This is a genomic window from Bradyrhizobium sp. I71 (assembly GCF_022354745.1).
GTDB lineage: Bacteria > Pseudomonadota > Alphaproteobacteria > Rhizobiales > Xanthobacteraceae > Bradyrhizobium > Bradyrhizobium liaoningense.
In genome coordinates this window covers 7,308,474-7,364,473 of the sequence record NZ_CP059398.1, presented here as the reverse complement: position 1 = coordinate 7,364,473, position 56,000 = coordinate 7,308,474, and the positions used below count along the sequence as shown (strand labels likewise).

Here is a 56,000-nt window from a genome sequence, read left to right as displayed (position 1 = left end):
TCGCGGCAACCTACCCGGACCTGCGCAGATTCATCCGGGAAGGCTATGTGCGCTATGCTTTCACCCGCTTCGGCGTCGCCTATGTGGTGTCGATCCAGTGCCTCGACAGCGTCGCGAAGCCGCGGCGGCTCGCCTGCAAGGAAGCCTATCCGGTCGCCGAGCGCTTCTTGAAGGCCCTGCGTATCGCCGGTGGCCAGCGCATGCGGCCGTTGATGGACATTGCCTCCAACGTCCTCGACCGTCCCGCGGGACGTTCACCGGATTTCAGTTATCGGCCGAGCGGCGACATCATCCCGAACACCGGCTACCGCAAGCAAGGCGGCCATCCCGATCTCATGGCCTATGCCCAGATCCGCTTTCCCCTTGAGAAAGCGCCCGCCTTCGTCCGCTCGCAATCCTACGGCAGGCGCGACAAGAGCGAAGGTCCGACCGCCTATCCCTGGCGCGACAATTTCTGCGAGTCGCGCAGTTTCGAGGTGTGGCAGTGCGGCGGAGGCTACGGCCACCAGGGCGAGGACATCCGCGCCGCGGACTGCCCGGCGCCCGGTGAAGGCCGCGAGCCCTGCGATCCCAAGCAGCGCGCCGTCGTCGCCGTGCGTGACGCGATCGTCATCCGCGGAGCCAAGGACCAGGCCGCGACACTTCAAGTCAACAGCCGCACCGAGCACATCCGTTTCCGCTACATGCATATGAACCCGCACGCGTTGAACGCCGATGGCGTGCTCAATGGCCGCATCGTCACCGAAGGCGAGAAGATCGGTGTGATCTCGAACTATCTCGACCATCCCGCCGGCACGTCGATGCACCTGCATTTCGATGTGCAGGTGTTCACACGCGACGGCTGGATCTGGGTTAGCCCCTACGTCACGCTGGTCTCGGCCTATGAGCGCCTGATCCGCGCCCGCGGCCGCGAAGTCGGCCCGGAGATCGCAGGCACGGCGCAGCCGGTCGCCCATGCGCTGCCGGAGGACGTGATCAAGCCGGACCTGCGCGAGGGATCGAGCGGCGAGGACAATTGACGGCTTGCTCGCTCCGATGCCGGGCGGCGCAAGAGCGTGTCGTCGCGCACACCCGCCGGCTCAACGAAGAAGGGACACGGTTCATGAGTGTCGGACTGATCGGTCTTCTCGACGATGTCGCGGCGATTGCAAAGGTGGCAGCAGCCTCGCTCGACGACGTGGCAAGCCAGGCCGCCAAAGCGGGCACGAAGGCGGCAGGCGTGGTCATCGACGACGCCGCCGTCACGCCGAACTACGTCATCGGCTTTGCCTCGAAACGCGAGCTGCCGATCGTCGGCAAGATTGCGGCCGGATCGCTGCGCAACAAATTACTGATTCTGCTTCCCATTGCCCTGCTGCTTGGCTACTTCCTTCCCGCCGCGGTCACGCCGCTGCTCATGCTGGGCGGAGCCTTTCTCTGCTACGAGGGCGCCGAAAAGGTGCTCGAAGCCGTGCTGCCGCATCATGCGCACCACCACGAAGCTCAGCTGCAGCCGATTGCGTTGAATGCTCGGTCGGTCGAGGACGAGAAGGTCTCGAGCGCCATCAAGACGGATTTCATCCTGTCGGCGGAGATCATGGCGATCACGCTGGCGGCCCTCCCGGCGGGCAGCATCTGGACGCAGGCGCTGGTGCTGGCGCTGGTCGGCCTCTGCATCACCGTCGGGGTCTACGGCGTGGTGGCCCTGATCGTGAAGGCGGACGATGTCGGCATGGCCCTTGCGCGCTATGACGGCACCTCGATCATCGGCAGCGGAATCCGCTTGCTTGGACGCGCGCTCGTCCGCGGCATGCCCATCTTCCTGGCCGTGCTGAGCACCATCGGCACCGCCGCCATGATCTGGGTCGGCGGCGGCATCATCCTGCACGGCATGGAAAAATACGGCCCACCCGTGGTCGGCCACACCGTCCATGCCGTCACCGAGGCTGCCGCACACCTCCTTCCCTCCGTTGCGGGCGTCATCGAATGGTCGGTCGAGGCCGCCATCTCGGGCGTGCTTGGACTCCTTGTCGGCGCACTTGCGATTCCGACCGTCGAATACGGTCTCGCGCCGGCATGGAAACGGTTGAAGCGATCGCGATCGGGCTGAACATGCGGTGGCGGATTGCGCCTGCAGCTACTCCAGGAACGTCGTCAGTTGCGCGCCCTCGTCTGCGACGAACACCGCGATCAACTCCGCCGGCTCAGTCATACTGGCATTGGCCGAGACCAGATGCGTCGAGCCGGGCGGCTCGAAGAAGGACTGGCCAACGCCGAACGTCTCGACCGGGCCGCCGCCGAGCTGCGAGCGAATCTCCCCCTTGGTGATGTAGGCGGTGACGGATCCCGAGTGACGGTGCGGCCGCGAAAATCCGCCGGGACCGTAGGACACGCGCACGATGGTGACGCGCTTGCCCGGGACGTTCGGAAGCGCGTAGGAGCCGATCGGCTCGACCTTGTCGAGCGGCGAGCTCTCCGCCGCCGTGGCGCAGAGCGGCGCCAGCACTCCGGATACACTGTCGATCGTCACCGGCAGCACCTTGCCGATCGCAACCGCGCAGGCGAGCCCTGCGACGACGGCAAGCGCCGTTGAACGTGACGGCGTCGGGCGCCGCACGGCAGAAAAGCTCATGGCTGTCATCGTGACCTCCCCCTTGTCTCGATCAGGACACAGCTGTGGTGGCCGCGACCGGCCGCTTTGCTGGCGTCCAGCGAAACGCCGCGCCGAAACGGTTCCAGACGTTGATCGAGGCGACCGCCGACGTCAGGTACGTCAGTTCCGTCTCGGAGAATTCGCCAGAGGCTTCGGCGTAGACCTCCTCGCTGACGCCATCGGGCAGACAGGTCAGCGCCTCGGCCCAGGCCAGGGCCGCGCGCTCGCGCGGCGAAAAGATCGGCGCCTCGCGCCAGACCGCGACCAGATGGAGCTTGTCGACAGGAACGCCGATCCGTTCCGACAGCAGGACGTGGTGTTGCACGCAGAAGGCGCAGCCGTTGATCTGCGAGGCGCGCAGCTTGACGAGCTCGAGCAGCTGCTTGTCGAGGCCGGCCTTCCCGGCCAGCTGGCCCAGCGCCAGCACCAGATCATACGCGTCCGGCGCGATCCTCTTGAAATCCTCGTATTCGCTGCGGGCATGTGACATTGCCGTTCACCTCGGAATGTTATAACTGCTCTTATATCTTATAAGAGCTCTGATATGCCACGCAAGACCGCTGCCAGCACAAGACTGAAAAACGTGCGCAACGCACCCGCGCGTGCCGTCGGCGCCACGCGTGTCCCCGCTCCCGGCGAAGGCAAGCGCGGCGAGCAGGGCTATCTCGGCTATCTCCTGCGTCAGGCCCATGCCGCGGTTCGCCTGACGATGGAACGGACTCTCGCCGATCTCGGCGTGACGTCGCCGCAATTCGCGGTATTGACGATGCTCAACGCCTATCCGGGCTTGTCGGGGGCCGATGTCGCCCGCCTCACTTTCCTGACGCCCCAGACCGTCGGTGTCATTGTCCGCAACCTCGAACGCGACGGCGCGATTGTGATGACACCTCATCCCGTCCACGGCCGCATCCTGCAATGGACGCTGACGCCGCGCGGCGCGACGCTGTTGAACGCGTGCCGGCAGCGTGTGCTCGAATTGGAGAAGCGTCTGGCTCGGGATTTGGATTCAAGGGCGGAAACCACGATCCGGCGCTGGCTTGCCGGAATCGCGAAGGATCTGCAGGAGGACCAGGCGACCGACATTCGCGGTCGTTGATTGCCGCCTCTTCCGCAGCAGCAGCGCGCCTATCCGCCCTTCAACGCGTTCTTGACCTCGCCGTCGGGCCAGGTCTCGTTCGCCGCGATCACCCGCACGCGGCTTTGATCGGCGGTATGCACCAGCACGTGCGAATTCATCCGGTCACGGCTTTGCTCGAGACGCAAGTCGGTTTCCGGCTTCCAGCTCAGCGTGGTCGCGAGATCGCCGGGGAAAATCTGCCACTGCGATCCGTCGTCGAGCTCGACGACATGGCTTTCCGCATGTGTGCGTATCTTCATTCGACCCCGATTCAATTTGCCGATCGTGCGAAGGAAGGCCCCGGCATCAAGCCGGGACCCTGCTCCGTCAATCGTTGTCGTGAATGACGGTCTTGCTGCGGTTGCCGAATTCATCTTCCTTCTTGATCACCGTGGTGCGGTCGGCGGGCTCGCGTTCCCTGATGACGGTGGTGCGGTCGTGGTCGCGGTCGCGGTCGCGCTCACGATATTCGTGCGACTGGCCGACCGTTACGCCTGCGCCCGCCGGGCCGACGTGAACGCCGACCTCGTCGGCGAACACAGGCGCTGCGACGGCGGTGACCATGGCTGCGACAAGCAGATATTTCCTCATCTTCTCCTCCTTCCTGGTGTGGAGGGAATGCGGGAGTGCGACACTTGTTCCGGTGGGAACCGCTGACGCAATCAGGCAGAATTCTCACATCGCTGCCGTTCCAGGAACCGACTCACACGCGCCATGTTTCCGGCTAGAATGCGCCCATGATGCACGCTGATTCCTCGCCTCGCCCAACTCGCCGCGCCCTGCTCCAATCGGCGTTCGGTGCAGCCGCCTTGCTCGCCGTCCCGACACGCGCTCTCGCCGCGCCTCCGGGCTTCGACGAATGGCGCGAGAGCTTTCGCGCCCGCGCGATGGCGAAAGGTATTTCAGCCGCGACGTGGCAGCGCGCGATGGGGCGGGTCGAGCCGGACATGAGCGTATTCAAGCAGATGCGCAACCAGCCGGAATTCAACGAGCAGCTCTGGCAATACATCAACCGCCGCGTCTCGGACTGGCGCATCATCAACGGCAAGATCGCGCTGAAGAACAACGAGGCGCTGCTTGCGCGCATCGAGCGCGATTTCGGCGTCGAACGCGGCACGCTGCTGGCGCTGTGGGGCGTCGAGTCCGCCTATGGCGATCCCCTGGTGCAGCAGAACCACATGAGGCCGGTGTTTCCCTCGCTCGCAGCGCTCGCCTGGAACGAGCCACGCCGCAAGGCCTATTGGGAGACCGAGTTGATCAACGCCTTGCGCATCGTCGACAAGGGCTGGAGCACTCCCGAGGAGATGCGCGGCTCGTGGGCCGGCGCGATGGGACATTCGCAATGGATGCCGGAGGTCTGGCTCAACGTCGGCATCGACTATGATGGCGACGGCAAGGTGTCGCCATTCGGCAAGCCCGACGACGCGCTGGGCTCGACGGCAAAGTATCTCGTCAACCGCGGCAAGTGGCATCGCGGCGAGCATTGGGGCTACGAGGTGCGCGCGCCCGGCAGCATGAGCGGAAGCCGCACCTACGCGGCGTGGCAGGCGGCGGGAGTGACCCGTGCCGACGGCCAGCCGTTTCCGCAGCCGAACGCATCCGCACAGATGTGGACGCCGGTTGCGGGCGGGCCGACCTTCCTGCTCGGACCGAATTTCTATTCGGTGAAGAGCTATAACCCTTCCATGAACTATGCGCTGGCGATCTGCCATCTCGGCGACCGCTGCCTGGGAGCGCCACCCTTCATCCAGCCCTTTCCCGGCTCCGAGCGTGCGCTGACGCTGGCCGAGGTGCAGGAGATGCAGACGCGCCTGACCAAGGCCGGCTTCGATACCGGCGGCACCGACGGCCGCGTCGGCAACGACACGATGAAGGCGGTGAAGGATTTTCAGCAGCGCGCCGGCATCACGCCGGCGGATGGCTATGGCGGGCTGAAGGTGCTGGCGAAGCTGCGGCAGGGCTCGTAGGTACCCGTCATTCCGGGGTTCGCGTAGCGAGAACCCGGAATCTCGCGCCACATCTCCGGATTCCGGGTTCGAGGCTCCGCCTCGCCCCGGAATGACACAAGTGGTCAATGCCGATACTGCGGCTCTTCCGCATCGAGCTGCCGACGGAGCGCGGCCAAATGCAGCCGCGCGGATTCGGCATCGCCTTCGCGCATCTGCTTGTAGGTCGCGGCCGCGATCGCGGGATCGACCGGCAACACCTTTCGTCCCGTCGACATCGCCAGCACCTGCACCTCGGCGGCGCGTTCGAGGTAGTAGAGATCGTCCCAGGCCTCTGCGATGGTCGGCGCCAGCACCATCACGCCGTGATGCTTCATGAAGACGATGTCGGCATCGCCGACGGCCGAGGCTATGCGCGCCCCTTCACCGTTGTCGAGCGCAAGGCCGTTGTAGTCGCGATCCACGGCGGTGCGGCCGTAGAATTTCAGCGCGGTCTGGCCGGCCCAGATCAGGGGATCGCCCTCGGTCATCGACAGCGCCGTGGCATAGGGCATGTGGGTGTGGAAGGCGACCTTGGCGCGCGGCAGGCGCTTGTGCATCTCGGCATGAATGTAGAAGGCGGTCGCCTCCGGCACACCCTCGCCATCGAGCACGTTGCCATGGAAGTCGCAGATCAAAAGCTTCGATGCGGTCAGCTCGCGGAAGGCGTAGCCATAGGGATTGACGAGGAACAGATCATCATGGCCGGGCACGACGGCCGAGAAGTGGTTGCAGATGCCTTCCTCGAAACCGTTGCGCGCCGCCATGCGGAAACAGGCGGCCAGATCCTCGCGCGCGGTGCGGATCGCGTCGGTCGTGAGGTCCGGCCGGTTGGAGCGGAATGGAGCGGGCGCGGGTGAGGAAGCGTGAAGGCTGTGCGCCATGGCGAAGGACACCTCTGTCGGTCGGGAGCTGCCAGCCTTGTACAGGGACTGGGGCTGCGCGTCAGCCCCTGCAACCGCCGCCCTGCCCTGCGCGGCTCAGGTTCGCCGCGGCACGCCGCCCGCGTTCATGCCGCCGTCGATGACGAGCTCGCTGCCGGTGACGTAGCGCGAGGCATCGGACGCGAGATACAGCACGCCGGAGGCGATCTCCGCGGCATGGCCGGCGCGGCCGAGCGGCGTGACGACGCGGGCGCGCTCCTCCGGATCGATCGGCGCGTTCTGGCCGGCGCCGGTCGCCCCCGTCGGGATCTTGCCCCAGATCGGGGTATCGATGATGCCAGGGTGAACCGAGTTGACGCGGATGCCGTCGCCCGCCGCCGCGCACTCCATCGCGATCGACTTGGCGAACAGCCGCACGCCGCCCTTGGTCGCCGAATAGGCCGACAACCCGGGCGAGCCGCGCAGGCCCGCCAGCGACGACATCATGACGATCGAGCCGCCGCCGGTCTTGCGCATCAAGGGCAGGCAATGCTTGACCGAGAGGAACACGCCGTCGAGATTGATCGCATTCTGCTTGCGCCAGTCAGCAAGCGTCATGTCGACGATCGAGGGCACAGCGATGCCGATGCCGGCGTTGGAGACGAGAATGTCGAGCCGGCCGTAGCGCTTCGCGATGTCGGCGACGACCTCCACCCAGCGCTCCTCGCTGGTGACGTCCTGCTCCAGGAAGATCGCCTTGCCGCCGGCGCCTGTAACACGCTTGGCGAGCTCCGGGCCGCGCAGCTCGTCGATATCGGTGATGACGACCGCGGCGCCTTCGCGCGCAAACAGCTCGACGATGGCCTCGCCGATGCCGGAAGCGCCGCCGGTCACCAGTGCGACCTTGCCCTCAACCTGCCCTGTCATGTTCACTCCCATTGTTTCTTGTTGTTGTTGGCCGTTATATTTCGCGCATGATCCTTGTCGCAAAACCGCTTCGCACTTTTCCGGATCATGCGCTATCTAATCACGGATGGCCCCTGGTCCGGTAGCGCGACGTCGACGACGCGGAATTGCACGCGCTCGGCGCCTTGGTAGCGGTCGACCGAGAGCGAGCCCGCGACATGCAACTGCTGGCCTCGATTGGCGAGCAGCGCATTGCCGAGCTTCTGGCCGACCGAACGGAATGCGATGCCGTTGACCATGGCGCCGTCGCCCGACTTGAAACGCAGGCGCAGATGCGCCTGGCCGACCTCGTCGGCGAACACGAGTTGGTGCGCCGGCAATGCCAGCACGGGCTCCGGGTTGCCGCTGCCGAAGGGACCGGCACGGTTGAGCGTCGCCGCAAGCTCCGGCGTCACAGCACGTGCGGAGACCGCGCCGTCGATATGGAGCTCGTTGACGTGGCGCGCCTCCGCGACATCGCGTGCCAGCGCGTTTTCGAGATAGGCGCGGAATTCGGCGAGCTTCTCTTTCCGCAGCGTGACGCCGGCGGCCATCGCATGCCCGCCGCCCTTGAGCAGGATGCCGTCGGCAACCGCCTGCCGCACTGCCTTGCCGAGATCGACGCCGGCGATCGAGCGGCCCGAGCCGGTGCCGATGCCGCCGGGCTCCAGCGCAATGGCAAAGGCAGGCCGCGAGAACTTCTCCTTCAGGCGGGAGGCGACGAGGCCGACCACGCCGGGATGCCAGCCTTCCGAGGCCGTGACGATCACGGCGAGCTTGTCCTCCAGCCCGATCGAGGCCAGCGCCTCGGCTTCGGCCTGGGCTTCGGCGGCCTGCTCGATGACGCGGCGCTCGCTGTTGAGGCGATCGAGCTCCGCCGCGATCCGCGCAGCCTCGACGCTGTCGCCTTCCAGCAGCAACCGCACGCCGAGATCGGCGCGGCCGATGCGGCCACCAGCATTGACGCGCGGCCCCAGCATGAAGCCGAGATGCCAGGCCTCCGGCGGGCCGTTGAGCCGCGCCACGTCCATCAGTGCGGTATGCCCGACATGGTCGCGCCGTCGCATCGCGATCAGGCCCTTGGCCACGAAGGCGCGGTTGAGACCGATCAGCGGCGCCACGTCGGCGACCGTGCCGAGCGCGACGTGATGCAGCATGCCCAGCAGATCCGGCTCCGGCATCTCGGAGGTCCAGAAGCCGCGCTGGCGCAGCTCGCGGTTTACGGCGACCAGCGTCACCAGCACGAGGCCGACGGCGGCGAGATGACCGAGGCCGGAGAGATCGTCAGGGCGGTTCGGATTGACCAGCGCATCGACTTCGGGAAGATCGAGCCCGCATTGGTGGTGGTCGATCACGACCACGGACATGCCGAGACGTTTTGCTTCAGCGAGCGGCTCGATGCTGGTGGTGCCGCAATCGACGGTAACGAGCAGCGTCGCGCCCTTGGCGGCGAGCGCCCGCACCGCCTCGGTATTGGGGCCGTAGCCTTCGAATATCCGGTCGGGAATATGGATCAGCGGATCGAGCCCGCAATGGCGCAGGTGCCAGGCGAGCAGCGCCGCCGAGGTGGCGCCGTCGACGTCGTAGTCGCCGAAGATCGCGACCTTCTCGCCCCTCGCCGCGGCATCGGCGATTCGCTTGGCGGCGGCTTCCATCTCCGTCACGGTGAAGGGATCCGGCAGCAGCTTTCGGATGGTCGGATCGAGGAAGTCGGGCACCGCGTCGATATCGACCCCGCGGCCGGCCAGCACCCGCGCCAGCAGTTCGGGCAATTGGTGCCGCTGCACGATGGCGAGCGCCTGCGCCGCGCCGCGCCCGTCCAGACGGTCGCGCCAGAGCTTGTCGGTCCGCGAACGCGCCACGCCCAGGAAAGCCTGGGGCGCTTCGACGGGCAAGGCGGTGGCGGGCGGCGTCATGGCGGATGCAACGTGTTGGGAGCTCGGGATCCAGGCGATCACGCGGACGCATGGTTACTGGCTTTCCGGAGGATTGGCCGGCAATCGGCCCGGATTTGCAACGGCCCGACCGCACAAAGCGGTGGATGGCCGCTCGGCCGGCCGGGGTGACTACCATTTAGGCATTCCGCCGAACAGCAAATTAAGCAGGCGTTAGGCGGAATCTTCGAAAAAGAATCGTATTCGATCTGTAAGTCGTTGTTCCCCGTTCATTGCAGATCAGGCCTCATTGCCAATGGAAGCTCCCCGATGTCTGCTGCGCTGGGTCTGAAAGCCAAGCCGATTGCCCCCGAAGCCACGGACGATGATTCCGACATCTCCGCGCTGATCAATCGCCTCACTGCGGAGGTCAACCAGATCGCGATCGACAAGACCAAGTCGATCCAGCAGATCACCAATCAGATGAAGATGCTGGCGCTTAACGCGCTGATCGAGAGTTCGCGCGCAGGCGCGCAAGGCGCGGGCTTTGCGGTGGTGGCGCAGGAGGTGCGCGGCGTCGGCCAGCAGGTCGAGACCATCGCCCGCGAGCTCGAAACCCAATTGACGAAGCGCACCGGCGATCTCGTCTCCTCGATCGAGCGGATGAGCCAGCGTTCGCGCGGCGAGCGCATGGTCGACCTGTCGCTCAACGCCATCGAGCTGATCGACCGCAATCTCTATGAGCGCACCTGCGACGTGCGCTGGTGGGCGACCGATTCCGCCGTGGTCGATTGCGCGGCCTCGCCTGGCGCTACGGCGGTCTCCCATGCCTCGCAGCGCCTCGGCGTGATCCTGGGGGCCTACACGGTCTATCTCGACCTCTGGCTCTGCGATCTCGACGGCAACGTCGTCGCCAACGGCCGCTCCGACCGCTTTCGCGTCGTCGGCCAGAACGTCGCCCACACCAGATGGTTTCGCGAGGCGCGGTCCTTGCGCTCCGGCGACGACTATGTCGCCGGCGACGTCGAGAACCAGCCGCTGCTCGGCAACGCGCAGGTCGCGACCTATTGCGCCAGCGTCCGCGACGGCGGCCAGGCCAATGGCGCACCGATCGGCGTGCTCGCCATCCATTTCGACTGGGAGCCGCAGGCCCGCGCCATCGTGCAAGGAGTCCGTGTGGGCGACAGCGACAAGGCCCGCGTGCTGCTGGTCGACTCGAATTTTCGCGTGATCGCCGCATCCGACGGCCAGGGCATCCTCAGCGAGCGCATCTCGCTGTCGCTGGATGGCCAGCGTTCCGGCTTCTATCAGGACCGCTCCGGCACGATGTTCGCCTTCCATGCGACGCCCGGCTACGAGACCTACCGGGGCCTCGGCTGGTATGGCGTGATCGTCTGCGGGGCCTGAGGCGGGCAGCGGCCGCTCGCGAAACCGATCGTTCTCGCCTGCCCGCTCAAAATCCTGGAAAACAACCCCATGCACAGTAGCCCGAGGGTTGTTTTCATTGGTGTTTCTCAAGGGCTTCCCTGCCGTCCTGCCTCCGTCAAAACGCTTTGACACGTCGGGCAAAACACTGGCAATCTAGGATCATCGCAGGTTGTGTTCACGGCATGAGGGACTGATCCCTTCCGATGCGATCTTGTGATATCGCAGCCCAGCTTCTGAAGCATTTTCCGGCAAGGCTCGCCCGTTACAGGCAAGAGCCGGCGCCATGGCTCGCATAGAGTCGCTTCGCATCACGTTGATCGACGTGACAGCGCGAGCTCCCCTGGTTCGTCTCGCGCTCCGATAGACCGAGGAGACATGCCATGAAGATCGTCGTGATCGGCGGAACCGGCTTGATCGGATCGAAGCTCGTCGCGAAGCTCAAACAGCAGGGCCACGAGGCGGTGGCAGCCTCGCCGAAATCAGGCGTGAACGCCGTGACCGGCGAAGGCCTTTCCGCGGCGCTGGCGGGCGCGGATGTCGTCGTCGATGTCGCCAACGCGCCGTCCTGGGAGCCGGCTGCCGTGCTCGACTTCTTCCAGCGGTCGAGCAGGAATCTCGGCGCGGCAGAGGCCGCAGCAGGCGTGAAACATCACGTGGCGCTCTCGATCGTGGGTACCGACCGCGCACCCGACAACGCCTATTTCCGTGCCAAGCTGGCGCAGGAAACCATCATCAAGTCCGCCTCGGTCCCCTACTCGATCGTGCGCGCCACCCAGTTCTTCGAATTTCTCGGGGCCATCGCCGAAACCGGGGTGATCGACGGCAAGATCATCGTTCCTACGGCCCAGTTTCAGCCAATCGCGGCCGACGACGTCGTCGACCGCCTCGCGGAGGTCGCGACGGGTCGGCCGCTCAACGGCACGATCGATATCGCAGGACCCGAGAAGGCCCCCTTCAACGAATTCATCGCACGGCGCCTGAAGGCATCCGGCGATGTCCGCCCAGTGGTGGGGGATCCGAAGGCGCCCTATTACGGCGCCCTCATTGACGACAAGTCGCTAACCCCGCTCGGCGAGGCGCGGCTGGGGACAACGCCGCTCGCAACATGGCTCGCGAGCCTCTGAAGCTCCGCCAAACTCAACCACGATGGAAATGGCAAAGAAGGGGAAATCCCATGCGTAGATTGCTGATCGCAACCGCGGTTTATGTCGCATCCTTCCTGGCGGCCCATGCAGCCGAGACCGCCGCTCCCTCGGCCACCCCCTTGGCCAAGGTCACGATCGTCTTTGACCAGGCGCTGCCAAATGTCCCCGGCAAGAGCATGAAGGGCGTGCTGGTCGAGTACGGCCCCGGAGGCTCCTCGCCGGCCCACATTCACGCGCCGTCCGCCTTCATCTATGCCACGGTCCTCGAAGGAGCGATCCGCAGTCAGGTCAATGATGGCCCGGCCAAGGTCTTTCACAAGGGAGAGAACTTCTCTGAAAGGCCCGGTGACCAGCACGCCGTCAGCGCCAATGCCAGCAATAGCGAGCCCGCGAAGCTGCTTGCCGTCTTCGTGGTGGATACGACCGACAAGGAGCTGACGACGCCGATCGCGAAGTAACGCCGGACCGGTTCCGTGCCGTCAGAGGCCGCGACGCGCCGCCATTTCGGCTGCAAGCAACAGAGCAGCGCGGCTAGCCCCAACCGATGCGATGCCTTGCCCTGCGATGTCGTAGGCGGTGCCGTGGGCGGGCGTGCAGATCGGGAACGGAAAACCGCCGAGCAAGGTCACGCCGCGATCGAAGCCCATCAGCTTCATCGCGATCTGGCCCTGGTCGTGATACATCGTCAGCACCGCGTCGAACGCGCCCGCCTTGGCGCGCAGAAACACGGTATCGGCGGGAAACGGTCCATCGGCGGCAATGCCCTCGCGCTGGCCGGCCGCAACCGCCGGCGCAATCACGTCGATCTCCTCGCGGCCGAAACTGCCGCCGTCGCCGGCATGGGGATTGATGCCAGCGACCGCGATGCGCGGTCGCACGAAGCCGGCATTGCGCATGCAGGAATCGGTCAGCCTGAGCGCGCGATGGATGCGTTCGCTGGACAGCTTTGCAGCGACGTCCTTGAGCGGAATATGAGAGGTGACCCGTGCGTTCCAGAGCCGGTCCAGCACGTTGAATTCGCTTGCCGGCGTCGTGAGGCCGACGACCTCGGCCGAGAACGCGATCTCGTCGTCGTATTCGGCACGGGCAAGACGCATCGCCTGCTTGTTGAAGGGGGTGAAGCAGACGGCATCGACCTGGCCGTTGCGGCCGAGTTCGAGCGCGTGCCGATAGTTCGCCAGCGCGAACTTGCCGCCGGCAAGCGTCGCGGTCTTCAGCTCGACGTCGCTGGGATCGAGGTGGCGAAGATCGACGAACAGCAAGTCGGCTGTCGCCGCGCGCAGGTCGGCTCCCTGCTCCGCCATGATCAGGTCCGGCTTGATCCCGGCGATGCGCGCACCTTCGTCGAAGATGCGGCGGTCACCGATGACGACGAGCCTGCAGCTCGCACGGACGTCGTCCTGCATCGCGAGCTTGGCCGTCAGCTCCGGACTGATGCCGGCGGGATCCCCCATTGCCAATGCGATGAGCGGATTTGCGGTCATATGATCACCTTGTCCGGGGCGACCGCGTCGGTCGCGGAGGGCGCGGGCTTACGCCAGAGACGCGCAAGCTGCAGCACGAGCGGAAGCAGCAACAGCGCGATGCCCCCCACGATCAGGCAGGTCACCAGCTTGTTCGCGAAGAAGATGCCCAGGGAGCCCTTGGAAATCAGCATCGACTGCCGGAACGCATCCTCGGCCTTGTCGCCGATGACGATCGCGAGCACGAGCGGCGCCAGCGGATAGAACAGCTTCTTGAAGAGATAGCCGACGACACCGAAGCCGAGCATCATCACCACGTCGAGATAGGAGTTCGACACCGAATAGGCGCCGACGACGCAGATGATCACGATCAGCGGCGCGATCACCACGAAGGGAATCCGCATCAAGGCGGCGAAGACCGGAACGGTCAGCAGCACCAGCGCGACGGCGACGATGTTACCGACATACATCGAGGCGATCAGGCCCCAGACGAAATCCTTCTGGTCGACGAACAGCATCGGGCCGGGATTGAGACCCCAGATCATCAGCCCGCCCATCATGACGGCCGCGGTTGCCGAGCCGGGAATGCCGAGCGAGAGCATCGGCAAGAGCGCGCTGGTCCCGGCGGCATGATCGGCCGTCTCCGGCGAGATGATGCCTTCAACCTCGCCGGTGCCGAAATGCCGGCCACGGCGCGAGAAGCGGCGGGCGATGCCGTAGCTCATGAAGGAGGCCGCGGTCGGTCCGCCCGGCGTAATCCCCATCCAGCACCCGATCGCGGCGCTGCGCAACAGCGCAACGCCATGCCGCGGCAAGCGGCCGACGGCGCGAAACACCTCGGCCCAATCGATCTTCGACGACACCGCGCGGGCATGAAACTCCTCCTCGACCGCGACCAGCAGCTCGCCGATGCCGAACAGGCCCATCACCGCGACGACGAAGCTCACGCCCTTGACCAGCTCATCGACACCCATGGTGAGGCGCACACTGCCGGAGACCGTGTCGATACCGATGGCGGCGATGGCAAAGCCGATGGCCAGCGCCACGACGGTCTTGATCGGCGCCGCACCGCCCATGCCGACGAAGCTGGCGAAGGCGAGGAAATAGACGGCAAAATACTCGGCCGGCCCGAACGCGAGCGCAACTTGCGCCACCCAGGATGCGAGGAAGGTGATCAGGATGACGCCGATCAGCGCGCCGAAGGCCGCCGAGCCGAAGGCGGTGGCGAGCGCCGTCGTCGGCCGGCCGTCGCGCGCCATGGGGTAGCCGTCAAAGGTGGTCGCGACCGAGGACGGCTCGCCCGGAATGTTGAACAGGATCGAGGTCACCGAGCCGCCGAACAGCGCACCCCAATACATGCTGGAGAGCAGGATGATCGCCGAGACCGGCTGCATGCCGAAAGTCAGCGGCAAGAGCAGCGACACCCCGTTCGGAGCGCCGAGCCCTGGCAGCACGCCGACGAGAATACCGAGCAGCACACCGACTGCCATCAGGGCCAGATGCGGCATGGTGACCGCGATGGAAAAGCCATGCAGGAGGTCTGCGAGATTATCCATCGGCCTCTCCGTCAGAACCCGAACGCGGCGGCGAGCGCGCCGTGCGGCAGGCTGACCTGGAACAGGCGCTCGAACACGACGTAGAGCGCGAGTGTCGTCGCCCCCGCCATGGCGAGCGCACGGGGCACGGATTGGTGCCGGGGGACCGCCAGCACTGCGAAGACGTAAAACGCCGAAGCGAGATACATCCCGGCCAGCGGAATCGCGGCCACGAAAATCGCAGCCGGCACGAACAGGCTGGCGAGCCGGCGCAGCTCGGTGGACGTGATGGCGATCGGGACATTCGCCAGTGTTGCGGCCGGCAGCACGCCCCGCGCCAGATTGTAGAGGCTTCCGAGCACGATGATGATGCCGGTCAGAAGCGGGAACGTGCCGGCCTCCACACCCGCACTCGACCAGCCGATGCCGTTGTCCAGACTGGAGACGACGACGGCGATACCGAATCCGCCGGTGAGGACGGCGGTCGCAAGCTCGAGGGCGCGGCGGGATATCATCGAGGCTCCCTGATGAACGAGGGACAACAGGACGTCATGGCGCGCAGTCGTCGCGCCTCACTTGATCAGCCAACCCTGCTCGCCCGCGACCTGCCTGATGTGCTCGAGATCCTCCTTGATGAATTTGTCGAACTCCGCACCGGTCAGGAAGGTGTCGACCTGCGAGGTCTTCTCGATGTAGTCCTTCCACTCGGGCATCGCCTGCACCTTCTTCATGAGGTCGACATAGAATGCCGCCTGCTCCGGCGTGACCTTGCCGGGCAGCCACACGGTGCGCGGCTGCTCGTATTGATTGATGTCGAGGCCCTGCTCGACGCAGGTCGGAACGTCGCTCCAGCCTTCGGTCGCGGTCACCTTGGGGCCCTGTGGCAGCCGCTTCGGGCTGAAAACACAGAGCGGTCGCTGCGTGCCGCCGCGCCATTGGCCGAGGCTTTCGCTGGGATTGTTGACGTGGGAGTCGAGATGACCGCCGGCGAGCTGCACGGCGGTCTCGGCGCCGCTCTTGAACGGGATATAGGTCAGCTTGACCTTGCCGGCCTTCTCGATCATGCGCGTCAAGACCTCATCGGTGTCCTTTGACTGCGCGCCGCCCATCCTGAACTCGCCCGATGCGGCCGCCTTCAGATAATCGCCCGCCGTCTTGTAGGGCGCGTCCTGCTTGACCCATAGCAGGAACTCGTCCTGCGCCATCGCCGCGATCGGGGTGAGATCGGTGTAGTTGAAGGCGACCTTGGAGACGAGCGGCTGCTGCCATGCGTTGGAGGTGCCGAAGATCACCTTGTGGGGATCGCCGGCAGAGGCCTTGCCATAGACATAACCTTCGGCGCCGCTGCCGCCGCCCTTGTTGACGACGACGATCGGCTGCTCCGTCAGCTTGTGCTTGGTGATGATGTTCTGCACCGCGCGGGCAAGATTGTCGGTGCCGCCGCCCGGGCCGGCCGTGGCCACGAACTCGATCGGCTTTTGCGGCTGCCAGGCCGCAGACGCAGGCATCGCGCCGGCGAGCACGGTCACGGCTGCGGAAAGCAAAAATGTTGACGTCCGACCCATGTTTCCCTCCAGTTGATTTTTATGTATTTTGTCTTTGTTCTTGTCGGCTCCACGTCCACTCAGGCGACGCGTTCCTCGCGTCTTCCCGATGCCAGCACGATCGCGCCTTCTTTTTCGAGCGCTTCGATCTGCTTCTGATCGAACCCGTGCTCGGCCAGCACCTCGCTTGTGTGCTCACCATAGACCGGCGCGCCTGATCGCACTTTGCCTGGGGTCTCCGAAAACTTGATGGGAAGCCCAATCGTCTTGACGGGACCGAGCGTCGAGTGCTCGACCTCGACGACCATCTCGCGCGCCAGCGTCTGCGGATCGCTCAGAGCCTCCAGCATGTCGTGCACGGGGCCGCACGGCACGCCCTTCTCGTCCAGCGCCGCGAGCCAATGCGCCCGGGACTTCGTGCGAAAGCGCTCGCTCAGGACAGCTTCGAGCTCCTTCAGATTCGCCATGCGGTCGGCTCCGTTGACGAAGCGCGGATCGGAGGCAAGCTCGCTCGCGCCGAGCGCTTCCAGCATCAAGAGCCAATGCTTCTTGTTGGCGCCTCCGACGACGAGCCAGCCGTCCGAGGCTTCGAACGCCTGATACGGCGCGTTGAGTGGATGCGCCGAACCCATGGCGCGCGGCGCAGTGCCGGCAGCCAGCGCGATGGTCGACTGCCAGTAGGTCTGCACCAGCGCGGCCTCGTAGAGCGAGGTCTCGACCCACTGCCCTTCACCCGTCTTGAGGCGATGGGTGTAGGCGGCGAGAATGCCCATGCTCGCGAGCAGGCCGGCGGTGATGTCGGACAGCGGGGGGCCGCATTTGACGGGCGGGCCGTCGGGACGCTCGCCGGTAAAGCTCATGATGCCGCTCATGGCCTGCGCGACCAGATCGAACCCGCGGCGATGCTTGTAAGGGCCGGTGCGGCCGAAGCCCGACAGCGAGCAGTAGATCAGCGCCGGGAATTCCGCGTGCAGAGCCTCGTAGCCGAAACCGAGACGCTCCATCGCGCCGGGCGCAAAATTCTCGACCAGCACGTCGGCGCTCGCGATCAGGCGCCGCAGCACCTGCTTGCCGCCATCGGTCTTCAGGTCCAGCACGATGCCGCGCTTGTTGCGGTTCATCATCAGGAAGGAAGCCGCCTCGTCCCCGATCTTCGGCGGCACCGAATGACGGGTGTCGTCGCCGTTCGGCCATTTCTCGATCTTGATGACGTCGGCGCCCATGTCGGCGAGCATCAGGGTGCAGGTCGGTCCCGCCATGACATGGGTGAGATCGACGACCTTGAGGCCGGCCAGCGGTCCCGAGCGGCGAGAGGTGGATTGCGATCGATCGCTCTGCATCGGCCCGTCCTATTGGCCGCGCCATTGCGGCGCGCGCTTGTTGAGGAAAGCATCGAGCCCTTCGCGAAAATCCTGGCTCGTGTAGCACATCAGAATGAGGTCTTCGCCCTCGTCCCGCGCCAGCCGCCTTTGCAGGCGCGCCACGGCCTGCTTGGTCGCATTCAGCGTCAGCGGCGCATGGCTGGCGACGAGGCGGGCCACCTCGTCGGCGCGCCGATCAAGCTCCGGAAGATCGTCGACGATTTCGCCGAGCAGCCCGACACTCGCGGCCTCCGTGGCGTCGACGAGGCGCGCGGTGAAAATGATGTCCTTGACGCGCGCGGCACCGATGAGCGCCGTGAGACGACTGACATTGGACATCGACAGGCAATTGCCGAGCGTACGGGCAATCGGAAATCCAATCTTGGTGCTCTTCGTGCCGATGCGGAGATCGCAGGCCGCGGCAATGCCCGCCCCGCCCCCGGTGCAGAACCCGTTGATCGCCGCGATCGTCGGCACCCGGCACTGCTCCAGCGTGGTCAGCACGCGATCGATGCGGTTCTCGTAGTCGATCGCGTCCTGGGGCGTCTTGAATTCGCGAAACTGATTGATGTCGGTGCCCGAAGCGAATGCCTTGTCGCCGGCCCCGCGCAGCACCAGCACCTTGATTGCATGATCGCGGTCGGCCTCCTCGCAGATCGCAGCGAGCCGCTCGTACATGGCGAAGGTGAAGGCATTGCGGGCCTGCGGGCGGTTGAAGGTGATCCGCCCGATGCCGTCGTCGCGCTCGAAGACGAGGTCTTCTGCCGCCACTTGCAGGTCCATTTCCTCAATACCCTTCTATTTTTTCCATTTTTGAATGCAAAATGCGAGATTTTCAAGCTGGAACTTGCATATATCCGCATGTAAGTTCATTTTTGCATTCAAATTGAGCTCAGGACCCATGCTTCACGAAGAAGTCGTTGGCCGCATCCGCGCCATCCTGCTCGACGGTGAAATCCCGCCGGGCGCGCGGATTCCCGAACGCGAGCTGTGCGAACGGCTGGAGATCTCGCGCACACCGCTGCGCGAGGCGCTCAAGGTGCTCGCCGCCGAGGGCCTGGTGCAGCTGCTGCCCCATCGCGGCTCGCGCGCGGCGAAGCTGACCGACAAGGACATGCGCGACCTGTTCGAGGTTTGCCAGGGCCTGGAGGCGCTCGCCGGCGAACTCGCCTGCGAGCGCATCACGGACGCCGAGATCGAGGAGATCGCCGCCGCGCATGCGGAGATGGTGCAGCATTATCGCGAGCGCGATCTGATCCAGTACTACCGTGGCAACCGTGCCATTCACGAAGCCATTGTCAGCGCAGCCGGAAACCCTGTGCTCGCGGGGCTCTACAGCTCGGTGACCGCGCGCATCCGCCGCGCGCGCTATGTCACGCCGATGACCCCGCAGCGCTGGGCGCTCGCCGTGAAGGAGCACGATGCGATCCTCAACGCGCTGCAGCGGCGCGACGGCGTCGGCCTCGCCCATATCCTGCGGGCGCATCTCCGCCACAAGCGCGAAGAGGTTCTGCAGGCGGGCTTTGCCGAGACGGAAGGCAATGAGCTCACGCTGAGAATTGCGTAACGCGCAATTCCGCGGTCGCATGCATCCGCCGACCAATTCTACTTGCTAGCTTGTCGTAACCGGCGCAGCATGGCTTCTGCCGACCTCCGGCCACATGGCTGATCAGGCCGGTCGCAACCGCGCGAACGATGGCGCAAGACAAGCAAGATAAAAGACTAAAGCGGAGGAAACGCATGACAATCGATGTCTCTCGTCGGTCCCTGCTCGCACTCGGGGCGGGACTCGGCGCCAGCGCCATGCTCGGCAGCAGCGCGCTGGCGCGGGCTCCCAAGCTCGGCACGCAGACTCCCTACTGGCACCGATTCACTCTCGGCGACGCCGAGGTGACCGTCGTATCCGACGGGCCGCTGCCGCTCGGCGATCCCTCGGGGACCTTCACCGGCGTTCCCAAGGAAGAGGTCAAGAAGATGCTCGCCGACAATTTCCTGTCGCCGGACAATGTCGTGCTCGAACAGAACTCGCCGATCGTGAACACCGGCGACAAGCTGATCCTGTTCGATACGGGCATGGGCAGCTCGAAAATGTTCGGCGCCAGCACCGGGCGACAACAGAAGAGCATGACCGAGGCCGGCATCAAGCCTGGCGACATCGACGCCGTCGTCTGCTCGCATGCCCATATCGACCATATCGGCGGCATCGTCGACGAAGGCGGCAAGCCGCTGTTCCCGAACGCGCAGGTCTACATCTCACAGACCGATTTCGACTTCTGGACCGACGAGGCCAAGCTCGGCAGCCCGGCCAAGGACTTCGTCGTCCACGCCCGCAAGAACCTGCTGCCGGTGCGCGACCGCATCGTGTTCTTCAAGGACGGCCAGGAATTCCTGCCCGGCGTGCAGGCGATCGCGGCACCGGGCCACACCGTCGGCCACACCATCTTCATGGTCTCGTCGGCGGGGAAATCGTTCGCCTTCCTCGGCGACCTCTCGCACCATTCGGTGCTGCTGCTGGAGCGGCCGCGGATGGAGTTCTCCTACGACACGGATCCGAAGCAGGCGGCGGACACGCGCGTCAAGCTGCTGACGATGCTTGCGGCCAACAAGACCCCGGTGATGTCCTATCACTTCGCCTGGCCCGGCTACGGCCACGTCGCCAAAGCGGGCGACGGATTCCACTACTATCCGGAACCGATGAAGATGACGCTGTAGGCCGGCAAACCAGCTCCGGGCGGCCGCGAGCCGCCCGGATGTGCAGCCCGCGCATCTTCATCCGAGGACGTCGGCTAACACCCCAGCCGGTCGGCGATGCCGCCAAAGTCCTTGGCGACGATGTCCCAATTGCCGGTCGCCTCGAAGTCGACCTTCTGCAGCGGACCGTATTCCGTCGGCCGTGCCACGAACGCCGTCTTCAGCCCGTTCTTCTGCGCGGCCGCGAGATCACCGTTGTGGGCGGCGACCATCATCACCTCCTCCGGCTTGAGGCAAAGCAGCTTTGCAGCGCCGAGATAGGTCTCGGGATCGGGCTTGTAATGCTCGAACAGCTCGGCCGACATGATGAGGTCCCACGGCAGGCCGGCGAACTTCGCCATGTTGGTGAGCAGCGCGACGTTGCCGTTCGAGAGAGGCGCGATCACGAATTTCGATTTGAGCCGCGTCAGGCCTGCGACGCTGTCCGGCCAGGGATGCAGGCGGTGCCAGCCCTTGGTGAGGTAGTCGAGATCGGACTCGGTAAGCCCCTTGATCGCGAACTTCTCGACCAGCTTCTCCAGCGAACGGCGATGCAGATCATCCAGCATGACGTAGCCGCGCTCGGGATGCTGGCGCACGTCGTCCATCGAGGCCATGTACATGCCGCGCCAGCCGTCGACGAGCGCGGTCCAGTCGGCGGTGATGCCGCGACCTTTCGCCCACCACATGAAGTCGGTGATCAGGCTGGTGCGCCAGTCGACGACGGTGCCGAACACGTCGAAGACGAGGGCTTTGACGGCGGAGAGATCGGACATGTACGCATCCTCAATTTTCTTATCGTTGTCATTCCGTGACGATCGGACCGCGCGAAGCGCGGCCCTGAGAACGCAAAACCTTGCGCAACAATCTCTGCATTCCGGGTTCGCGCTTCGCGCCCCCCGGAATGACGGTAGAGATCAGTCCAGATGGAACTTCGCGAGCTCGCGGTGCTCGGCCTTGATGTAGCGCACGGTGCCGGTGACGGAGCGCATCACAACCGTCTCGGTCTCGATCACGCCGTCCTTGCGGAACTTGACGCCCGACAGCAGCGAGCCCGTGGTGACGCCGGTGGCGGCGAACAGGCAGTCGCCGCGCGCCATGTCCTCGATGCCGTAGATCATCTTGGGGTCGTTGACGCCCATCTTGGCGGCGCGCTCGCGCTTCTCCTCGGAGTCGAGAATGAGGCGGCACTGCATCTGGCCGCCGATGCAGCGCAGCGCCACGGCGGCGAGCACGCCTTCCGGCGCGCCGCCGGTGCCGAGATACATGTCGACCCCGGTGTTGTCGGGGTCAGCGCAGTGGATCACGCCGGCGACGTCGCCGTCGGTGATCAGGCGCACGGCGGCGCCGGTCGAGCGCACGCCCGCGATGATGTCGGCATGGCGCGGACGATCGAGCACGAGCACCGTGATGCCTTCCGGCTTGACCCCCTTGGCCTTGGCGAGGCGGCGGACGTTGTCGGCAGGGCTCGCATCGAGATCGACGACGCCCTTGTCGTAACCGGGGCCGATCGCGAGCTTCTGCATGTAGACGTCGGGGGCGTGCAGCAGCGTGCCGCCGTCGGCCATCGCCATGGTGGCGATCGAGCCCGGCATGTTCTTGGCGCACAGCGTGGTGCCTTCGAGCGGGTCGACCGCGATGTCGACCTCGGGTCCGGTCTTGAGGCCGACCTCCTCGCCGATATAGAGCATCGGCGCCTCGTCGCGCTCGCCCTCGCCGATCACGATGGTGCCCTGGATCGGCAGCTTGTTGAGCTCGCGCCGCATGGCGTCGACGGCGGCCTGGTCGGCCGCTTTCTCGTTGCCGTGCCCGCGCAGCCGCGCCGAGGACACCGCCGCCCGCTCCGTCACCCGCACGATCTCCAGCGTCAGAATGCGCTCGAGCAAGGCGTGCGGGGGGACTTCAATATGGGTCGACATCGGCTCACTCCTTCGAAACGTTTGGGCCGGAAATCTCCGTCCGCATCAACTCGTAACACCCACAGTTCGTTCGAACCGTGTCAGTTCTTCTCAATCCGGATCACCTGCGGCCGTCCGCTGATGACCTTGTCGCGCTGAACGGCGGCAAGAGCGCGGCGCACCGCGTCCTCATGCGTGGCATAGGTGATCAGGATGACGGGCACGGGGACCGCCTTGCCGTCGCTGGACGCAGCGCCGCCATTGGGATGACGCTGCACGATCGACTCGATCGAAATCTTTTGTTCTGCAAGCCGCGTCGCGATCGCGGCCGCAGTGCCGGGGAAGTCGCGCGCGAGCAGACGGATGTAATAGCCGCCCTCGTGCCGCTCCATCGGCGCCTTCTTGGTGTCGCGAAGCTGCGAGATCGGCCGGCCGAACGGATTGGCACGGATACCGCGCGCAACGTCGGCGATGTCGGCGACGACGGCGGATGCGGTCGCAGCCCCCCCGGCGCCGGGACCGACCAGCGTGATCGGCGGAATGCCCTCGCCGTCGATCGTGACCGCATTGGTGACGCCCATCACCTGTGCGATCGAGGATGATTTCGGCACCATGGTCGGATGCACGCGCTGCTCGATGCCCTTGGTGGTGCGGACCGCAACGCCGAGCAGCTTGACGCGGTAGCCGAGATCGGCGGCCGCGCGAAGATCTTCCGGCGCGATGGATGAGATGCCTTCGACATACACCGCACTTTGAGCAACTTTCGTGCCGAAGGCGAGGCTGGCGAGAATGGCGAGCTTCTGTGCGGTATCGTGGCCGTCGACGTCGAAGGACGGATCGGCCTCGGCATAGCCGAGCCGCTGCGCGTCCTTGAGGCATTCGGCGAAGGACAGCCCCTCCTGTTCCATCCGGGTCAGGATGTAGTTGCAGGTGCCGTTGAGGATGCCGTAGACGCGGTCGATGCCGGTTCCGGCGAGACCTTCACGTAACGTCTTGATGACGGGGATCGCCGCGCCGACCGCTGCCTCGAAATTCAGCGCGCCGCCGTGCTTTTCAGCCGCCTTGGCGAGCTTGATTCCGTGCTTGGCCAGCAGCGCCTTGTTGGCGGTGACCACCGACTTGCCGGCGCTCAGCGCGGCTTCCACAGCCGACAGCGCCGGATCGCCGGCGCCGCCCATCAGCTCGACGAAGCAGTCGACCTCGGGATGGGTGGCCAGCGCCATCGGATCCCTGGCCCATTCGACGCCGCGCAGGTCAACGCCGCGCTTCTTGGCCTTCGAGCGCGCAGTGACGGCGACGACACGGATGCCGCGGCCGCTGCGGCCCGCGAGCACGCGCGCCTGCGTTTCGATCAAACGGACTACTTCGGCGCCCACGGTGCCGAGCCCCGCTATGCCCACTTTCAGGGGTGCAACCATGATGTCTTAGAAAACCTGCCGAAGAGAACTCAACGCCGATTGGCGAGCGGAACGACGTTGTGCAACGTTTCGATGCCGCTTTCAAGGAAGCGGCGCACGCCGCGCGCGGCCTGCCTGATCCGTTGCTCGTTTTCCACCATGGCAATGCGGACATATCCTTCACCATGCTCGCCAAAGCCGACGCCGGGCGAGACCGCAACGCCGGATTTCTCCACCATCAGGGTCGCGAACTGCATGCTGCCGACGCTGCGGAAGGCTTCCGGCAGCGGCACCCAGGCGAACATCGAGGCCTCCGGCGGCGGGATCTCCCAGCCGGCACGGCCGAACGATTCCACCAGCGCGTCGCGGCGCTTCCGGTAGGTGTCGCGCATCTCCCTGATGCAATCGTCCGGACCGTTCAGCGCGGCGGTCGCGGCGACCTGGACCGGCGTGAACGCGCCGTAGTCGAGGTATGATTTGACGCGGGCGAGCGCCGCGATCACGCGCTCATTGCCGACTGCAAAGCCCATGCGCCAGCCGGCCATCGAATACGTCTTCGACATCGAGGTGAACTCGACGGTGACGTCCATCGCGCCGGGCACCTGGAGCACCGAGGGCGGCGGGTTGTTCTCGTCGAAATAGACCTCGGCATAGGCGAGATCGGACAGGATCAGGATCTCGTGCTTCTTCGCGAAGGCGACGAGGTCCTTGTAGAAATCGAGGCTCGCGACATAGGCGGTCGGGTTCGAGGGATAGCAGACGACCAGCGCCAGCGGCTTCGGAATCGAATGCACGATCGCCCGCTCCGCCGCCTCGAAGAATTGCGGCGTCGGCTCGGACGGCACCGAGCGGATCACACCGCCCGCCATCAAGAAGCCGAAGGCATGAATCGGATAGCTCGGGTTCGGACAGAGGATGACGTCGCCGGGCGCGGTGATCGCCTGCGCCACATTGGCAAAGCCTTCCTTCGAACCCAGCGTCGCCACCACCTGGGTTTCGGGATTGAGCTTCACGCCGAAACGGCGGGCGTAGTAGCCGGCCTGGGCCCTGCGCAGTCCGGGAATGCCGCGGGAGGCCGAGTAGCGGTCGGTGCGCGGCTTGCCCAGCGTCTCCTTCAGCTTCTCCAGCACATGCGCCGGCGCCGGCAGATCCGGATTGCCCATGCCGAGGTCAATGATGTCGGCCCCGGCATTCCGCGCGGCTGCCTTGGCCCGGTTGACCTGTTCGAATACGTAAGGCGGCAGGCGGCGGATGCGGTAAAATTCTTCCATGGCTCTCTAGGGCTCCGGGCAACCGGTCAGGACAGAATCGACAGACCACGAGGGCCATTTCAAAAGGCGCTCATGCTCATCGCGAAAATCACTCAAAATCAAATACTTAGAGCAATCATCGACGACGAGGACTGAAGTCGTTCGCCCTGACTCTTGGCTGAACCGGAATCTTTTAGCACGGCAAGGCTGAGGCGCCAGCGATTACCTTGCGCCTCATTTGGCGTCCTTGGCGGCCACCGCCTGGCGATCGCGTGCCGCGGCGAGCTCGGCCTCGATCTTGGCGCGCCGGTCCGGCGGGATGATCGCCTCATCGCGATCCGGCGGCAGGTCATGCACAGGCAGATACGTGCCGGGCTCCCTGACATGCGGCTGTGCATCCCCCGGCGTCAGATCCGCGAGCTGGCTCGAGCATCCGCCGAGGGCGAGCGCCGCGAGCAGCAGCACGCTGCAGATCGGCCGCATCTTTTTCAGGTCCCATAACGCCAACACTTGGGAAATCCCCTACTCGTCCCAAAGCACGGCCCCGGGCAACCTTACCCAAGACCGCGCCCAAGCTCAAACCATTGCTGCCCAAATGGTGCGAGCGAAAACAGCCCCGGCCCAACAAGACGAGCGGTGCGGCTCGATTGTGACGGAACCAAGAAGATTTGTCGCAGTGCAACACATCTTCGAGAGTGTTTAACGTCAAACATGCGAGCTTCGCGGTGACGAATACGGAATGAATCGTTACTGTTCTGCTCATGAGCATGGCCACAACCGACACGCCGAAACCCGGGACGAAGTTCGACGCGGAAGCCTTCGCGATGAATGTCGCGCGGGCGATGGAGAGCGGCGGCAAGGCGCTCGCCGCCTATCTCAAGCCGCGCGAGAGCGGCGAGGTGCAGGATCGCCCGCCGGCCGAGCTTGCCGAGGTCGTCAGGACCTTCACGTCGGTCGCCGAATACTGGCTGTCGGACACCTCCCGCTCCTCCGATCTGCAGACCAAGCTCGCGAAGGACTATCTCGACCTCTGGGGCTCGGCGGTGCGCCGCATGGCCGGTCAGGACGCCCAGCCCGCGATCGCGCCCTCGCCGCGCGACAAGCGCTTTGCCGATCCGGAATGGAAGTCGAACCAGTTCTTCGACTTCGTCATGCAGCTCTATCTGCTCACGACCAAATGGGCGCAGGAGCTGGTGCGCGATGCCGAAGGGCTCGATCCGCAGACCCGCCGCAAGGCGGAGTTCTACATCCAGCAGGTCATCAACGCATTGTCGCCGTCCAACTTCGTGCTGACCAATCCGGAGGTGCTGCGCGAGACGGTGGCGAGCAGCGGCGAGAACCTCGCGCGCGGCTTGAAGATGCTGGCCGAGGACATCGCGGCCGGCAAGGGCATGCTGAAGATCCGCCAGTCCGATCCGGACAATCTCGTCGTCGGCGTCAACATGGCAACGACGCCGGGCAAGGTGATCTACCAGAACGAGATCATGCAGCTGATCCAGTACGCTCCGACCACGGAGAAGGTGCTGCGCACGCCGCTCCTGATCGTGCCGCCCTGGATCAACAAGTTCTACATCCTCGATCTGAAGCCGGAGAAATCCTACATCAAGTGGTGTGTCGATCAGGGCATCACCGTGTTCGTGATCTCATGGGTCAATCCGGACAAGCGGCTCGGCAACAAGAGCTGGGAAGCCTACATGAAGGAGGGCCCGCTCACGGCGATGGACGTGATCGAGAAGGTCACCGGCGAGATGAAGGTGCACACCGCCGGCTATTGCGTCGGCGGTACCATGCTCGCGACCACGCTCGCCTGGCTCGCCGAGAAGCGCCGCCAGCGCGTGTCGTCCGCGACGTTCTTCGCCGCCCAGATCGACTTCACCCATGCCGGCGATCTCCTCGTGTTCGTCGACGAGGAGCAGATCTTGGCGCTCGAGCAGGACATGAAGGCCGCCGGCGTGCTCGAAGGCTCGAAGATGGCGATGGCCTTCAACATGCTGCGCTCCAACGACCTGATCTGGTCTTATGTCGTCAGCAACTATCTGAAGGGCCAGCAGCCGAGCGCGTTCGACCTGTTGCACTGGAACTCGGACGCGACACGGATGACCGCAGCCAACCATTCCTATTACTTGCGCAATTGCTACCTGGAGAACCGGCTCTCCACCGGCACGATGGTGCTCGACAACACCCTGCTCGACCTCTCCAAGGTGAAGGTGCCCGTCTACAATCTCGCCACCCGCGAGGACCACATCGCTCCGGCCGAATCGGTGCTGTACGGCTCGCAGTTCTTCGGCGGTCCGGTGAAGTATGTCCTGTCCGGCTCGGGCCACATCGCCGGCGTGGTCAATCCGCCCGCTTCGAACAAGTACCAGTACTGGACCAACGACAACATCAAGGACGTCAGTATCGCGCAGTGGATGAAGGACGCCGTGGAGCACAAGGGCTCGTGGTGGACGGACTGGCGCCAATGGCTGGGCGAACTCGATCCCGAGGAAGTCCCGGCGCGGGCGGTCGGCAGCGAAGCATTCCCACCGATCGAGGATGCGCCCGGCAGCTATGTCAGGGTTCGCGCATAGCGGAATCTCCCGCGCTTGTATAAGCTCGCTTGCACCACCGCGACGACTGAGGGAACCGGACTATGACGCGCGAATTGTTCTGGCTGACATTGACGGTGATCCTGACCGGGATCCTCTGGATTCCCTACACCATCAATCGCTGCCAGGTTCGCGGGCTCAGCGGTGCCATGGCCAACCCGTCGCGCGGCGACAAGCCGCAGGCGGAATGGGCGAACCGGCTGATGTTCGCGCATGACAACGCGGTCGAGAATCTCGTGATCTTCGCCCCGCTGGTGCTGATCCTGAACGCGATCGACTATTCCACGAAATGGACCGTGCTCGCCTGCGCCGTCTATTTCTGGTCGCGCGTCGCACATCTGATCGTCTATGCACTCGGGATCCCGGTGTTCCGCACGCTCGCCTTCACCGTCGGCTTCCTCGCGCAGGCCGTGCTGGCGCTGGCAATCTTCAATATCTTCTAGAGATCAGGCCGCGACCTTGCGAACGACGAGATGCAGCATGTTGGCCGGCGTCTTGTCGAAACTCTGGATCACGTTGGTTTCGGCTGACAGCGTGATCCACGGACCTGCGCCAGCGTAAGTCGCCTCGAGCCATTCGCGCGGCGGATAGTTGTAGTAGCGATCGAGGCTGTCGCGACCGTCACCCTCGCCCATCTTGTAGCTGGCGTAGAACACGCCCGAAGGCTTGAGCGCACGATGAATGCGCCCGAGGATGCCGGCAAGCTCGTCGCGCGGGACGTGCAGGAGACAGGCACTGGCCCAGACGCCGTCATAGGCCTCCTGCGCGTCCAGCTGGTCGAACCGCATCGTCTCGACGGGATGACCGAGCCGCTGCGAGGCAATCTCGGCCATTTCAGGCGAACCGTCGGTCGCGCGCACCGAAAACCCTTCGGCCAGCATCACCGCCGCATGATTGCCGGCGCCGCAGCCCAGCTCGAGGATCGCGCCGCCGGATGGCAGCAGGGCCAGGAAGTCAAGCAGCCGCGTCGACGGTGCCTTCGCCCAGCCAGCATAGGACGCGGCATGGCCGCGGTAGAATTGCAAGGTCGCTTCGTCCACCGCAGTACCTCGTGTCATGGGAACAGCGCGATCTGCTCCAGCCCCGTCGTCTCGGGCAACCCGAACATCAGGTTCATGTTCTGGATCGCCTGCCCGGCCGACCCCTTCACCAGATTGTCGAGCGTGGAAATCACGATCGCCCGGTTCTTGATCCGGTCGGCGACGACGCCGATCTGCACATAGTTGGAGCCGCGCACATTCTGGGTCTGCGGCAGCACGCCCTTCCTGGCAACATGCACGAAGGGCTCGTTGGCATAAACCTGCTCCAGCACGGCTCGCAGATCGTCCGGTGTCGCGCCGTTGAGCTTGACGTAAGACGTGCAGAGTTCCCCGCGCGCCATCGGAATAAGATGCGGCGTGAAGTTGATCGTCACCGCGGAACCGGTGGCGACGCCGATCTCCTGCTCGATCTCGGGCGCGTGCCGGTGGGTGCCGACCGAATAGGGCGACAGCCCCTCGCCCGCCTCGCTGAACAACGTGTTCTGTTTCAGCCCGCGGCCGGCGCCGGTGACGCCCGATTTCGCGTCAATGACGATGTCGTCGATGTCGATCAGTTTGGCCTTCGCAAGCGGCACCAGCGCGAGCAGCGCCGCCGTGGGATAGCAGCCGGGACAGGCGACCAGCCGCGCCGACGTGATCTTTTCGCGATAAAATTCGGTCAGGCCATAAACCGCTTCGGCCTGCAATTCGAGCGCCCGGTGCTCGTGGCCGTACCATTGCGCATAGGTGTTCTTGTCCCGCAGCCTGAAATCGGCGGACATGTCGAGGACCCTGATTTTGGGATTTGCCTTGAGGACCGCGGCGATGATTTCCTGCGTGGTGCCGTGCGGCAGCCCGCAGAACACCGCATCGAGCTTGCTCCAGTCGACCTTTTCCCATTCCACCAGTTTCGGCAGGTTCAGCATGAAGAAATGCGGAAACACGTCGCCCATCGACTTGCCGGCGTGGGTATTGGCGGTGAGCGTGACGATCTCGGCATCCGGATGCCGCGCCAACAGGCGCACCGCATCGGCCCCGGTGTAACCGGAGGCACCGAGAATGCCGATCTTCTTCGAGCTCATCACGCGTCCCTTCCAGGCGTCATTGGATCGTCTTGCCGGGGTAGAAAGCTGCAGCGTCGCTTCCTTCACCGGGCTGGCCTCGCGAGCAACGCTCGATCAGCTACTTGTCGGCAAGGCCCAGCATCAGCCGCATGTTCTGCACGGCAGCGCCCGATGCGCCCTTGCCGAGATTGTCGAGCCGGGCGACCAGCAGTGCCTGATGGTACTTGTCGCTGGCGAAGACGTAGAGCTCAAGCATGTTGGTCTCGTTGAGCGCCTCCGGTTCGAGCCGGCCGGCCTTGGTCGCCTCGTTCTGGAGCGGCATCACCTTGACGTATTTCGAACCGGCGTAACGCTTTGCCATCGCTGCCTGCAGGTCGGCGCCGCCGGTCTTGCCCGGCAGCATGTCGAGCTGCAGCGGCACCGAGACCAGCATGCCTTGCCGGTAGTTGCCGACCGAGGGAATGAAGATCGGGCGCCGCGTCAGGTTGGAGTAGAGCTGCATCTCCGGCAGATGCTTGTGCTCGAAGCCGAGGCCGTAGAGCTCGAACGACGGCGCGCTGCCGTCTTCGAAGCTCGAGATCATCGACTTGCCGCCGCCGGAATAGCCGCTCACGGCATTGACGGTGACGGGATAATCTGATGGCAGCAGGCCGGCATCGACGATCGGCCGCAACAGTGCGATCGCGCCGGTCGGGTAGCAGCCGGGATTGGAGACCTTCTTCGCCGCCTTGATCCTACCGGCCTGGTCCGGGGTCAGCTCCGGAAAGCCGTAGGCCCAGTCCGGCGCGACCCGGTACGCCGTCGAGGCGTCCAGCACCTTCGGCGCCGACGTGCCCATGCTGTCGACCAGCGCGACGGTCTCCTTCGCGGCATCGTCCGGCAGGCAGAGGATGACGAGGTCCACCTCCTCCATCAGCGCCTTCTTGGCCGCGGGGTCCTTGCGCTTGTCGTCGGCGATGGTCTTCACCACAACATCGCTCTGAAGCTTGAGGCGCTCGTTGATGCCGAGGCCGGTGGTGCCGGAGCCGCCGTCAACGAAGACGGTCGCGGGCTTCCTGGCCGCGCTGGTGGTCGGGGCTTTCGTGGTCTCAGCGAGGCCGGTTTCAGAAAGGCTCATGGCGCGCTCCTTTCGAGCATGTTCGTATCGTCTGCGAAGATCTGCGGCCGGGTGTGCCGCATCAACCGGGAAATCTCTCTAGCGTCGGCGTCACCAGCGCCAAGCGCGTTCGCGATCGCTGCGAAATCGGCGTCCGACTTGTGCTGGTTCAGCTTGAAGCTGCCCTCGACCTCTTCAACCGTCATGACCAGACCCACGATCGCCTTCTTCATCGCCTCGAACCGCCCGGCAGTCATCTTGCCCGACGTCCATGGCTTCTTCGGCAACAGCCAGCTCTCGAACTTTTCGCTGAGCGTGTCGAGCTGCACCGACAGCTCGTCATCCGACAGCAGCCGCACCGGCCCGCTCAGATGCACCGACTGGTAGAGCCAGGTCGGCACCTGATCCGGCGAGACGTACCAGTCCGGCGACACATAGGAATCGGGGCCGTTGACTGCGAGCAGCCAGGACACAGCACCATCCGCCAGCTTTAGCAGCGGATTGTGACGGGCCAGATGAAAGGCGGCCTGCGGCGTGCCGTCAGCGCCGTAAGTCAGATAGAACGGCAATGGCGAGGCGATGGGCTTGTGGCCGTCGAAGGCACACATGGTCCCGAAGCCGCGCTCGTCGGCGAACTTCAGGCTCGCGGCGCGGTCCTGCTTGAAAAAGGGTGGCGTGTACATCGTGGTCTCCTGCTGGGCCTCCTCGGGGGAGCCGCCGGATCAGATCGCGCTGACAGGAGAGAGAATGCCGCGGATCGGATCCAGCGGCAAAGACGATGATCTCAAACGCGATCGACCGCCAAAACCGCAAAAGAGCGGCGGCGGCGACGGGCGAACAGGATGGTCGCGGCGTTGATCATGGCGCGCGGCTATAAGGCCAGATCGGGTTCCGGTCAAGGTGCCGGCGTCAGATGACGCGCCAGATCCATTCCATGAGCTTGGCGAGCACGTCGCCGAACAACAGGAGCACGGCGGACCAGATCAGGGCCGAGACGAAATTGGCGGCCTGGAAGCTCCAATAAGGCATCTCGAAGATGCCGGCTGCCAGCGGCACGGAGGCGCGCAAGGGGCCGAAGAAGCGCCCGATGAAGATGCTGGGTATGCCCCAGCTGCGCACGAAAGCCTCGCCTCTGGGCAGCAGGTCCGGATAGCGCGAGAGCGGCCACATCTGGGCAACCCTCTCCTTGTAGCGGTAGCCGAACCAGTAGGAGACCCAGTCGCCCAGCGCCGCGCCAAGGCCGCCGGCAATCCAGACCGGAAAGAAACTGATGCCGCTGGCCCCGATCAGCGCACCGATGGCCACCAGCGCGCCCCAGGCCGGAACCAGCAACGAGATGAACGCAAGCGACTCCCCGAAGGCGAGCAGAAACACGATCGGTGCCGCCCAGGCCTGGTGAACGCGCACGAAATCGGCCAGGGCGTGCGCAAATTGCTCCATCAAAAATAGCCTTCCCGCCCCGTCTCAAGGTGCTGCTCGATGAAAAGGACTGGTAAGCCAAGGACTTGTGTGACATCAAGTCACAAAACCCGACATGACGCCTAGCAAACCGTCAAATTGCCGGGAACTTGTGGGCCCTGCGGCGTAAAATCGCCGGGATTGGCTCCCAACCCACACCGCCAGCCCCGTCGCGGTAACCTTTCCAAGGCAGAAGTGGCATAGTCGGCCCAACCGATTCGCCGCCCATGCGGCCCCTCAAAACGCATCAAGATATATGTCCAAGCAGTTGAAGCCTAAAGCAAAAGACGACTTTTTCGGCGGCGACGAGCCGAAATCTCGTGCCGCCAAGGCGGCGCCGCGCGGAAGCGGCGGGGAAGCCGACTACACGGCAGCCGACATCGAGGTGCTCGAAGGGCTGGAACCGGTGCGTCGCCGGCCTGGCATGTATATCGGCGGTACCGACGAGAAGGCGCTGCATCATCTGTTCGCAGAAGTCATCGACAACTCGATGGACGAGGCGCTCGCCGGGCACGCGACCTTCATCGAAGTCGATTTGAGCGCTGACGGATTCCTGACCGTGACCGACAACGGCCGCGGCATCCCGATCGATCCTCACCCGAAATTCCCGAAGAAGTCGGCGCTCGAAGTCATCATGTGCACGCTGCATTCGGGCGGAAAGTTCGACAGCAAGGTCTACGAGACCTCGGGCGGCCTGCACGGCGTCGGCATCTCCGTGGTGAACGCCCTCTCCTCGCGTCTCGAGGTCGAGGTCGCGCGCAGCCAGAAACTCTACCGCATGACGTTCGAGCGCGGCCACCCGAAGGGCAAGCTCGAGGACCTCGGCAAGATCAACAACCGCCGCGGCACGCGCGTGCGCTTCAAGCCCGACACCGATATTTTCGGCGCTAAGGCCGCGTTCAAGCCGCAGCGCCTGTTCAAGATGACGCGCTCGAAAGCCTATCTGTTCGGTGGCGTCGAGATCCGCTGGAACTGCGCGCCCGAGCTGCTCAAGGGCATCGAGGACGTGCCGGCCGAAGCGACGTTCCACTTCCCCGGCGGCCTCAAGGATTATCTCGCCGCGGCGATCCACGCCGACACGCTGGTGCATCCCGACATCTTCTCGGGCAAGTCGGGCCGCAACGGCGCGCATGGCGCCTGCGAATGGGCCGTGGCCTGGACCGCCGATGCCGACGGCTTCCTCTCCTCCTACACCAACACCGTGCCGACGCCGGATGGCGGCACGCACGAATCCGGCCTGCGCAGCGCCCTTTTGCGCGGTCTGAAGGATCACGCCGAGCGCGTCGGTCAGGGCAAGCGCGCGGCCTCCGTCACCTCGGAAGACGTGATGGTCGGCGCCGCCGTGATGCTGTCGGTGTTCGTGCGCGAGCCGGAATTCCAGGGGCAGACCAAGGATCGCCTCGCCACTGCAGAGGCGCAGCGCATCGTCGAGCAGGCGATGAAGGATCCGTTCGACCATTGGCTGTCGGGCAATCCGAACATGGCCAACCGGCTGCTCGACTTCGTGATCGACCGCGCCGAAGAACGGCTGCGGCGGCGGCAAGAGAAAGAGACCGCGCGAAAAACCGCAGGCAAGAAGCTGCGCCTGCCCGGCAAGCTCGCCGACTGCACCGACGCCGGCACCGATGGCTCGGAGCTGTTCATCGTCGAGGGTGACTCGGCCGGCGGCAGCGCCAAGCAGGCGCGCGACCGCAAGACCCAGGCCGTGCTGCCCCTGCGCGGCAAGATCCTCAACGTCGCTTCTGCCGGCAAGGACAAGCTGACGGCGAACGCCCAGCTCTCCGATCTGGTGCAGGCGATCGGCTGCGGCCAGCTCGCACATTACCGCGAAGAAGATCTGCGCTACCAGCGCATCATCATCATGACCGATGCCGACGTCGACGGCGCGCACATCGCCTCGCTCCTGATCACTTTCTTCTACCGGCAGATGCGGCCCTTGATTGACCAAGGCCACCTCTTCCTCGCCGTGCCGCCGCTCTACAAGCTCACGCACGGCACCAAATCGGTCTACGCCCGCGACGACAAGCACAAGGACGAGCTGATCAAGTCCGCGTTCAACGCCAACGCCAAGGTCGAGGTGAACCGCTTCAAAGGTCTCGGCGAGATGATGCCGGCGCAGCTCAAGGAGACCACCATGGATCCGAGCAAGCGGACGCTGCTCAAGGTGGTCCTGCTCGCCGACGACCGCGACACCACCGCGGATTCGGTGGAGCGCCTGATGGGCACCAAGGCCGAGGCGCGCTTCGCCTTCATCTCGGACAAGGCCGAATTTGCCAGCGAAGAGCTGCTGGACGTCTGAGGGATTGGTCCGTGCCGGGCGCGCCAGCTCCAAGCTCGGTGGTCCGGTGGTGGCGAAGTACTGAGCCGCCGCTTCTTCGAAAACCAGCCCCGGCCTCGGCCGGGGCTTTTTGCTTTTTGGCTCCGCCTCCAGGTCGGCCACGGCGTGGACGGCTCGATTCGCGCTGGACCGGGCGACCCGGCCATCGACTCAGGAGCTCAAACGCCGAGCCAGGATTGCCTCCATTTCGTACAATGCCGGATTTGCTAACGACAGGTTACCCGAAATCGAAGTCTTGAGACCCCAAATAACATATTGAAAAATATGATATATTATGGATTCGAGCGACGGCGTCCGAAACACCCCAGCACCGGCGTTTTCCCGCGACTGTGCCTGCCCGGCAACAGCATTTCGGCGAGAACCGTCTATAGTCCGGCCATCAGATGACACGAACTTCAGCGCGCTCGCGCCTGCTACGACAGACCAAGGTTGGGGATTTGACATGAAGAAGACTTTGCTCGCTCTGACCGCGGTTGCGGCGATGACCGGTGCGGCCTCGGCGGCTGACCTTGGCGCCCGTCCCTATGCGAAGGCTCCGATGCCGGCGCCCGTCGCGAACTGGACCGGCTTCTACGTGTTCGGCGGTGGCGGTGGCGGCCTCTCGAATGCCGACCAGAGCGTGGTTGACACCGGCACGGGCACCCCGCTGACGATCACCCAACGCCAGGGCGGCTCGGGCTGGTTCGGCACGGTTGGCGCCGGCTACGACTGGCAGTTCAGCGGCACCTGGGTCGCTGGTGTGTTCGCCGACGGTCAGTTCGGCAGCATCCGTGCCACCATCCAGGATCCGACCCTCGGCATCACTGGCAACCAGAAGCTGGAAACCTCCTGGGCCGCGGGTGTTCGCCTCGGTTGGCTGGTCGCCCCGAACGTTCTCTCCTACGTCAACGGCGGTTACTCCGGCGCTCATTTCGGCCAGACCAACTTCACGACGCTGGGCGGCACTCCCGTGGGCGTCCATCTCAGCAGCTACGATCGGCATGGCTGGTTCGTGGGTGGCGGCGTCGAGAACAGCCTGAACATCTTCGGCATCACGTCGCCCGGCTGGTTCATGAAGACCGAGTATCGTTCGGCCTTCTACAATGCCAAGACTCAGGACGAACTGCTCGACGGCAGCAACCTTCCGGTCGGCAACAGCATCCGCGCCAACAGCTGGAACCAGACGATCTCGACCTCGCTGGTCTACCGCTTCAACTGGACCGGTCCGGTCGTCGCGAAGTACTGATCCGATCTCACGATCAAACGTCAAAGCCCCGGCATCGCCGGGACTTTTTCGTTTTGGGCCGAGCGGCCGACCGCTGGTCTGCAATGACTTGTACGGCGAGCCGGGCTCCGCCCGCCGACTATCGGCACTGCCGAGCGCCCAGCCGCGAATTGCCTTTCCAGGGACACGCTTCCTCCTCCGCCGGCAGCTTGCGCCGGTGCCGCCATTGTATCCAGACCGAAGCTACGGTTAGTGTGCGCTCAAGCTTTCGCGGCGCGGCGATCCTGCATCGTCGCGCCGCTGACAGGAGCGGACCGATGGGAGGAATGCATGCGCAGATTTCTGCTGGTCGCAGGCCTGCTTGCGACTGCCGTCGGGCTGCTCTGGATCGGACAGGGCACGGGCGCCGTTCCGTGGCCGCGATCGAGCTTCATGGTCAACCAGCTGCAATGGGCGGGCTATGGCGCAGCCATGGCCGGCTTCGGGCTGGTGCTGATCTGGCAGAGCCATCAATGAGATAAACCAGGGAATGAAAGCATGACATCCAGCCGGTTCGATCTTCGCGGCAAGGTCGCGATCGTCACGGGAGGCAACGGTGGCATCGGCCTCGGCATGGCGCGTGGCCTTGCCGACGCCGGCGCCGATATCGCGGTGGTCGGACGCAACGAGACCAAGTCCGCCGCGGCCGTCGCCGATCTCAGGCAGCGCGGCGTGAAGGCGATCGCCGTCGCCACCGACGTGACCGACAAGGCGGCGGTCGCTGCGATGATCGAGCGCGTCGTCGGGGAGCTCGGCCGCATCGACGTCCTCATCAACAATGCCGGCATGAGCATCCGCAAGCCGCCGCACGAACTCGAGCTCGACGAGTGGAACAAGGTGATCGACACCAACCTCACCAGCGCCTTCGTGTGCTCGAAGCTGGCCTATCCGGCGCTGAAGGCGTCCGGCAACGGCAAGGTGATCAATATCGGTTCGATGATGTCGATCTTCGGCGCGAGCTTCGCGACGGCCTATGCCGCGAGCAAGGGCGGCATCGTGCAGTACACCCGCGCCTGCGCCAACGCCTGGGCGCCCGACAACATCCAGGTCAACGCCATCCTGCCGGGCTGGATCGACACCGACCTCACCCGCGGCGCGCGGCAGCAGGTGTCGGGGCTGCACGAGCGCGTGCTGGCGCGCACGCCTGCGGGGCGTTGGGGCGACATCGACGACTTCGCCGGCATCGCCGTGTTCCTCGCCTCGCCCGCGTCGAACTTCGTCACGGGCACAGCGATCCCCGTCGACGGGGGCTTCTCGGTGATGGCCTGAGGCCAGACTAGCACTCGAGAACTTGCACGCAAAAAAAGAAGCCCCGGACGAAGCCGGGGCTTTTAGATTTTGGCAGTGATCGTCTTTTGTTGGTGCTTGGTGGTTCGTTGACGTGCTCAGTAGCGGCCGATGGTCGGCGCGTCGAACTTGTAGCTCGCACGCACGACGGCCCATTGGATGTCGCGCGGCTTGGCGTCGAAGGTGTAGTTACCCGAGGTGCCGCCGAGCTGATAGGTCTGGCTGCCGAAGGCCGCGTAGTTGTATTCGAGGCCGACGATCCAGTTGCGGGTGACGCCGTATTCCCAGCCGGCGCCGACGGTCCAGCCGTTGGCCCAGTGGGTCTGTTCGCCCGAACCCGTCGCCACACCGGCGGTGTCGCTGACCGAGAGACGGTTGTTCACGCCGGCATAGCCGCCCTTGAAGTAGAACAGGTTGTTCTGCACGGCGAAGCCGGCGCGCCCGACGACGGTCGCGAGCACGTTGGCGCGCCAGGAGAACACGTCATCCCCGGCGCCAAACACGGTGTTGACGACCGTACCCTTGTTGTCGAGGCCGGAGATCGTGCCCTCAATGCCGAACACGTAGTTGTTGGCCTGCCAGTTGTAGCCGATCTGGGCGCCGCCCATGATACCGGAGTTGCGCTGACGGAAGCCGTCGCCCGGCGAAAGATCGCCGAACGCCGCGCCGGTTCCGTTGTTGGTGAACTGCTCGTTGGTCCAGGCGCCACCGATATGGCCGCCGACATAGAAGCCGGTCCAGTTGAACAGCGGCTCGACATAGGCAGGCGCCTTCGTGTAGCGCGCACCGAGATCGGCGGCGGAGGCCGCGCCGGTCGAAACCAGAGCCGTCGTGCAGGCGAAGGCGGCAATCAATTTATTACGCATGGTACACCCCGTGTCCTTTGATGGGCGCACGGTCACACGCAGGTCTTACTCAAATTTGAATCAAGAAAGTTAAGACGCCGGATTGGCGAGCAGCGCGCCTTGAATCCGTTGGCGCTGTTGCTCGCGCGCAACGCTTGGCGCGCAACTTAACGCGGCATTATCCCTAGCGGCTTCTGCGTTACGGTGCCGGCGTGGCCCTCGAATGCACGTGCTCCGGCCGCACGCCAAGCGCAAGCAGGCGCGCCGGAATGCCCTGGAGCCACGGCAGCGCGGTGACGAGGCGCACGACCAGCGGCACTTTGAGCGGCCGATCGCCGCCCTGCAAGGCACCGCTGATGATGTTGTTCTGCACGATCACCTGCATGCGCTGCGTCATCTTCACCGGAAATTCGCGTCGGCGCCTGATAGCATCGAGCTCGTCCTCGGTCGGGCAGCCGCGCTGAAGCTTGTCCGCCAGCAGATTGGCGGTCGCGACAGCGTCCTGCACGGCGAGATTGACGCCGACGCCGCCGACCGGCGACATCGCATGCGCGGCGTCGCCGATGCACAGCAGGCCCGGCTGCGTCCAGTGCTTGAGGCGGTTGATCGCGACCGTAAGCAGCTTGATATCGTCAAAGCTCTTCACATCAGTGATGCCGGATCGAAGGATCGGCGCCATGCGCACGACGTCGTCGAGCAACGCCTGCAATCCCCTCGCCTTCACCGCTTCGTATTGTCCCTTGGCGATGACATAGGCGCATTGCCAATAGTCGCCGCGGTCGAAGGTGATCATCATCTTGCCGGGCTCGACCCGCGCGAACACGTTCTCGGTCTCGTCGGGTCTGCGGCCGGCGCGGAACCAGAGCACGTCCATCGGCGCGCCGATCTCCTCGACCTCGAGGCCGGCGCGCTCGCGCACGGTCGAATGCCGGCCGTCGCAGGCAATGGTGAGATCCGCCTCGATGTCGATGATGCCGTCAGGCGTTTTCGCCCGTACGCCGGCGACGGTCTCGCCGCGGCGGATCAGATCGACCGCCTCCGTGCTCATCATCACCTCGAGCGAGGCAAAGCGCCGGCCGGCCTCGCGCAGGAAGTTCAGGAAGTCCCATTGCGGCATGAAGGCGATGAAGGGGTATTTGGTATGGAGCCGGCTGAGATCGGCGATGCGCACCGGCGTGCCGCCGAACAAGCCGTCCATCTTCTGCAAGCGCTGATGCGGCAGCTTCAGGAAGCCGTCGATCAGGCCGAGCTCGTCCATCACCTGAAGCGTCGAGGGATGCACGGTGTCGCCGCGGAAGTCGCGGAAGAAATCCGCATGCTTCTCCAGCACCACCACGTCGATCCCGGCCCGCCCGAGGAGATAGCCGAGCATCATGCCGGCCGGCCCGCCGCCGACGACGCAGCAGCGGACCTTCATGGTGCGGTTTGGTTGTCGGTCGGATGTCATTGCCGCCGCGATTCAAGTATCGATCAAGATACGCCTGACGATACTAGCGCGATTCAGTGCGAAGGCAGTCCTCAATTTGGAAGACAGTCCGTGACCAAGGAGTTGTTCCTTCCGCGGGAGACCGACGTCCGCTTGCCTCAGGGCTTCGGCGACTTCCGTTCCCATGGGCGCTTGCCGTCGGCGTCGCGATCCCAGGGGCGCGTGATCGGAGCTACCTTCTCATCGTCGGCGACTTTCGCGCGGTCCGCCTGGACGCGCTCACGGTCGGTGAGTGGCGGCGCTGTGGGGGGAGTCGTTTGGGCCAAAACCGGAAGCGTCGTAACGACCGCGACGATGATGAATTTTACCATCCCCGACTTTAGCACTTCCACCTTGGCCTGTCCGATTTAAGTTCGCCCCACTCCGTAGGCCGATCCCGTCAGGCTGAACAGCGCATCAATGATTGCTGCGGTTCGCGCTGCGAAAACTCTTGATCTCCGAGACGCTGCCGTCGCGATAGGTCAGCTCCACCGAGACGGACTGCGTGCTTGGCGCGAGCTTCATGTAGAGCGGCATGCCGGCGGTGACCGCGCTGGGATCGCGCATGTCGCAAGGCGGCATCTTCAGCACCTGGTTGGGCACGGCGGTGTCGATGCCGATGCGCACCTCGCGGATGGCGCAGCGGTAGGAGACGAGATGCGTGTAGTAGACCAGGAGCCCGTTGAACTCGCGGAACGACAGCCAGCTCGTCGAGGTCATGTCGAGGATCTTGCGCTGGTCGCGGATCAAAGCGGCCTCGGGATCGAACCTGATCGGGAACGGTCCCTGCATCTCGCCGGACTGATCGACATAGCGGACCTCGATGGTGCCGGCCTGCGCATCAGGCGGCAGCTCGATCGACGGGTTCGGCATCCGCTTGCGCGTGCGCGGATCGAGCGTGTCGATGAATCCGGTCTCGCGGAAATCGCTCTTGCCGGCCATGCGCCAGGAAATGCCGAGCGTCGGGTCGGCGAAGGAGAACGTAATGCTCCAGCCGCCATTGTGCCGCGAGAAGCTCGCGATCGGCGCGTTGATGGTCTCCTCCTTCGGCATCTGTGGCACCGACACCGGCGGCAGTGCCGCAAGCTTCTGCGGCGGCGGATCGGCCGGGCGCGCGGCCGCATCCTTCGCCATGCCGCTGAGGAAGACGTCGTCGACCATCTGGTCGAAATAGACCGGCACCTGCCTGTGCTTGACCGTGTCGGCCATCTCGCTGACGGCACGGCGCGTGCGTTGCGCCACCTGGACGAGGTTCTCGCCGGGCTGGAGCAGCTCCTTGGCGAACGTGCGCGTGAACACCGAATTCGGATTGGTGTCATCGTTGGACAGACGATCGAGCGCGGTCTGGCGAGGTCCTGCCGAGAACACCGAGAACACGCCTTCGGGCAGCTGCGTCATCGGCGCGAGACCGCCGCCGCCGGCGACCGCGCGGGTGCCCTTGCGCTCGAACGGGTTGTTGCGGCAGGCGTCGAACACCAGGATCGAGGTCCGCGCCTTCTTGTTCTGAAGTCGCTCGACGATGCGGTCGGCCAGGATCGAGGCGTCGCGCACCAGCTCTTCCTGACCTTCCGTCGCCGCCGGCACGTCGGTCGGCAGCAGATAGTTCTGGCCGGCGATCTCGAAGCCGTGGCCGGCGTAGAAAAAGAACGCCGTGTCGCCGGGCTCGATTGCCTTGTCGAAGGCAAGCAGCGTCTCCGAGAATTGCTGCCGGCTCTGGTTCTCAGCGACCATCACCGAGAAGCCTAGCTGCTTCAGCGTGTCGCCCATGGTGCGGGCGTCGTTGACGGCCTTGAGCAGCTTCGGGACGTTCTTGTAGTCGTTGTTGCCGACGACGAGCGCGACGCGCTTCTCGGCATGGGCGGGCGCAGCGAAGCCGCTCAGGCTCGCCGCAAGACCAAGGGCCGCCAGAATTCCGAAAAGCCGACGCGTCATCGCAAAATTTCCCTGCAGAACGGCCCTACGCCGGTTTCTTCGAACAGCAGTTCACGGGATCCCCTGCCGCTGTGTGATAGTCGGCCGAGACGCAACGACGGTTCAAGGGGCCTGGGCCCCGATTCCACGATCTGGCTATGGCAGATTGCGTTGGAATCTGGTTCTTCTTGGACGATTTCGCCGGAAGTGAGGGGCAGCCGTGTTTCACTGGTGTACGGACGAGGTGGAGCCGCACGACCGCTTCGAGTATTGGCGCGAAGTGCGCGCCAAGGGATTGTTCGGCGTTACCGCCGAGCTCGAGCGCGAGCGGCGAGCGAACTTCTTCGGCGAGTTCTCGCTGCGCCAGCTTGGCGGGGCCAGCCTCGTCGAGCTGAAGGCCTCGCCCTACGCGGTCGAGCGCAGCGCGTCCGACATCGCCAACGCCCCGGGTGACGCAATCTGCGTCTACCAGCAGCTCGGCAGCGGTGGCTGGTTCGGCGGCATGCGCGCAAGCGACTTTTCGATCGCCAACGGCAGCTTCGCCACCAGCCATACCGACCTGCCTTACCGCACCGCGCCCCAGGGCGCCGGGGGCTTTCACCTGCGGATCCTGAAGATTCCCGTGAGCAGCATCCCGACGCAGGACAAGCGCATGCGCGAGCTTGCGCCCCGGACGTTCAACGATCCGAACCTGGCGCCCCTGCTCGCTGCCTGCTTTGCCGATCTCGGCGAGGCCGCCGCGGATGATGCTGCCGCCGCGGATGCGCCCCCTCTCGTCCAGACCTCCCTGGTTCAAGCTTTGGCCCATCTGGCGCTGATCGAGCGCGGCATCGTGCGGCCCGGCAGCCGGCGCGGCCAGGCCGCGCTGCGAACGGCCCGCCTGTCGCAGGCCCGCCGCCTGATCGCACGCCACCTGCAGGACCCAAACCTGGCGCCGACCATGGTGGCCGACCTGCTCGGCGTGTCCGTGCGTCACCTGCACATGCTGTTCGAGACAGCCGCGAAGAGCTTCTCGCAGACCGTGACCGACGAGCGCCTGAAAGAGAGCCGCCGCCTGATGCGCGAGGCGCCGGAGCGGCTGATCGCCGACATCGCTGCCTCCTGCGGCTTCGAGAGCCTGGCGACCTATTACCGGGTCTTCAACGCCGCCTATGGCATCGCGCCCGGCGACTTCCGGGCCAGGGGTTCGGATGGCCCTTAGCCCGTCGTTTGGCGATTGCCGCCGGACCGCGGGCAGAGCTGAAAATCCCAGCAGCGCCCGCGATTTGGGCAAAAACCTCAGGTTTTTTAGGGCCTTCCCGCGCCTGCTCCATTGACTTTGGCCAATTCCCCCCTATGTTCCAGTGCGACGCGGCTCAGATCGACGAGCGATTCCTGAGCCTTGCGCTTTGTTCGCGTGAGTCAGCACCCCCAGCTTCTTCGAGAGCGCGCCGTTTCGGGGTGGAACGCGACAGCCTTATTACCCTCGATTCCGAACGGCGGTTTCGACCAGAGGCTCAATGTCCTTTTCAAATCTCGGACTATCCGAAAAAGTCCTCGCCGCAGTGGCGGCCACCGGTTACACCAATCCCACCCCCATCCAGGAACAGGCGATCCCTCACGTCCTCGCACGCAAGGACGTGCTCGGCATCGCCCAGACCGGCACCGGCAAGACCGCGGCCTTCGTGCTGCCGATGCTCACCATCCTCGAGAAGGGCCGAGCCCGGGCGCGCATGCCGCGCACCCTGATCCTCGAGCCGACCCGCGAGCTTGCGGCCCAGGTGAAGGAAAACTTCGACCGCTACGGCGCCGGCCAGAAACTCAACGTCGCCCTCCTGATCGGCGGCGTCTCCTTCGGCGATCAGGATGCCAAGCTGATGCGCGGCGTCGACGTGCTGATCGCAACCCCCGGCCGCCTGCTCGACCACACCGAGCGCGGCGGCCTGCTGCTCACCGGCGTCGAGCTGCTCGTCATCGACGAGGCCGACCGCATGCTGGATATGGGCTTCATTCCCGACATCGAGCGCGTCTGCAAGCTCGTCCCGTTCACGCGGCAGACCCTGTTCTTCACCGCGACCATGCCGCCGGAAATCCGGCGCATCACCGAAGCCTTCCTGCACAATCCGCAGAAGATCGAGGTCTCCAGGCCCGCCACCACCGCCGTCACCGTCACGCAGGCCCAGGTGCCTGCCGGACGCGAGGCGCACGAGAAGCGCGAGCTGCTTCGCCGCCTGCTGCGGGAGGCCAAGGACCTCAAGAACGCGATCATCTTCTGCAATCGCAAGCGCGAGGTCGCCATCGTTCACAAGTCGCTTCAGAAACACGGCTTCAGCGTCGGCGCGCTGCACGGCGACATGGACCAGTCGGCCCGCACGGCCGCACTCGAACAGTTCCGAAAGGGTGAGCTGCCGCTGCTCGTCGCCTCCGACGTTGCCGCCCGCGGCCTCGATATTCCCGAGGTCAGCCACGTCTTCAATTTCGACGTTCCCCATCACGCCGACGACTACGTTCATCGCATCGGCCGCACCGGCCGCGCCGGCCGCACCGGCACCGCGATCTCGATCGTGACACCACTCGACCAGAAGTCGATGGTGGCGATCGAAAAGCTGATCGGCCAGAGCATTCCGCGCGCCGAAGGCGATTACGAAGTCTCGGCCGAGGCATCCGATGCGAGCGAGCGTCCGCGCGAGCAGCGCGGCCGTGAACGTTCACGCGGCGGCCGCGGCAAGCCGCAGCGCGGCCGCGACCGTGAGCGCAGCCACGAGCCGCGCGACGCGCGAGGCGAGGCAAGGCATGCTGCCGAATCGAGGCCTCCTTCGGAGCCGCGACAGCCCGCCGAATCACGGCATCGGTCCGACGACAAGCGTCGGGCGGAGCCGCGTCACGAGGCGCGCCAGCAGGCCAACATCTCGCATGTCCCCTCGATCGGCCGCCCCGAACCGCGCCGCCAGCGCGAAGTCGACACCGAGCCGGGCGATCACTCGCATCTGCCGGCGTTTCTGCTGCGGCCGGTACGTTCGCCCGCCGGCGCCTGAAGCGCAACGCGCTCCAGATTCCGGTTGAGCAAACCCGCGGCACACTCTATTAGACGCCTTCGTGAACGTATATTTACGGGGCGTTCACGATCGTCCGTTAGCCTACGAACATAATTTAAGCATTGCTGCGGTCGGGGGCGCGCCGGCCGCTGTGGGGTATGTTCCGTGATCAAGGTGCTCGATGAACACGAACGCACGATGGCGTTCGCCGAGGTGGCGCTCGGTCAGATCCGATCGCTTCGGCAGACGGCAATTCCCCGCAATTACGAGATCTGGTACGTCTACGCCACCGGCTACAACGCGCCGCTCAACAAGATCATCAACGAGACGCTGGCGCGCAGCGGCAAGCTGACCGAAGCCGATCTCGAGCAGATCTACGAGACCTATCTCTCCCACATCAAGACCACCGACCGCATCGACAAGGTCGGCGCGCGCGTCATCGGCGAGATCGATGACGTGATGAAGGTCCTGGGCGACGCGCTCGGCATGACCAGCGCCTACGACGCCAGCCTGTCGGGCGCGACCGAGAAACTGTCGTCGGCCAAGAGCCGCGACCAGCTCAAGACGATCGTCGAGGCCCTGCTGCGCTCGACCAGCGAGATGCGCGAGACCAACAAGGCGCTGGAAGACCGGCTCACGCTGTCGAAGAACGAGATCAGCAATCTCCAGCAGAGCCTGGAAGCGATCCGCGCCGAGAGCCTGACCGATCCCCTCACCGGCCTCGGCAACCGCAAATATTTCGACCGCATGATCGGCATGGCCGTGCAGAACGCGCTCGCCTCGGGCGAGCCGCTGTCGCTGCTGCTGTTCGACATCGATCACTTCAAGTCGTTCAACGATTCCTACGGCCATCTCACCGGCGACCAGGTGCTGCGGCTCGTCGGCCTTTCGATGAAGCAGACCATCAAGGGCCAGGATATCACCGCACGCTATGGCGGCGAGGAATTCGCGGTCGTGCTGCCCAACACCGCGCTGCGCCAGGCTCTCACGGTGGCCGACCACATCCGTCGCGCCGTGATGGCGAAGGAATTGAAGAAGAAGTCGACCGGCGAGATCCTCGGCCGCGTCACCATCTCCGTCGGCGTCTCCATGCTCAAGGAGGGCGACGACACCGACGCGCTGATCGAGCGTGCGGATGCCTGCCTCTACGCCGCCAAGCGCAATGGCCGCAACCGCGTGATCTGCGAAGCCGATCCGGAATACGCGGCCGAGACGCACAGCCGCGTGGCATAGGTTTTCGCCGGGCTCCTGTGGGCGGGGGGGGGGCGCATAGGCGCAAGCCATGCCCAGCACCTCTATCCTGAGCGGCGGGCACGTTTTGTTTTGCCCACGCTGCGAACGGCCTTCTTGGCTGTCTTCTTGGCCGGACGCTTCTTCGCAACGGGCTTCTTCGGCTCCACTTTCTTTGCCGCCGCCTTCTTCGCCTTAGGCCGCTTCTTCACCTTGGCGCGTTGGGCCGCGGCGAGGGCCGCCCTCGCCCATTGTGCAAGCTCTGCGGAATCGTCGAACAGGCGTGCGGGCAGTTCCCAGTAGGAGTTGACCACCACGGTCTTGGCGCGAGTCGAATACTGGAACGGCTTTGAGCCTTCGGCCTCGAAGTCCGGAATGGTCGTTTCGTCGGCGCGGAAGAACAGGCCGGCGCGCAGGGACAGCGCGAAATTGACGCCGTCGGCCGAGATACCGTAGCCCGAGAACATCTTGCGGATGGTGACGGGGCCGAAATCGGCGAACAGGTCGATCAGGAATTCGCGGTCCATGGAGGCTTCCCTGCGCGAGCAAGCGAACCCTCATAGCATCCCTGTCATTGCGAGCGAAGCGAAGCAATCCAGACTGCCGTCGCAGGGACAGTCTGGACCTCGCAATGACAACCGGATCTACCCGTCGATCTTGGCGGGACGCAGCTCGACCGATTCGCCGCAGCCGCAGGCGGAGACCTGGTTGGGATTGTTGAACACGAACTGCGCCTGCATCTTGTCGGCCCTGTAGTCCATCTCGGTGCCGAGCAGGAACAGCACGGCCTTGGGATCGACCAGGATCTTGACGCCCTTGTCCTCGACGACCTCGTCGGTCGGCCGGATCTCGTGGGCGTATTCGACCGTGTAGGACTGACCGGCACAGCCGCCATTCTTCACGCCGACGCGGAGGCCGACGATCTCGGAATCGGCACGCTGGGTCAGTTCGCTGATGCGCTGGGCGGCGGCATCGGTCAGACGCATCACCTGCGGGCGCGGACGCCGGGGCTTCGGGGTGGATGCTGGTGTCGAGCCTGACGAAATTTGGGTCATATCAGTGATGTGGTCCGTTGCGGCGCGAATTCAATGCCAGTTCTGCAAAGCCAGTAGCGTACGCGTCACCACATGTTGAGCACGAGACGCGCCTCGTCGCTCATGCGTTCCGGCGACCACGGCGGCTCCCAGACGACCTTGACGTCGACCACGCCGACGCCGGGGACGCTGGCGACCGCGTTCTCGACCATGGTCGGTAGTTCGCCGGCGGCCGGACAGTTCGGCGTCGTCAGCGTCATCTGCACGTCGACCGAGCGGTCATCCTTGATCTCGACCTTGTAGATCAGGCCGAGCTCATAGATGTCGGCCGGAATTTCCGGATCGAACACGGTCTTGAGCCCGGCGATGATCTCGCGGGTCAGCCGCTCGGTCTCCTCCGGCGGCAGCGCCGACCGGGTTTCCATCGGATTGGCTTTGATTTCGGCCGTATCACTCATGCGAACAAATCCCGCGCTTTCAGCAGCGCCTGTGCCAGATGATCGACTTCTTCCCGCGTATTATACATGCCGAACGAGGCCCGGCACGTCGCGGTCACGTTGAACCGCTCTAAAAGCGGCATCACGCAATGGGTACCGGCGCGCACCGCGATGCCCTGGCGGTCGATCACGGTGGCGACGTCATGGGCATGCGCGCCCTTGAGCTCGAAGGAGATCACCGGGCCCTTGCCCCGCGCCGTGCCGATCAGCCGCAGCGAATTGATCTCGCGCAGCTTCTCCTGGGCATAGTTGGTGAGATCGTGCTCGTGCGCGGCGATGCGCTCCTTGCCGATCGAATTGACATAGTCGATGGCGGCGCCAAGGCCGACAGCCTCGACGATGGGCGGGGTGCCGGCTTCGAACTTGTGGGGCGGGTCGCCGTAGGTGACGATGTCGCGCGAGACCTCGCGGATCATCTCGCCGCCGCCATTGTAGGGGCGCATCGCGACGAGGTGGTCGTACTTGGCCCAGAGCACGCCGATGCCGGTCGGCCCGTACACCTTGTGGCCGGTGAAGACGTAGAAGTCGCAGCCGATATCCTGGACGGCGACCGGCAGATGCACCGCGCCCTGGCTGCCGTCGACGAGCACGGGAATGCCGCGGGCATGGGCGATCTTGACGACGTCCTTGACCGGCACGATGGTGCCGAGCGCGTTCGACATCTGCGTGATCGCGACCAGCTTGGTCTTCGGCGTCAGCAGCTTCTCGAACTCGTCGATGAGGAAATTGCCCTCGTCGTCGACCGGCGCCCACTTGATCACGGCACCCTGGCGCTCCCTGAGGAAATGCCAGGGCACGATGTTGGAGTGGTGCTCCATGATCGAGATGACGATCTCATCGCCCTCTTTGATATTCGGCCCACCCCACGAGGACGCGACCAGGTTGATCGCCTCGGTCGCGTTGCGGGTGAAGATCACTTCTTCCGTACGCGGCGCGTTGATGAACTGCGCCACCTTGGTGCGGCCGCCCTCGTAGGCTTCGGTCGCGGCATTGGCGAGGTAGTGCAGGCCGCGATGCACGTTGGCGTATTCGCTCGTATAGGCCTGCGTCATGCGATCGAGCACCGACTGCGGCTTCTGGGCCGAGGCGGCGTTGTCGAGATAGACCAGCTTCTTGCCGTAGACCTGCAATGCGAGCGCCGGGAAATCCTCGCGCACGCGCGCGACGTCATAGGCGCCGTTCTTGACTGCCGGATGCGTGCTCATGATCGTCGCTCCAGCCAGCGCTCGGCCATGCCGATCACATGCTCGCGCAAACCATCGTCGGCAATCTGCTCGATCGCCTCGCCCACGAAAGCCTGGATCAGCAGCGCCTGGGCCTGCTTCTCCGGCAGGCCGCGGGCCTTCAGATAGAACAACAAGGTGTCGTCCAGCGCGCCGGCGGTGGCGCCGTGGCCGCAGGAGACGTCGTCGGCGAAGATCTCGAGCTCGGGCTTGTTGTCCGCTTCGGCTTCGTCCGAGAGCAGCAGCGCGCGCGTCATCATCTTGCCGTCGGTCTTCTGCGCGTCGGGACGGACGATGATGCGGCCCTGGAACACCGAATGGGCGCGATCGTCGATCACGGCGCGGAAGATCTCGCGGCTGACGCAGTTCGGCACGGCATGGTCGACCACCAGCGTGGTGTCGCCGTGCTCGGTCTTCTGCAACAGGTTCACGCCGTTGATGGAGAGCTCGCTGCCCTCGCCCGCCAGCGTGATGAAGCCCTGCAAACGGCTGACCGCGGCGCCGCTGGTCATGTTGAAGAAATTGACCTTGGTGTTGGCACCGACGGTGACGAACTGCGAGGTGATGTTCACCGCATCGGGCGCATCGTCCATCAGACGGATATGGGCGACGTCGGCGTCGTCGCCGACCGTCACGAGCACGGCGTCATTGACCTGGTAGGCGCCCGCCTGCCCGGTTCCGACAAAGGATTCGATGATGGTGGCACGGGCGCGGTTGCCGACTTTCACATGCGAGCGGGTATACGTCGACGCGCCCCCGGCGGTGGCCACGTGAACGATCTGGATGGGTGCCGAGACCTCGACGCCTTCGCCAATCGACAGCAGCACGCCGTCGGTCGCCATCGCGGCGTTCAACGAGATCACCGCGTCAGTCGTGATGGTGCGCAGCAGGTCAGCGGCCACCGGATTTGCTTCGTTGTTCAGCACCTCGGACAGGGTCTTGAGGTCGACTTCGGAGCCCAGCGCGGCGACGTCGGAAAGATCTGGCGCGAATACGCCGTCGACCAGCACCAGCTTGCGGGCGCCCGCGATCGCATGCGCCTTCACAGCGTCTGCGGCCCGCTTCAGCGCGGCCGCATCGGGTGCAGCTGCCAGCGGCAACACCTTGCCCACCAGCGCGCGCAGGTCGGTGTATTTCCATTCCTCGATCCGGCGATGCGGCAGGCCGAGACGCTCATAGGTCTCGAATGCCTCGCGGCGCACTGCGGTGACCGCGGGCGCCCCGGGCAACCGGCCTTCCGCGCTGGCGAAGAGATCGCTCACCGCGCGGCCGCCTCCGGTCTTTGCCACAGCAACATTCATCTTCAAAAATCCTTACGCGGCCTCGAACTGGGCGTAACCGGACGCTTCCAGTTCCAGCGCCAGCTCCTTGCCGCCGCTCTTCACGACGCGGCCTCTCGACATCACGTGCACGACGTCGGGCACGATGTAGTTCAGCAGCCGCTGATAGTGGGTAATCACGACCATCGCGCGCTTCGGCGAGCGCAGCGCATTGACGCCGTCGGCCGCAATGCGCAGCGCGTCGATGTCGAGGCCGGAATCCATCTCATCGAGGATGCACAGGCTCGGCTCGAACAGCGCCATCTGCAGCACCTCGTTGCGCTTCTTCTCGCCGCCGGAGAATCCGACATTGACCCCGCGCTTGAGCATGTCCTGCGGGATGTTCAGCGACTTCGAGACTTCACGGACCTTCTTCAGGAAATCAGGCGTGGAATACTCGCTCTCGCCGCGTGCCTTGCGCTGCGCGTTGAGCGCGGTGCGCAGAAACGTCATTGTGGCGACGCCGGGAATCTCGACCGGATACTGAAACGCCAGGAACACGCCCTTCGCGGCGCGCTCGTCCGGCGCCATCTCCAGGAGGTCCTCGCCCTTGAACAGGATCTGGCCGTCGGTGACCTCATAACCGGGCTTGCCGGCGATGACGTGCGAGAGTGTCGACTTGCCGGAGCCGTTCGGCCCCATGATCGCGTGCACCTCGCCCTCGTTCACGGTCAGCGTCAGCCCGTGGAGGATCTCACGCTCCTCGACACGAACCTTGAGGTCTTTCACTTCAAGCAAAGCCATAATGTTTTTCCATCTATCCCCTCATCCTGAGGAGCGCCAAAGGCGCGTCTCGGAGGATTGAGGCCACTATTCTTTCCGAAATCCATCCTTCGAGACGGCCGCTGACGCGGCCTCCTCAGGATGAGGCCGGAGCTAGCCGACCGACCCTTCGAGCGAGATCGAGATCAGCTTCTGCGCCTCTACCGCGAACTCCATCGGCAGCTGCTGCAGCACGTCCTTGACGAAGCCGTTGACCACGAGGCCGACGGCCTCTTCCTGGCTGAGCCCGCGCTGGATGCAGTAAAACAGCACGTCCTCGGAGATCTTGGACGTCGTCGCCTCGTGCTCGAACGTCGCCGACGAGTTCTTGGCCTCGATGTACGGCACAGTGTGCGCGCCGCATTTGTCGCCGATCAGCAGCGAATCGCAGGCCGTGAAGTTGCGCGCGCCGGTCGCCTTGCGGTGCGCCGTGACGAGGCCGCGATAGGTGTTCTGCGACTTGCCGGCGGCGATGCCCTTGGAGATGATCCGGCTCGTCGTGTTCTTGCCGAGATGGATCATCTTGGTGCCGCTATCGACCTGCTGATAGCCGTTCGAGATCGCGATCGAGTAGAACTCGCCGCGCGAATTGTCGCCGCGCAGGATGCAGCTCGGATATTTCCAGGTGATCGCAGACCCGGTCTCGACCTGGGTCCAGGAGATCTTGGAATTGTTGCCGCGGCAGTCGCCACGCTTGGTGACGAAATTGTAGATGCCGCCCTTGCCTTCCGAATTGCCCGGATACCAGTTCTGCACCGTCGAATATTTGATCTCGGCATCGTCATGGGCGACCAGCTCGACCACGGCGGCGTGCAGCTGGTTCTCGTCGCGCTGCGGCGCGGTGCAGCCTTCGAGATAGGAAACGTAGGCGCCCTTGTCGGCGATGATCAGCGTGCGCTCGAACTGGCCGGTGTTGCGCTCGTTGATGCGGAAATAGGTCGACAGCTCCATCGGGCAGCGCACGCCCGGCGGCACGTAGACGAACGAGCCGTCGGAGAACACCGCCGAGTTCAGCGTCGCGTAGAAATTGTCCGAGGTCGGAACCACGGAGCCGAGATATTTCTGCACGAGTTCAGGGTGCTCGCGGATCGCCTCCGAGATCGGCATGAAGATCACGCCGGCCTTCTTCAGCTCGGCCTTGAACGTGGTCGCGACCGAAACCGAATCGAACACCGCGTCGACCGCGATCTTGCGGCGGGCCGGATCCTCTTCGCCGGGCTTGGGCTCGACGCCTTCGAGCATGGCGACTTCCCGCAAGGGGATGCCGAGCTTCTCGTAGGTCTTCAGGATCTCCGGATCGATCTCGTCGAGCGAGGACACCGTCTTCTTCGGCTTCGGCGCCGCGTAATAATAGAGGTCCTGGAAGTCGATCTTGGGATAATCGACCCTAGCCCAGGTCGGCTCCTGCATGGTCAGCCAGCGCCGATAGGCTTCCAGCCGCCACTGGAGCATCCAGGCGGGCTCGTTCTTCTTCTCGGAGATGAACTTGACGGTTTCTTCCGACAGACCCTTGGGGGCCTTGTCGGACTCGATCAGGGTCTCAAACCCATAACGATACTGGTCGACGTCGATGCGCTTCACGCGCTCGACCGTCTCTTGTACGGCTGGCATTCCATCCTCCGCTCGCGGTTTCAAGGACCGCGGTGGATCAAACTCGGTCGAGTATTACGATATTTCTCTGCGGAAAGCACGGGCTTAGAACCGTTCGAGCCGTGTTTCGTCGCTTAGCTCTTAAGTAGGGTATTACCAAGCTTTCGCCAAGCCTCTAACGCCCTGTTGATGTCCTCAGGTTCCGTGGACCAGCCCAGACTGAGGCGCACCGCTCCCTGGGCGACCGCGGGGTCGTAGCCCATGGCGGACAGGACGTGGGACGGCTGGACCTTGCCGGACGAGCAGGCGGAGCCGGAGGAGACCGCGATCCCCTCCAGGTCGAAGCCGATCACGGCGGTTTCGGCCTTCAGGCCCGGCGCGGTGAAGAGCACGGTATTCGGTATCCGCTCCACGTCATCCGCAAAGACCGTCGCTCCGGCAACACCGCGAAGGCCATTTTCCAAGCGATCTCTGAGAGTTGCCATTCGCTTCACATCCTCCGGCAGAGCCTGAAGCGCGGCTTTCACCGCCGCCCCGCAGCCGGCGATCCCCGCGACATTCTCGGTTCCGGCCCGACGGTTGAGCTCCTGCCCGCCGCCGCGCAGCACCGGCTCCAGGCCGACTATCCCCTCGGTCATCACCAATGCGCCGACCCCCTTGGGGCCGCCGATCTTGTGCGCAGAAAAGGTGGCAAGGTCTGCGCCTACCTTATTGATATTGAAATGGATTTTACCCAGCGCCTGGATTGCATCGACGTGCAAGAGGCCGCCGGCCCCGTGGACGATGCTTGCGGCCTCAGCGACGGGCTGGAGCGCGCCGGTCTCGTTATTGGCGCCCATGATTGAAACCAGAGCTGGCGGGCCGTCCTCGAGCTGTGCCTTCAAATCCGCGAGGTCGACCACGCCGGAGCGCGTGACACGGATCAGGCCGATCCTGTCCGCCGGGAACCGGCCGCCGGCCAGCACCGAAGCATGCTCAACCGCCGAAACCAGCAGCCGCTCGACGGGGCCGCCAGAGGGCCCCCGCAAACCCGGCGAGAGCGCCAGCGCATTGGCCTCGGTTCCAGCTGAGGTGAAGACGACGTTCCGCGGCAGCGCGCCGACCGCGGCCGCGAGCGCGGCCCGCGCCTCCTCGACCAGCCGTCGCGCCTCCCGCCCCTCGGCATGGACCGATGACGGATTGCCGACGAGGTCATAGGCCGCAACCATCGCCGCCCGCGCCTCGGGGCGCAGCGGCGTGGTCGCATTCCAGTCGAGATAGAGACGTGTCGGCATCTCGCCCTCTTAGCACCTTTTACCGGCGGGCCAACCGGACGGAGCGTATCAGACCAGCTGGTGCTGCTCCGTCCTGAGAACCGTCCGCGGCACCGCCCGCAATCCGAACAGCGGCCGCAGGCAGGCGATGCGTCGGACGATTTCATAGGTCGTCACACATGTGAGTGCGGTCCCAATGATGACGATGAACGCCTCCATCCCGGCTGGCATACCGGTGTCATGCAGTTGATGCGCGATCACGATGATCGCGGTCTGATGCACGATGTAGTACGGGAAGATCGCGTCGGTCAGATAGCGACGCACGGGGCCGTCGGCTGTGAAGTAGCGCCGCGCAAAGCCCAGCACGGCTGCAATCGCGAGCCATTGGTAGCCACCATAGGCCGAGGCGGCGCCCCACTTCAGCGCCGGCGATGGCGCAAACAGACCGGCGCGAACCAGGATGAAGGCCGAGAAGCAGACGGCCGCAGCCACCAATGCCACCCAGCGCCGGGCCTCGACATTGCGCCAGATCCCTTCCTGCTTCGCCATGAGAAAACCGATCAGGAAGGCCGTGGCGTGGTCCGCGTGGTTGTACCAGTCACCGAACAACGCATGCGTCGACGGGAAGGCCGGGAACAGCACCAGACGCCAGGCTACAAACAGCAGGCACGGCACGATCAGGAGCGATGGCCCGGCGAGCAAGACGGCCAGCTTGCGGCCAAGCCAGTCGGCGCCGGCCGGCCAAAGCGTGAGCACGCCCAGCAAGGCCATCGTGTAGACCCACAGATAGACCACGAACCAGAGATGGTTCCAGGTCGGCAACACGATGCAGGGGTTCGGACAGAACTGCGCCCCGAAGGCAAAATAGTGCCGGGCGTAGAAATCGAAAAAGCCCGCGGAATAGCCGAGGCTCTCGACGATCTGGAGGTAGGACTGCGGCGGCACGATGATGAGCATGCCGAAGACCAGCGGGATCAAGAGCCGCACCGACCGCGCACCGGCCATCGAGGCGAGACTCGACTTGTCCAGCATGAAGCGTGTGGCAACCCCGGACACCAGAAACAGCAGCGACAGCCGCCAGGGGTTGAGGAACAGCATCACGGGTTCCAGCCAGGTGAGCCGGTGCACGCTCTTGATGTGAAATCCCCAGGACACGTAGAGCATGCCGACGTGGTAGAAGATCAGCAGCCCAAAGGCTAAAATCCGCACCCAGTCCAGATCGATGCGCCTGTCAGAGCTTTGGAATTGCTGTGGTGTTGTCATGGTATTCTGCTCCTTGACGGGACGACGAACGCGGTTTCCGGGCCATGGCTGCTGACACCGAAAATGCTCCACCGGCGGCGCGCGTCGAGCCGGTTTGGGATCAGAATCGGACGCGGGGGGACGAGCCGCCCGCGGCTGGGACGAGTCGCGGGCTTTTTGGGACCAGCGGCGGCGACCGGACGATGTTCGCCGCGATTGCGGCGGTCGCGCTCGCGACCGGAATCGTCAACGCGTTTTCGGGCGCTCAGGACGCCGCCTGGCGCGGCGACCGCTACGACATCGGCCGGCGGCTGTTCTGGGAGATGTCGAGCATTGCCGTCATCCTGCTGCTGCTGCCGATCCTGGTGCTGGCGGTCCGCCGCATGCGCCAGACGCGCGGCCTTGCCGCCCGCGCAGCAATCGGGGCGATCACCCTGCTCGGCTTTTCGGCGCTCCACATCAGCGGCATGGTCTGGGTGCGGAAGCTTGCGCTCTGGCTCGCCGGAGGAGCCTACGATTTCCGTTTCTCGCTTGCGACGGTCCTTTACGAATTCCGCAAGGATGCCGTGGCGGTTGTCCTGATCGCCGGCACGATCTGGCTGTTCGAAAGCCGCCGCGAGCTGAAGAGCGCCGCGGCCGCTCCGCCGGCACCACCGCCCCCCCAACAGGCTTCATCGCCGGATGTGATCTGGCTGCGCGACGGTACGAGCCGCCTTCGCGTGGTGCCGCACGACATCCTCTGGGTCGCGTCCGCCGGCAACTACATCGAATACAGCCTCGCCGACGGCACCCAGCACCTGATCCGGGGTACGCTGGCGGCCGCGGAAAGCGAGCTGGCGCGATTTTCCATCATCCGCGTTCATCGGACCAGGCTTGCCAATCTCGACCGGGTGCGCGGCGTGGACCTCAAGCCATCAGGAGATTTCGAGCTCGCCTTCGACAACGGCCAGTCGCTCGGGGGCAGCCGACGTTACCGACCGGCGGTCGCCTCGCTCGGAAGCCGAACCGCCCCGGCGGGAATCACCACTGCCGATCGACCGGCGAAACAGTCGTGATTCCAATTGGTTGAGCGCCGCCCTCCGGCAGCGCGGCCGGCTCCTGCCGTTCTCCCGTTGAACTCGGGCAGGTCCCGATCAGGGGCGGCAGGCCGAAGATGACGCTGCCATGACTGACTAAGCTCTTGAGCCCATTGAGAGATGTCGAAGAAGCTTGCTTTTTGACCCTTGCCTCGTGTTAGAACGCGCGCGTCAGTTCACCTGCGCGCCACTCGCGCATCATCCGAGGGCGCGCCTCTCCACCCTCATTCGTGCTCCCGTCGGCCGCAACGCTGATGGAGCCACAGTCGGTTGATTGCG

General features: G+C 64.8%; 54 protein-coding genes (1 of these 54 only partly in view). 19 read left to right on the top strand and 35 right to left on the bottom strand.

Annotated features, from left to right (window positions below; translation table 11 throughout):
- Window positions 1-1,019 carry the 3' portion of a M23 family peptidase gene (locus FJV43_RS34970; protein WP_239623465.1) on the top strand. 583 nt of this gene lie to the left of the window's left edge, so the window shows 1,019 of its 1,602 coding nt (coding positions 584-1,602); the start codon falls outside the window, past its left edge; its stop codon occupies window positions 1,017-1,019.
- Window positions 1,020-1,102: 83 nt separating this feature from the next.
- Complete coding sequence (locus FJV43_RS34965; RefSeq protein WP_239623464.1) at window positions 1,103-2,089, top strand: DUF808 domain-containing protein; 987 nt, start codon at window positions 1,103-1,105, stop codon at window positions 2,087-2,089.
- A 27-nt stretch (window positions 2,090-2,116) separates the two neighbouring features.
- On the opposite strand, the gene FJV43_RS34960 is transcribed toward FJV43_RS34965, so the two are convergent.
- Window positions 2,117-2,620, bottom strand: a complete 504-nt coding sequence (locus FJV43_RS34960) for a cupin domain-containing protein (RefSeq protein WP_239623463.1) — start codon at window positions 2,618-2,620, stop codon at window positions 2,117-2,119.
- 22 nt (window positions 2,621-2,642) lie between these two features.
- Window positions 2,643-3,122, bottom strand: coding sequence for a carboxymuconolactone decarboxylase family protein (locus tag FJV43_RS34955; RefSeq protein WP_239623462.1), 480 nt, complete (start codon window positions 3,120-3,122; stop codon window positions 2,643-2,645).
- Between the two features lie 54 nt (window positions 3,123-3,176).
- Between FJV43_RS34955 and FJV43_RS34950 the strand changes: the two genes are divergently transcribed.
- Window positions 3,177-3,728, top strand: coding sequence for a MarR family transcriptional regulator (locus FJV43_RS34950; RefSeq protein ID WP_239623461.1), 552 nt, complete (start codon window positions 3,177-3,179; stop codon window positions 3,726-3,728).
- 29 nt (window positions 3,729-3,757) lie between these two features.
- Here the strand turns inward: FJV43_RS34950 and FJV43_RS34945 are convergent, their stop codons facing one another.
- Window positions 3,758-4,009, bottom strand: coding sequence for a hypothetical protein (locus FJV43_RS34945; RefSeq protein WP_239623460.1), 252 nt, complete (start codon window positions 4,007-4,009; stop codon window positions 3,758-3,760).
- A 67-nt stretch (window positions 4,010-4,076) separates the two neighbouring features.
- Entirely contained in the window at window positions 4,077-4,340 is a 264-nt protein-coding gene (locus FJV43_RS34940; RefSeq protein WP_239623459.1) for a hypothetical protein, read from the bottom strand.
- Window positions 4,341-4,486: 146 nt separating this feature from the next.
- Between FJV43_RS34940 and FJV43_RS34935 the strand changes: the two genes are divergently transcribed.
- Entirely contained in the window at window positions 4,487-5,716 is a 1,230-nt protein-coding gene (locus tag FJV43_RS34935) for a lytic murein transglycosylase (protein WP_239623458.1), read from the top strand.
- Window positions 5,717-5,820: 104 nt separating this feature from the next.
- Here FJV43_RS34935 and FJV43_RS34930 read toward each other — a convergent pair whose 3' ends face one another.
- The 3 genes from FJV43_RS34930 to recJ all read right to left on the bottom strand — a co-directional run bounded on the left by FJV43_RS34930 (window position 5,821) and on the right by recJ (window position 9,458).
- Window positions 5,821-6,618 (bottom strand): aldolase, encoded by a 798-nt coding sequence (locus FJV43_RS34930; protein ID WP_239623457.1) that lies wholly within the window; start codon window positions 6,616-6,618, stop codon window positions 5,821-5,823.
- A 96-nt stretch (window positions 6,619-6,714) separates the two neighbouring features.
- Entirely contained in the window at window positions 6,715-7,524 is an 810-nt protein-coding gene (locus FJV43_RS34925) for a glucose 1-dehydrogenase (protein ID WP_239623456.1), read from the bottom strand.
- Window positions 7,525-7,616: 92 nt separating this feature from the next.
- Window positions 7,617-9,458: a single-stranded-DNA-specific exonuclease RecJ gene (gene recJ / locus FJV43_RS34920; RefSeq protein ID WP_239623455.1), complete on the bottom strand. Its 1,842-nt coding sequence runs from the start codon at window positions 9,456-9,458 to the stop codon at window positions 7,617-7,619.
- A gap of 288 nt (window positions 9,459-9,746) precedes the next feature.
- Here recJ and FJV43_RS34915 point away from each other — a divergent pair, with 288 nt between their 5' ends.
- The 3 genes from FJV43_RS34915 to FJV43_RS34905 all read left to right on the top strand — a co-directional run bounded on the left by FJV43_RS34915 (window position 9,747) and on the right by FJV43_RS34905 (window position 12,447).
- Window positions 9,747-10,823: a methyl-accepting chemotaxis protein gene (locus tag FJV43_RS34915; protein WP_239623454.1), complete on the top strand. Its 1,077-nt coding sequence runs from the start codon at window positions 9,747-9,749 to the stop codon at window positions 10,821-10,823.
- Between the two features lie 401 nt (window positions 10,824-11,224).
- Complete coding sequence (locus FJV43_RS34910) at window positions 11,225-11,968, top strand: SDR family oxidoreductase (RefSeq protein ID WP_239623453.1); 744 nt, start codon at window positions 11,225-11,227, stop codon at window positions 11,966-11,968.
- Between the two features lie 50 nt (window positions 11,969-12,018).
- A complete protein-coding gene (locus tag FJV43_RS34905; RefSeq protein WP_239623452.1) occupies window positions 12,019-12,447 on the top strand; it encodes a cupin domain-containing protein in 429 nt (142 codons plus the stop codon).
- A 21-nt stretch (window positions 12,448-12,468) separates the two neighbouring features.
- Here the strand turns inward: FJV43_RS34905 and FJV43_RS34900 are convergent, their stop codons facing one another.
- From FJV43_RS34900 to FJV43_RS34875, 6 genes are read right to left on the bottom strand one after another with little or no spacing between them, the layout of a single operon-like run.
- Window positions 12,469-13,473, bottom strand: coding sequence for a 4-hydroxythreonine-4-phosphate dehydrogenase PdxA (locus FJV43_RS34900; protein WP_239623451.1), 1,005 nt, complete (start codon window positions 13,471-13,473; stop codon window positions 12,469-12,471).
- On the bottom strand, window positions 13,470-15,008 hold the full coding sequence (locus tag FJV43_RS34895; protein WP_239623450.1) for a tripartite tricarboxylate transporter permease: 1,539 nt from the start codon (window positions 15,006-15,008) through the stop codon (window positions 13,470-13,472). Before FJV43_RS34895 ends, FJV43_RS34900 begins: the two co-directional genes overlap by 4 nt.
- 11 nt (window positions 15,009-15,019) lie before the next feature.
- Window positions 15,020-15,502: a tripartite tricarboxylate transporter TctB family protein gene (locus tag FJV43_RS34890; RefSeq protein ID WP_239623449.1), complete on the bottom strand. Its 483-nt coding sequence runs from the start codon at window positions 15,500-15,502 to the stop codon at window positions 15,020-15,022.
- Window positions 15,503-15,559: 57 nt separating this feature from the next.
- Window positions 15,560-16,552 (bottom strand): tripartite tricarboxylate transporter substrate-binding protein, encoded by a 993-nt coding sequence (locus tag FJV43_RS34885; RefSeq protein ID WP_239623448.1) that lies wholly within the window; start codon window positions 16,550-16,552, stop codon window positions 15,560-15,562.
- 59 nt (window positions 16,553-16,611) lie between these two features.
- On the bottom strand, window positions 16,612-17,871 hold the full coding sequence (locus FJV43_RS34880; protein WP_239623447.1) for a CoA transferase: 1,260 nt from the start codon (window positions 17,869-17,871) through the stop codon (window positions 16,612-16,614).
- 9 nt (window positions 17,872-17,880) lie between these two features.
- Window positions 17,881-18,675, bottom strand: coding sequence for an enoyl-CoA hydratase/isomerase family protein (locus FJV43_RS34875; protein ID WP_239623446.1), 795 nt, complete (start codon window positions 18,673-18,675; stop codon window positions 17,881-17,883).
- A 118-nt stretch (window positions 18,676-18,793) separates the two neighbouring features.
- Here FJV43_RS34875 and FJV43_RS34870 point away from each other — a divergent pair, with 118 nt between their 5' ends.
- Both FJV43_RS34870 and FJV43_RS34865 read left to right on the top strand, forming a co-directional pair.
- Window positions 18,794-19,459, top strand: coding sequence for a GntR family transcriptional regulator (locus tag FJV43_RS34870; RefSeq protein WP_239623445.1), 666 nt, complete (start codon window positions 18,794-18,796; stop codon window positions 19,457-19,459).
- A 173-nt stretch (window positions 19,460-19,632) separates the two neighbouring features.
- Window positions 19,633-20,604 carry an MBL fold metallo-hydrolase gene (locus tag FJV43_RS34865; protein ID WP_239623444.1) on the top strand — a complete coding sequence of 324 codons (972 nt, stop codon included), beginning with the start codon at window positions 19,633-19,635 and terminating at the stop codon, window positions 20,602-20,604.
- Window positions 20,605-20,678: 74 nt separating this feature from the next.
- Here FJV43_RS34865 and FJV43_RS34860 read toward each other — a convergent pair whose 3' ends face one another.
- From FJV43_RS34860 to FJV43_RS34840, 5 genes are all read right to left on the bottom strand, one after another.
- The gene (locus FJV43_RS34860) at window positions 20,679-21,398 is read right to left on the bottom strand and encodes a haloacid dehalogenase type II (protein ID WP_239623443.1); all 720 of its coding nucleotides are present in this window, start codon (window positions 21,396-21,398) and stop codon (window positions 20,679-20,681) included.
- Between the two features lie 141 nt (window positions 21,399-21,539).
- Window positions 21,540-22,541: a class II fructose-bisphosphatase gene (glpX, locus tag FJV43_RS34855; protein ID WP_239623442.1), complete on the bottom strand. Its 1,002-nt coding sequence runs from the start codon at window positions 22,539-22,541 to the stop codon at window positions 21,540-21,542.
- Between the two features lie 80 nt (window positions 22,542-22,621).
- A complete protein-coding gene (locus tag FJV43_RS34850; protein WP_239623441.1) occupies window positions 22,622-23,938 on the bottom strand; it encodes a homoserine dehydrogenase in 1,317 nt (438 codons plus the stop codon).
- A gap of 29 nt (window positions 23,939-23,967) precedes the next feature.
- Entirely contained in the window at window positions 23,968-25,188 is a 1,221-nt protein-coding gene (locus tag FJV43_RS34845) for an LL-diaminopimelate aminotransferase (protein ID WP_239623440.1), read from the bottom strand.
- Window positions 25,189-25,401: 213 nt separating this feature from the next.
- Entirely contained in the window at window positions 25,402-25,677 is a 276-nt protein-coding gene (locus tag FJV43_RS34840; RefSeq protein ID WP_239623439.1) for a hypothetical protein, read from the bottom strand.
- Window positions 25,678-25,928: 251 nt separating this feature from the next.
- On the opposite strand from FJV43_RS34840, the gene phaC reads away from it, so the two are divergent.
- The gene (gene phaC, locus FJV43_RS34835) at window positions 25,929-27,737 is read left to right on the top strand and encodes a class I poly(R)-hydroxyalkanoic acid synthase (RefSeq protein WP_239623438.1); all 1,809 of its coding nucleotides are present in this window, start codon (window positions 25,929-25,931) and stop codon (window positions 27,735-27,737) included.
- Between the two features lie 62 nt (window positions 27,738-27,799).
- Complete coding sequence (locus FJV43_RS34830) at window positions 27,800-28,198, top strand: MAPEG family protein (protein ID WP_239623437.1); 399 nt, start codon at window positions 27,800-27,802, stop codon at window positions 28,196-28,198.
- 3 nt (window positions 28,199-28,201) lie between these two features.
- Here FJV43_RS34830 and FJV43_RS34825 read toward each other — a convergent pair whose 3' ends face one another.
- The 5 genes from FJV43_RS34825 to FJV43_RS34805 all read right to left on the bottom strand — a co-directional run bounded on the left by FJV43_RS34825 (window position 28,202) and on the right by FJV43_RS34805 (window position 32,374).
- Window positions 28,202-28,795: a class I SAM-dependent methyltransferase gene (locus FJV43_RS34825; RefSeq protein ID WP_028177572.1), complete on the bottom strand. Its 594-nt coding sequence runs from the start codon at window positions 28,793-28,795 to the stop codon at window positions 28,202-28,204.
- Between the two features lie 14 nt (window positions 28,796-28,809).
- Window positions 28,810-29,856 (bottom strand): N-acetyl-gamma-glutamyl-phosphate reductase, encoded by a 1,047-nt coding sequence (gene argC, locus FJV43_RS34820; RefSeq protein ID WP_239623436.1) that lies wholly within the window; start codon window positions 29,854-29,856, stop codon window positions 28,810-28,812.
- 100 nt (window positions 29,857-29,956) lie between these two features.
- Window positions 29,957-30,955: an N-acetyl-gamma-glutamyl-phosphate reductase gene (argC, locus tag FJV43_RS34815; protein ID WP_239623435.1), complete on the bottom strand. Its 999-nt coding sequence runs from the start codon at window positions 30,953-30,955 to the stop codon at window positions 29,957-29,959.
- Complete coding sequence (locus tag FJV43_RS34810; protein ID WP_239623434.1) at window positions 30,952-31,617, bottom strand: FMN-binding negative transcriptional regulator; 666 nt, start codon at window positions 31,615-31,617, stop codon at window positions 30,952-30,954. Before FJV43_RS34810 ends, argC (FJV43_RS34815) begins: the two co-directional genes overlap by 4 nt.
- Before the next feature lie 226 nt (window positions 31,618-31,843).
- Window positions 31,844-32,374 carry a DedA family protein gene (locus FJV43_RS34805; RefSeq protein ID WP_239623433.1) on the bottom strand — a complete coding sequence of 177 codons (531 nt, stop codon included), beginning with the start codon at window positions 32,372-32,374 and terminating at the stop codon, window positions 31,844-31,846.
- A 274-nt stretch (window positions 32,375-32,648) separates the two neighbouring features.
- Here FJV43_RS34805 and parE point away from each other — a divergent pair, with 274 nt between their 5' ends.
- From parE to FJV43_RS34785, 4 genes are all read left to right on the top strand, one after another.
- On the top strand, window positions 32,649-34,691 hold the full coding sequence (gene parE, locus FJV43_RS34800; protein ID WP_239623432.1) for a DNA topoisomerase IV subunit B: 2,043 nt from the start codon (window positions 32,649-32,651) through the stop codon (window positions 34,689-34,691).
- Between the two features lie 481 nt (window positions 34,692-35,172).
- On the top strand, window positions 35,173-35,955 hold the full coding sequence (locus FJV43_RS34795; protein ID WP_239623431.1) for a porin family protein: 783 nt from the start codon (window positions 35,173-35,175) through the stop codon (window positions 35,953-35,955).
- 309 nt (window positions 35,956-36,264) lie between these two features.
- The gene (locus FJV43_RS34790) at window positions 36,265-36,450 is read left to right on the top strand and encodes a hypothetical protein (RefSeq protein WP_028177579.1); all 186 of its coding nucleotides are present in this window, start codon (window positions 36,265-36,267) and stop codon (window positions 36,448-36,450) included.
- Window positions 36,451-36,471: 21 nt separating this feature from the next.
- The gene (locus FJV43_RS34785) at window positions 36,472-37,242 is read left to right on the top strand and encodes a glucose 1-dehydrogenase (protein ID WP_239623430.1); all 771 of its coding nucleotides are present in this window, start codon (window positions 36,472-36,474) and stop codon (window positions 37,240-37,242) included.
- Window positions 37,243-37,358: 116 nt separating this feature from the next.
- On the opposite strand, the gene FJV43_RS34780 is transcribed toward FJV43_RS34785, so the two are convergent.
- The 3 genes from FJV43_RS34780 to FJV43_RS34770 all read right to left on the bottom strand — a co-directional run bounded on the left by FJV43_RS34780 (window position 37,359) and on the right by FJV43_RS34770 (window position 41,502).
- A complete protein-coding gene (locus FJV43_RS34780; RefSeq protein WP_239623429.1) occupies window positions 37,359-38,126 on the bottom strand; it encodes an outer membrane beta-barrel protein in 768 nt (255 codons plus the stop codon).
- A gap of 178 nt (window positions 38,127-38,304) precedes the next feature.
- Window positions 38,305-39,552, bottom strand: a complete 1,248-nt coding sequence (locus FJV43_RS34775; RefSeq protein ID WP_239623428.1) for an FAD-dependent oxidoreductase — start codon at window positions 39,550-39,552, stop codon at window positions 38,305-38,307.
- A gap of 435 nt (window positions 39,553-39,987) precedes the next feature.
- The gene (locus FJV43_RS34770) at window positions 39,988-41,502 is read right to left on the bottom strand and encodes a caspase family protein (protein ID WP_239623427.1); all 1,515 of its coding nucleotides are present in this window, start codon (window positions 41,500-41,502) and stop codon (window positions 39,988-39,990) included.
- 199 nt (window positions 41,503-41,701) lie between these two features.
- Between FJV43_RS34770 and FJV43_RS34765 the strand changes: the two genes are divergently transcribed.
- The 3 genes from FJV43_RS34765 (at window position 41,702) to FJV43_RS34755 (ending at window position 45,728) form a co-directional block, all read left to right on the top strand.
- Entirely contained in the window at window positions 41,702-42,682 is a 981-nt protein-coding gene (locus tag FJV43_RS34765) for a helix-turn-helix domain-containing protein (protein ID WP_239623426.1), read from the top strand.
- 298 nt (window positions 42,683-42,980) lie between these two features.
- Window positions 42,981-44,495, top strand: a complete 1,515-nt coding sequence (locus tag FJV43_RS34760; protein ID WP_061880366.1) for a DEAD/DEAH box helicase — start codon at window positions 42,981-42,983, stop codon at window positions 44,493-44,495.
- A gap of 165 nt (window positions 44,496-44,660) precedes the next feature.
- Window positions 44,661-45,728, top strand: a complete 1,068-nt coding sequence (locus FJV43_RS34755) for a GGDEF domain-containing protein (RefSeq protein WP_239623425.1) — start codon at window positions 44,661-44,663, stop codon at window positions 45,726-45,728.
- Window positions 45,729-45,790: 62 nt separating this feature from the next.
- On the opposite strand, the gene FJV43_RS34750 is transcribed toward FJV43_RS34755, so the two are convergent.
- The 9 genes from FJV43_RS34750 to FJV43_RS34710 all read right to left on the bottom strand — a co-directional run bounded on the left by FJV43_RS34750 (window position 45,791) and on the right by FJV43_RS34710 (window position 54,666).
- Window positions 45,791-46,252, bottom strand: a complete 462-nt coding sequence (locus tag FJV43_RS34750; protein ID WP_239623424.1) for a TfoX/Sxy family protein — start codon at window positions 46,250-46,252, stop codon at window positions 45,791-45,793.
- A gap of 117 nt (window positions 46,253-46,369) precedes the next feature.
- Window positions 46,370-46,780 carry an iron-sulfur cluster assembly accessory protein gene (locus tag FJV43_RS34745; RefSeq protein ID WP_239623423.1) on the bottom strand — a complete coding sequence of 137 codons (411 nt, stop codon included), beginning with the start codon at window positions 46,778-46,780 and terminating at the stop codon, window positions 46,370-46,372.
- 65 nt (window positions 46,781-46,845) lie between these two features.
- The gene (locus FJV43_RS34740; protein WP_239623422.1) at window positions 46,846-47,217 is read right to left on the bottom strand and encodes an SUF system Fe-S cluster assembly protein; all 372 of its coding nucleotides are present in this window, start codon (window positions 47,215-47,217) and stop codon (window positions 46,846-46,848) included.
- Window positions 47,214-48,461: a cysteine desulfurase gene (locus tag FJV43_RS34735; protein WP_239623421.1), complete on the bottom strand. Its 1,248-nt coding sequence runs from the start codon at window positions 48,459-48,461 to the stop codon at window positions 47,214-47,216. Before FJV43_RS34735 ends, FJV43_RS34740 begins: the two co-directional genes overlap by 4 nt.
- Complete coding sequence (gene sufD / locus FJV43_RS34730; RefSeq protein ID WP_239623420.1) at window positions 48,458-49,780, bottom strand: Fe-S cluster assembly protein SufD; 1,323 nt, start codon at window positions 49,778-49,780, stop codon at window positions 48,458-48,460. The genes FJV43_RS34735 and sufD overlap by 4 nt, the downstream gene beginning before the upstream one ends.
- 12 nt (window positions 49,781-49,792) lie before the next feature.
- Window positions 49,793-50,542, bottom strand: coding sequence for a Fe-S cluster assembly ATPase SufC (gene sufC, locus FJV43_RS34725; RefSeq protein WP_239623419.1), 750 nt, complete (start codon window positions 50,540-50,542; stop codon window positions 49,793-49,795).
- 132 nt (window positions 50,543-50,674) lie between these two features.
- On the bottom strand, window positions 50,675-52,171 hold the full coding sequence (gene sufB, locus FJV43_RS34720; protein WP_239623418.1) for a Fe-S cluster assembly protein SufB: 1,497 nt from the start codon (window positions 52,169-52,171) through the stop codon (window positions 50,675-50,677).
- A gap of 113 nt (window positions 52,172-52,284) precedes the next feature.
- Entirely contained in the window at window positions 52,285-53,424 is a 1,140-nt protein-coding gene (locus FJV43_RS34715; protein ID WP_239623417.1) for a cysteine desulfurase family protein, read from the bottom strand.
- Between the two features lie 48 nt (window positions 53,425-53,472).
- Window positions 53,473-54,666 carry an acyltransferase family protein gene (locus tag FJV43_RS34710; RefSeq protein ID WP_239623416.1) on the bottom strand — a complete coding sequence of 398 codons (1,194 nt, stop codon included), beginning with the start codon at window positions 54,664-54,666 and terminating at the stop codon, window positions 53,473-53,475.
- Window positions 54,667-54,848: 182 nt separating this feature from the next.
- Here FJV43_RS34710 and FJV43_RS34705 point away from each other — a divergent pair, with 182 nt between their 5' ends.
- Window positions 54,849-55,700: a LytTR family DNA-binding domain-containing protein gene (locus FJV43_RS34705; RefSeq protein WP_239623415.1), complete on the top strand. Its 852-nt coding sequence runs from the start codon at window positions 54,849-54,851 to the stop codon at window positions 55,698-55,700.
- Window positions 55,701-56,000 lie beyond the last annotated feature (300 nt).

Bases quoted from the DNA above. Each gene is read 5' to 3' on its own strand.
- FJV43_RS34965 (WP_239623464.1), top strand. From the start codon at position 1,103: ATGAGTGTCGGACTGATCGGTCTTCTCGACGATGTCGCGGCGATTGCA.
- FJV43_RS34960 (WP_239623463.1), bottom strand. From the start codon at position 2,620: ATGACAGCCATGAGCTTTTCTGCCGTGCGGCGCCCGACGCCGTCACGT.
- FJV43_RS34955 (WP_239623462.1), bottom strand. From the start codon at position 3,122: ATGTCACATGCCCGCAGCGAATACGAGGATTTCAAGAGGATCGCGCCG.
- FJV43_RS34950 (WP_239623461.1), top strand. From the start codon at position 3,177: ATGCCACGCAAGACCGCTGCCAGCACAAGACTGAAAAACGTGCGCAAC.
- FJV43_RS34945 (WP_239623460.1), bottom strand. From the start codon at position 4,009: ATGAAGATACGCACACATGCGGAAAGCCATGTCGTCGAGCTCGACGAC.
- FJV43_RS34940 (WP_239623459.1), bottom strand. From the start codon at position 4,340: ATGAGGAAATATCTGCTTGTCGCAGCCATGGTCACCGCCGTCGCAGCG.
- FJV43_RS34935 (WP_239623458.1), top strand. From the start codon at position 4,487: ATGATGCACGCTGATTCCTCGCCTCGCCCAACTCGCCGCGCCCTGCTC.
- FJV43_RS34930 (WP_239623457.1), bottom strand. From the start codon at position 6,618: ATGGCGCACAGCCTTCACGCTTCCTCACCCGCGCCCGCTCCATTCCGC.
- FJV43_RS34925 (WP_239623456.1), bottom strand. From the start codon at position 7,524: ATGACAGGGCAGGTTGAGGGCAAGGTCGCACTGGTGACCGGCGGCGCT.
- recJ (WP_239623455.1), bottom strand. From the start codon at position 9,458: ATGACGCCGCCCGCCACCGCCTTGCCCGTCGAAGCGCCCCAGGCTTTC.
- FJV43_RS34915 (WP_239623454.1), top strand. From the start codon at position 9,747: ATGTCTGCTGCGCTGGGTCTGAAAGCCAAGCCGATTGCCCCCGAAGCC.
- FJV43_RS34910 (WP_239623453.1), top strand. From the start codon at position 11,225: ATGAAGATCGTCGTGATCGGCGGAACCGGCTTGATCGGATCGAAGCTC.
- FJV43_RS34905 (WP_239623452.1), top strand. From the start codon at position 12,019: ATGCGTAGATTGCTGATCGCAACCGCGGTTTATGTCGCATCCTTCCTG.
- FJV43_RS34900 (WP_239623451.1), bottom strand. From the start codon at position 13,473: ATGACCGCAAATCCGCTCATCGCATTGGCAATGGGGGATCCCGCCGGC.
- FJV43_RS34895 (WP_239623450.1), bottom strand. From the start codon at position 15,008: ATGGATAATCTCGCAGACCTCCTGCATGGCTTTTCCATCGCGGTCACC.
- FJV43_RS34890 (WP_239623449.1), bottom strand. From the start codon at position 15,502: ATGATATCCCGCCGCGCCCTCGAGCTTGCGACCGCCGTCCTCACCGGC.
- FJV43_RS34885 (WP_239623448.1), bottom strand. From the start codon at position 16,552: ATGGGTCGGACGTCAACATTTTTGCTTTCCGCAGCCGTGACCGTGCTC.
- FJV43_RS34880 (WP_239623447.1), bottom strand. From the start codon at position 17,871: ATGCAGAGCGATCGATCGCAATCCACCTCTCGCCGCTCGGGACCGCTG.
- FJV43_RS34875 (WP_239623446.1), bottom strand. From the start codon at position 18,675: ATGGACCTGCAAGTGGCGGCAGAAGACCTCGTCTTCGAGCGCGACGAC.
- FJV43_RS34870 (WP_239623445.1), top strand. From the start codon at position 18,794: ATGCTTCACGAAGAAGTCGTTGGCCGCATCCGCGCCATCCTGCTCGAC.
- FJV43_RS34865 (WP_239623444.1), top strand. From the start codon at position 19,633: ATGACAATCGATGTCTCTCGTCGGTCCCTGCTCGCACTCGGGGCGGGA.
- FJV43_RS34860 (WP_239623443.1), bottom strand. From the start codon at position 21,398: ATGTCCGATCTCTCCGCCGTCAAAGCCCTCGTCTTCGACGTGTTCGGC.
- glpX (WP_239623442.1), bottom strand. From the start codon at position 22,541: ATGTCGACCCATATTGAAGTCCCCCCGCACGCCTTGCTCGAGCGCATT.
- FJV43_RS34850 (WP_239623441.1), bottom strand. From the start codon at position 23,938: ATGGTTGCACCCCTGAAAGTGGGCATAGCGGGGCTCGGCACCGTGGGC.
- FJV43_RS34845 (WP_239623440.1), bottom strand. From the start codon at position 25,188: ATGGAAGAATTTTACCGCATCCGCCGCCTGCCGCCTTACGTATTCGAA.
- phaC (WP_239623438.1), top strand. From the start codon at position 25,929: ATGAGCATGGCCACAACCGACACGCCGAAACCCGGGACGAAGTTCGAC.
- FJV43_RS34830 (WP_239623437.1), top strand. From the start codon at position 27,800: ATGACGCGCGAATTGTTCTGGCTGACATTGACGGTGATCCTGACCGGG.
- argC (WP_239623436.1), bottom strand. From the start codon at position 29,856: ATGAGCTCGAAGAAGATCGGCATTCTCGGTGCCTCCGGTTACACCGGG.
- argC (WP_239623435.1), bottom strand. From the start codon at position 30,955: ATGAGCCTTTCTGAAACCGGCCTCGCTGAGACCACGAAAGCCCCGACC.
- FJV43_RS34810 (WP_239623434.1), bottom strand. From the start codon at position 31,617: ATGTACACGCCACCCTTTTTCAAGCAGGACCGCGCCGCGAGCCTGAAG.
- FJV43_RS34805 (WP_239623433.1), bottom strand. From the start codon at position 32,374: ATGGAGCAATTTGCGCACGCCCTGGCCGATTTCGTGCGCGTTCACCAG.
- parE (WP_239623432.1), top strand. From the start codon at position 32,649: ATGTCCAAGCAGTTGAAGCCTAAAGCAAAAGACGACTTTTTCGGCGGC.
- FJV43_RS34795 (WP_239623431.1), top strand. From the start codon at position 35,173: ATGAAGAAGACTTTGCTCGCTCTGACCGCGGTTGCGGCGATGACCGGT.
- FJV43_RS34790 (WP_028177579.1), top strand. From the start codon at position 36,265: ATGCGCAGATTTCTGCTGGTCGCAGGCCTGCTTGCGACTGCCGTCGGG.
- FJV43_RS34785 (WP_239623430.1), top strand. From the start codon at position 36,472: ATGACATCCAGCCGGTTCGATCTTCGCGGCAAGGTCGCGATCGTCACG.
- FJV43_RS34780 (WP_239623429.1), bottom strand. From the start codon at position 38,126: ATGCGTAATAAATTGATTGCCGCCTTCGCCTGCACGACGGCTCTGGTT.
- FJV43_RS34775 (WP_239623428.1), bottom strand. From the start codon at position 39,552: ATGACATCCGACCGACAACCAAACCGCACCATGAAGGTCCGCTGCTGC.
- FJV43_RS34770 (WP_239623427.1), bottom strand. From the start codon at position 41,502: ATGACGCGTCGGCTTTTCGGAATTCTGGCGGCCCTTGGTCTTGCGGCG.
- FJV43_RS34760 (WP_061880366.1), top strand. From the start codon at position 42,981: ATGTCCTTTTCAAATCTCGGACTATCCGAAAAAGTCCTCGCCGCAGTG.
- FJV43_RS34750 (WP_239623424.1), bottom strand. From the start codon at position 46,252: ATGGACCGCGAATTCCTGATCGACCTGTTCGCCGATTTCGGCCCCGTC.
- FJV43_RS34745 (WP_239623423.1), bottom strand. From the start codon at position 46,780: ATGACCCAAATTTCGTCAGGCTCGACACCAGCATCCACCCCGAAGCCC.
- FJV43_RS34740 (WP_239623422.1), bottom strand. From the start codon at position 47,217: ATGAGTGATACGGCCGAAATCAAAGCCAATCCGATGGAAACCCGGTCG.
- FJV43_RS34735 (WP_239623421.1), bottom strand. From the start codon at position 48,461: ATGAGCACGCATCCGGCAGTCAAGAACGGCGCCTATGACGTCGCGCGC.
- sufD (WP_239623420.1), bottom strand. From the start codon at position 49,780: ATGAATGTTGCTGTGGCAAAGACCGGAGGCGGCCGCGCGGTGAGCGAT.
- sufC (WP_239623419.1), bottom strand. From the start codon at position 50,542: ATGGCTTTGCTTGAAGTGAAAGACCTCAAGGTTCGTGTCGAGGAGCGT.
- sufB (WP_239623418.1), bottom strand. From the start codon at position 52,171: ATGCCAGCCGTACAAGAGACGGTCGAGCGCGTGAAGCGCATCGACGTC.
- FJV43_RS34715 (WP_239623417.1), bottom strand. From the start codon at position 53,424: ATGCCGACACGTCTCTATCTCGACTGGAATGCGACCACGCCGCTGCGC.
- FJV43_RS34710 (WP_239623416.1), bottom strand. From the start codon at position 54,666: ATGACAACACCACAGCAATTCCAAAGCTCTGACAGGCGCATCGATCTG.
- FJV43_RS34705 (WP_239623415.1), top strand. From the start codon at position 54,849: ATGTTCGCCGCGATTGCGGCGGTCGCGCTCGCGACCGGAATCGTCAAC.